A 57,671-nucleotide genomic window follows, 5' to 3' on the forward strand; every position below is an offset into this window, starting at 1 on the left:
CCGAAGGAAAGAAAAGAATTCTCCTTGTAATGGCAACTGGTACAGGAAAAACTTATACCGCTTTTCAAATAATTCATAGATTTAGAGAGGCTAATTTGGCAAAGAAAATATTATTTTTGGCAGATAGAAATATATTAATAGATCAAACTATGAGACAGGATTTTAAACCATTTAAAAAGGTAATGACTAAAATAGAAAACAAAAAAATGGATAGTTCTTATGAAGTTTATCTATCATTATATCAGCAGCTGATAACAAATGAAGATAAAGAAATTTTTAAAGAGTTTAGTAAAGATTTTTTTAATTTGATTATAGTTGATGAGTGTCATAGAGGTTCTGCCAAAGATGATTCTTTATGGAGAAGGATTTTAGAATATTTTTCTAGTGCCGTTCAAATAGGTCTTACTGCCACTCCAAAAGAAACTAAAGATGTTTCAAGTATTTCTTATTTTGGAGAGCCTATTTATACTTATAGTTTGAAACAAGGAATAGATGACGGATTTCTTGCACCATTTAAAGTTATAAGGGTAGGGCTTAATACAGATTTAGAAGGCTGGCGTCCTTATGAAGGGCAGAAAGATGCTGACGGAAATGAAATAGAAAACAGAGAGTATAATGTAAAAGATTTTGATAGAAATATTGTAATTAAGGAAAGAGATATTGAAATAGCTAAAATAATAATAGAATATATAGAAAAAAATGACAGATTTGCTAAAACTATAGTATTCTGTGAAGATATAGAACATGCAGAGCGTATGAGAAAAGCTTTAATAAATGAGCATAATGAATACTGTCAAAAATATAATAAAAATAATCTTATAGCAGAAGACAGCAGGTATATAATGCGTATTACAGGCGATGAAATCGAAGGAAAAAAACAGCTTGATTCTTTTATAGAAGTTGATAGTTTATATCCTACTATAGTTACTACTTCAAAACTTTTAACTACTGGGGTAGACTGTAAGACTTGCAAACTTATAGTGTTGATTAATAATATAGATTCTATGACAGAGTTTAAACAGATTATAGGAAGAGGAACTCGTATAAAAGAAGATTATGGCAAGAAATATTTTACTATTATGGATTTTAAGAATGCAAGCAGATTATTTTCAGATCCTGATTTTGACGGCGAGGCTTTGAGCGTTCATGATGAATACTTGAAAAAAGAAGAAAATGTTGATGAAAATATTAATAATGATGATGGAGTAATATTAATTGATGATGATAATGAAAAAGAAGAAAAACAAAAGAAAGTAAAAATAGTAGTAAATGGTGTAGAAGTTGAAGTATTGAGCGAGAGGGTGCAGTATTTTAATAGTGAGGGTAAACTTATAACAGAAAGTTTAACCGATTATACTAAAAAAAATATACTTGGAGAATATGCTACACTTGATAGCTTTATCAATGATTGGAACAGCGATAAAAGAAAGTCTGTCATTTTGGAAGAGTTATCAAAAAGAGGAGTATTTTTAGAAGCATTAAGAGAGTATGAACATATTGATGAAAATATTGATGATTTTGATTTGATATGTCATCTTGCCTATGATAAAAAGCCTCTTACAAAGAGTGAAAGGATTAACAATGTTAAAAAAAGAGGTTATTTAAATAGGTATGAGGGGGCTGCAAGAGAAGTGATAGATGCTTTACTTGAAAAATATATGGATAATAGTATAAATGATATTACTGATAAAAGTATATTATTAAATAGTCCTTTTAGTAAATTTGGTTCTGCTTCTAAGATATTTAATTTATTTGGAGGAAAAGAAAATTATAATAATGCTGTTAAAAGTTTGCAAAAAGAAATTTATAAAGCATAAATAAAATACGGAGAAAATGAAATGAGTTTAAATAATTTAGTAAAAAGACTTCAGGATATTATGCGTAATGATGCAGGTATAAACGGTGATGCTCAGCGTATAGAACAGATGGTTTGGATAATATTTTTAAAAATTTTTAATTATAAAGAAGAGCAGTGGGAAGCGGTTTATGATGATTATGAGTCTGTAATACCTGATAATTTAAAATGGAATAATTGGGCTTTTGACAATAAGGACGGAAAGGCATTGACAGGTGATGAACTTTTGAGTTTTGTCAATACTGAACTTTTTCCTAGTCTTAAAAAATTGGAAATAGATAATAATAGTTCTATGGTAAAATCAATAGTAAAATCAGCATTTGAAGATAATAATAATTATATGAAAGATGGTATATTATTAAGACAGGTTATTAATGTTATAAATGAGATTGATTTTGAAGATTATAAAGAGCGTCATGCTTTTGGGGAGATATATGAAACTATATTAAGAAGTCTTCAAAGTGCAGGAAATGCTGGAGAGTTTTATACGCCAAGGGCTGTAACAGATTTTATTATCAAAATGATTAATCCTAAACTAGGAGAGAGAATGGCAGATTTTGCATGCGGTACTGGAGGATTTTTAACTTCGGCTTTGAATTTGGTGTATGATGATGTGAAAAATGCTGATAAAAGAGAGCTTTATAATAATTTTGTTTATGGTATTGAAAAGAAAGCACTTCCTTTTTTATTATGTATTACTAATATGTTTATACATGATGTTGACAGACCTAATATTTTTCATGACAATGCTCTTGAATATGATGTAAGAGATTATAAAGAAAAGGATAAATTTGATATTATAGTAATGAATCCGCCTTACGGAGGCAATGAGAAAGACAATATAAAGAGTAATTTTCCGCCTGATTTAAGAAGCAGTGAAACGGCCGATTTATTTATTACTTTAATAATGTATAGATTAAAACTTAAAGGAAGAAGTGCTGTAATACTTCCAGACGGATTTTTATTTGGTACTGATAATATCAAAGTATCTATAAAGAAAAAATTGTTTAAGGAGTTTAACTTGCATACTATAGTTCGTATGCCTCATAGTGTTTTTGCTCCTTACACCTCAATTACAACTAATATATTATTTTTTGATAAAACGCATTCTACAAAAGAAACTTGGATTTATAGGCTTGATATGCCCAAAGGATATAAAAACTTTTCAAAGACTAAACCTATGAAACTAGAACATTTCAATGAGGTTATAGAATGGTGGAATAATAGAAAAGAGATAAGTGCTGATGGTTTTGATAAGAGCAGGAAATACAGTATTGATGAGATAGTAGAAAGGAATTATAATATAGACTTATGCGGCTATCCTCATGAGGAGGAGGAAATACTTCCGCCAGCCGAACTTATAAAACAGTATCAGGAACGCAGGGCTAGTTTGGACGCAGATATAGACAGAGTGCTTGATAGTATAATGAATATATTAAAATAATAAAAGGCATTAGAAAATGACAGCATCGGAATTAAAAAAATCAATACTTCAAATGGCAGTAGAGGGAAAACTTACAGAACAAAATAAAAATGATGAGCCAGCAGAGAAACTCTTGAAACGCATAAAAGAAGAAAAAGAGAAATTAATCAAAGAAGGCAAAATAAAGAAAGAAAAAACGGTAAGCGAAATATATAAAAGAGATGGCTCCTATTATGAAAGAGTTTCAGAGGGCAAAAATATTTTAAAAGATGTTTGCATAGATGAAGAACTTCCTTTCGATATCCCCGACAGCTGGGTTTGGTGTCGCATAGGAAGTATTGGTATTATAATAAGAGGAAATGGGATAAAACGCTCAGATGTAGTTGAATATGGTTTTCCATGTGTGAGATATGGCGAAATTTATACAACATATGATATCTCATTTGAAAAAGCGGTTTCTAATATACCAGAAGAAATTTTTAAAAAGAGTAAACATTTTTCTTATGGAGATGTATTAATGACATTGACAGGGGAAAATAAAGAGGATATAGCAAAAGCTGTTGTATATTTGGGTAATTCTGAAATTGCTGCTAGTGGTGATTTAGCTTTTTGGACAAATCATAAAATGGAACCGCTTTTTATTTCATATCTTATGAATTCACCTTATGCTATATATTGTAAATCAAAACTTGCTACAGGTGATATAATAGTTCATATATCATCGAGCAAACTAGAAAGTATTTTAATACCCATTCCGCCAATAGAGGAACAGAGACGGATTGCGGAGAAAATTAAGATTTTAATGCCGCTTATCAATGAGTATGATGAACTTGAAAAAAGCATTACAAAATTAAATAAAGAGTTTCCTCATAATATCAAAAAATCTGTTTTGCAATACGCTATAGAGGGGAAACTTACAGAACAAAATAAAAATGATGAGCCTGCCGAGAAACTTTTGAAACGCATAAAAGAAGAAAAAGAGAAACTAATCAAAGAAGGAAGAATAAAAAAAGAAAAAACTACAAGCGAAATATACAAAAAAGACGGCTCATATTATGAAAGGGTTTTAGACGGCAAAAATATTGTAAAAGATGTTTGCATAGATGATGAACTTCCTTTTGATATACCAGACAGCTGGGTTTGGGTAAGATTATTTAATATAATAACTATCACAACAGGAACTAAAGATGCTAACTTTGCCTCAGAAAATGGAGAGTATGATTTTTTTACTTGTTCTAGTAAACCAATAAAAAGTAAAACATATTCATATGATGGTGAGTATTTAATAATGCCAGGCAATGGTGCTAATATTGGTTTAGTAATATATTATAATGGTAAATTTGAAGCTTATCAAAGAACGTATCTATTAAAAAATATATATAATATTAATTTAATATATTTAAAATTCCATTTAGAATTTAATTGGAAAAAATATAATTTAGATAAAATGTATGGATCAGCAATACCATATATAAAACTAGGTAATTTAGAGCAATACTTAGTTGCTTTGCCGCCCATTGAAGAGCAGAATAGGATTGTTAGAAAAATTAAGAAATTCAACGAGATTATTAATACTATTAAATAATACCTATTATAAATAAAAAATTATTTACTTTTAGGCTTTTTTAAGTAAACTTAAAAGACGCTCATAATTTTTTATATAAATAAATATTCACAAATTTTCTACTTCTATTATATATAAATAAAAAATTATTCGCTTTTAGGCTCTTTTAAGTAAACTTAAAAGACGCTCATAATTTTTTATATAAATAAATATTCACCAAATTTTTTACTTCTACTATAAATAAAAAATTATTCACAAATTTTCTACTTCCTCTATACTCAAGCCTGTTAATTCACTGATAAGATTAATATCCATAGCTCTCGCTTTCATATTTTTTGCCATAGATATTGCTTTATTTCTTTCTCCTTTCTCTATACCTTTCTCTATACCTTTCTCTATGCCTTTCTCTATACCCTGTTCTATGCCTTTCTCTATACCTTGTTCTATACCTTTCTCTATACCTTCCTTTATACCTTCTTCTTTAGCTTTTTTCATATCTAATTCTATACTTTTATTAAAAAAATATGTGTCTACTTCGCGTTTTTTATATTTATCCATTACTGGGCTGTCATTAACAAAAGTCTGGCATTTTTTTTCTACTTCTTCAAATATGGTATTTTCTTTCATTAAGATAGACATATTTTCCCCCTTAAAAAATTTTACCCAAGAAATAAATTCTTTATGTATGTTGTCTAAAGTTTCTATTGCAGAAATATTTTTTAAATTGAATTTAGGTAATTCTACAAAATGTAATTGACAATGATCTGTGAGAATTTTATTATTATTTAATTCTTTTAATACATAACAGCTATGAACTTTATCTTCTTCTGTTAAAACGAAATTGGTAATATTAATACTTACAGTTGGTTTTAATTCATCATAAAAAGAACCTCTATTTAAACTAGAACTATAATTATAAGCCCAATAGTATAAAGCCTCTATAGCCTTATCATAGTCTTTAATAGCTTCTTCATACTGTCCTAAATTATCTTTAGCAATTCCTCTGTTATAATAAGCGTTTCTATAATCAGGGTCGAGCTCTATAACCTTATCATAGTCTTTAATAGCTTCTTCATACTGTCCTAAATTATCTTTAGCAATTCCTCTGTTATTATTAGCATCACTATCATTAGGGTCTATCTCTATAGCCTTATCATAGTCTTTAATAGCTTCTTCATACTGTCCTAATTTTTCTTAATATATTCATCTTGAAACGCTAACTATTTTTTATTGATTATTAATAAAAAATTGCTTCATTAAAATTAAAAAATCTCGCTTTAAGGCTCTAGCTATTTTATAGTTTATTCATCTTAAAAATATATTAATGTATTACACAATTTATATTATTTGGCACCAAGTTCTTTTAATTTTTCTATTGCCTCGTCTTTTTCAGCATAATCTAAAACTCCGTCTCCATCCTCATCTGTACTGTTTATATCTATACCCAAATCATGAACTAAATACTCAAACACATCTACATTATCATATAAAGCAGCCATATGAAGTCCGTTTGCATCATACATATTTTGAGAATTAACTAAATCAGAATCAAAGTTTACAAGCATTTTTATTACATCAACATTCCCACTACTACAAGCCCATAAAAAGGCATTCCATCCTTTTTCATCTTTTACATAAGGGTCTGCTCCATTGTCAAGAAGATATTTCATTATACCCAAATCTCTGTAAAATACAGCAAATATCAAAGGTGTAACACCATTAGCAGCATAACTATCATTCATAAAATCGCTGTATATACTATCATCGCCATAATAAGACTCATCAATATCTCCGCCTTTTTCTATTAATTCCATTACTCTCTTTAAACTATGATTTTCTATAGCCTCAAATATATCATACTCTTCGCTGTACTCTCCTTCTTCTCTGTTACCATAAGAAAAAACAGAGTTCATATTAACAAATTTACCCTGAATCTTTACAACATTAGTGTAAGTTTTATGATAAATATTATCTGGACTGCTTACATACACAGAATTATTGCTTATACTAGCCTCTTCTTTTTTACCGCAGGAAACAATAAAAGTAATCATTAAAACAAAAGAAATTAATAACAATCTTTTCATATACTGCCTCATAGTAATTAATCATTTTGAGTATTATACTATAAAAATAAATTATTTTATATGGTACAGAAATTAAAGAATTAAAAATAAAAAAATACCACTCATAAAATATATGAATGGTATTAATTTTCTATTATCAAAAATAAATCATATAGCCTCAGAACCGCCTATAATATCAAGAAGCTCATTAGTAATATGTTCCTGTCTTGCCCTGTTTGCTTTATTTTTAAGGTCTGTTAATAATCTTTCAGCATTGTCGGTAGCATTTCTCATAGCCACAGATCTTTCAGCATTTTCAGACAAAAAAGAACTAGTAAGCATAAAATAGAAATATGTTTTAATAGCCATAGGTACAACTTCTTTAAGTACATCTTCTACATTAGGCTCTATTACATATTCTAATTTTTTCTTAATTTTATGTCCCTCAATATCTTCCTCATCAGGTATCATGGGAATCAAACTTTTAATTTTAGGTATATGTACAACTCTAGTATAATACCTAGTATATATAACCTCTACCCTAGAAGCATTGTCAACTGCATATTCATGCATGAAACGCTGAACTACTGCAGAACAATCATCAAAAGTAGACTCTTCATCTATACGAGGATATTTTCTAGCTATTGGTATGCCCTGCTTTTCAAAATAGACTTCCCCTTTTTTTCCAAGTACATGAAGCTGAACCTCTCTGCCATGTCTATGATGATGCCTGATTCTCTCCATAGCTTCATCAAAAATTTTAGTATTATAAGAACCGCATAAACCTCTGCTTGAAGTTACAACAAAAAGTATAATATTTTTTATTTTCTTTTTAGGAGCAAGAAGCGGATGCACATGATCCATATCAGAATGCGAAAGATCCTCTACTATTCTATTAAGTTTTTGAGTAAAAGGACGCATACCCTGCTCTACTGCAAGTATTTTAGCTGTTCTGGATCTTGCTATCATATCCATAGTTTTTGTTATTTTATGTGTACTTGATATAGCTTTAATTCTTGATTTTAATACATTAAGTTTCTCTGCCATAATAAAAACTCCAAATTATTAGAATTTTTCAACTTTCTAAATCTTTATATAATCTATCAATTATATCATTATCAATATTTTCATCAAATTTACGGGCGAATAAATTGTTTTTAATATTATTTTTTAATTTTTCATAATCTTTCATCTGCAAATTTATAGGAGTGCCTACTCCCCATATAAGATACCTTAAACAATCATTTACACAATTATCTTTGAATTTACCGCTCATTAATATAGACTGGAAAAAAATTTCATCACTTCCCCAAGTATAATTAAATCTTTTTAAGTATTCAGGATTTTTTTCTACATAATCTAATATATATTTAATTGCATTGTTAGTTAAATTCCACCACTGAGAACCATAGTATATATTTTCAGGTGTTGTTCTTTTGATAAAAGGTATATTAGATATAGCCTCTCTAAATCTTCTGCTTAATAACTTTCTGTATATTTTACCAAAATTATAAGCATTAAGCCTAAATGACATTTCTTTATACATGTCCTCATAATCTCTGATATTCTCAAATGAAGTAAATTCTTTATCTTTATTTTCATCAAAAAAATCAATAATTTCCTTATTAGTTTTTAAAGGAATATCCTGACCGCTTATAAAAATATACCTGTCATAATTATTTTTATGAGCCTCTCTAATTAAAAATAATGTCGCTATAACTAAACTTACCCCGCCATGATAAGTTTTAATTTCTTTATAAACTTTAACATTATCAAAACTTTTTATATTTAAATTAGCTCTTTTATCTATATGCACATAAATATCAAAATCTTTTTTAAGATGATTAATTAATCTCATCGTCTGATTTTGATTTTTATGTGCTAATATCAAAAAACAAATTTTACTCATATATTTTAGAATTTAGACTTAAACTCTTCTATAACATTATAAAGCTCGTCAATATCTTCTATATCCTTTTTATCTCTGATATTATCAAGTATATTCTGCTTATCAGCTTTAATATACTGAATGAGTCTCCATTCAAATTCATGAACTCTGTCAACTTCAATATTATCTAAAAAGCCTTTAGTAGCTGCAAATATAACAATAACCTGTTCTTCAAAAGGCATAGGACTGCACTGTTTCTGTTTTAATAACTCAACCATTTTAGCACCTCTGTCCAACTGTGCCAAAGTAGCCTTATCAAGCCCAATACCAAGCTGAGAGAATGCCTCTAAAGATCTGTAAGAAGCAAGATCCAATCTTAAAGTACCGGCAACCTTTTTCATAGCCTTAGTCTGAGCATTACCGCCTACACGAGAAACCGATATACCTACATCTATAGCAGGACGAACCCCGCTCATAAACAAACTAGTAAGCAAATATATCTGTCCGTCAGTAATAGAAATAACATTCGTAGGAATATAAGCAGATACCTCATTATCCTGAGTTTCTATTATAGGAAGTGCTGTTAAAGAACCTCCTCCTAATTCATCACTAAGTTTAGCTGCTCTCTCAAGAAGTCTTGAATGCAAATAGAATACATCGCCCGGAAAAGCTTCCCTTCCAGGAGGTCTTCTTAAAAGTAATGATATCTGTCTATAAGCATTAGCCTGTTTAGTTAAGTCATCGTATATAATTAATGTGTCTTTTTTATGTTCATACATGAAATATTCAGCCATAGCACATCCGGCATAAGGAGCTATATAGAGAAGCGGAGCAGAATCAGCCGCAGTAGCAGCAACTACTATAGTGTAGTCTAATGCTCCATGCTGTCTTAATGTATCAACAACACCTGCAACAGTAGAAGCCTTTTGCCCTATAGCTACATAAACACATATAACACCTGTTCCTTTTTGATTGATTATAGCATCAAGAGCAATTGAAGTCTTACCTGTACCTCTGTCGCCAATAATAAGCTGTCTTTGACCTCTTCCTACAGGAGTCATAGAGTCAATAGCCTTAATTCCTGTTTGAAGCGGCTGTTTTACCGCCTGCCTATCAGCAATACCTGGAGCTGGAAACTCTATCACCCTTCTTTTATCAGTAGTAATTTCTCCATGTCCGTCTATAGGAACACCCAAAGGATTAACAACTCTTCCTAAAAGAGCTTCTCCTACAGGTACTTCTAATATTCTTTTAAGTCTGCTGACTTTACTTCCTTCTTTAATACCGTAATAATCACCCAAAACTATAGCCCCTATAGTTTCTTCTTCCAAGTTAAAAGCAAGTCCAACCGCACCGCTTTCAAAAAGTATCATCTCATTAGCCATGACATGCGGAAGCCCAATAATTCTAGCTATACCGTCTCCAACTTCTACAACCACTCCAACTTCATTAGGAGTAAAATCAGCTTTATAATTCTTAATCTCCTCTTTAAGAACTGCTGCAATTTCACTAGCTTTTATATTCATAAAAAATCCTCAAAATATAAAAATATATCAATTAATTTCAGAAATAGAAGATTTTAATTCGGTAAGCAGCCTTCTAATACTATAATCATACACAATATCTTCTATCTCTATTACAACACCGCCTATTATATTTTCATCTATATCAAAAGTAAAATGTATGTCTTTATTCAAAATTATGCCTTTAATATGCTCTTTAAGTTTATTCATATCTTCTGTATCAGTGATATTTGATGCAGTTGTAATTTTAACTATGATTATATTATAGTATTCATTGCATAAATTTTCATATTCCACTATTATAGCAAATAAAATATTAATCATATCTCTTTCTATTAAGATAGCAATAAGATTAAATGTTTCTTCTGAAATATTATCAGCATATATTTTTTTTAATATACTCATTCTTAAATGTACATCTATAAAATTAGATTTAAAGAAATCATATATATCATTATCTGCAAGTAAAGAAGAATAAACAATATTCAAATCACTTTTAATAGTTTCTATTTTACCTATATCTGAAGCAATATCAAACATAGCCTTAGCATAATTTTTAGCACTAGATTCATTTTTTACAATACGGCTAAATCTATTTGCCTTTTCCTTCGTAATCTCTTTAAGCACTTCTTTTTTGAGATCACTTAAAATACTTTCAGCAATAGAATCCATATTATATAACTCCTACAATGTTTAATTAATTACCATAAGTAAATTTATTATGTAATAAATCTATTTGATTTTTTATACTATAATCATAAACTACAGAGCCAATATATACTATTATTCCGCCTATAATATTTTCATCAATCACTGTTTCATAAGATATTTCATTATTAGAAAAACATTTAACCGTTTGAATAATATCTTTTATCGTATTATCATCAATAGTGCCTGCTGTAATAATACGAACTCTCACTATATTGTTATAATCATCTGCTATCTCTTTATATAAAGCAACAATATCAGGCAGTACATCTATACTATTATGTTCCGTTAATATAGATACAAAAGCATAAGTTTCTTTAGAAAGTATTGGTTTTAATCTCTTATCTATTAATTCTTTTTTATTCTTTTCAGAAATTGATCTGTCAAAAAAATATTTTTTAATGTCAATATCCTGAAATAATTTTGAACATTCAGAAAGTTCATTATATATCTCTTTTATCATTCCAAGCTCTCTGGCTATATCAAATATAGCATTAGCTGTAGGTTTTAATATTTGCAATTTATCACTTTCTTTCATAAGATTATTCACTTCCTAAAATCTTAAATATCATGATTTATTTTTCACCATTTTCTTTATTTACATTACTAATAAATTCATTAATCAAAGCCTGATTATCTTCTTTATTAATATTTCTTTTAAGAATAGTTTCTGCCATAACAACAGCAATATCAAGTGCCTGTTTTTTCACACTATTCATAGCTTCTTCTTTAGATCTGTCTATTTCAGACATAATTTTATTTTTATTAACTTCAGCCTCCTCTCTGGCATTATTAATAATTTTATCTCTAATCCTATTTGCTTCAACTCTGGCATTTTCTATAATAGAACTAGCCTCAGTTTTAGCATTATCAATTTGTTCTCTATATGCTGCCAAAGATTTTTTAGCATTTTCTCTGGTTTTTTCAGCTTCTTCCAAATCCTCTTGGATTTTATCAGCACGGGCATTTAATCCCTTCAATATTATTTTCCAAGTAGAAGCACCTAATATAGCAAGAACTAGTAAAAATGTGATCCAAGTCCAGATGATAATACCGGGATCTATTTTTAAAAGTGCCATACATATACCTCCAAATTTTTATTTAATTATTTTGTAAATAATGCAAGGATACAAATAACCAAAGCAAAAAGTCCAACACCTTCTATAAGTGCTGCTGCTATAAGCATAGCTGTCTGTATTTTTCCGGAAACTTCCGGCTGTCTAGCAATACCTTCTACTGCTCTAGAACCTATAAAACCTATTCCTAAACCAACTCCTATAGCAGCAAGTCCTGCTCCTATTGCTGCTCCTAATATAGAAAGTTCCATTTTTTAATTCTCCTTTTATTTAAAATTTTATTAATCTATAAATTAATGCTCATCACTAATAGCAATTCCTATATAAACTGCTGATAATAATGAGAATATATAAGCTTGTAAAACAGATACAAACATTTCAAGTACATATATAAAGCCTAAAAACAATACCGCAAAAGGCGAAACTAATAAAGTCCCAGACATAATAATCAAATATGGTATAACTATCATCATTATGTGGCCGCCTGTGATATTTGCAAATAAACGAATAGCAAGTGCAAAAGCTCTATTAAATAATGTAATAAATTCCAATACCCATATTATAGGTATAAGCGGTATAGGAAGTCCTTTAGGTACCAAACCAGTCCAATATTTTATTAAACCTTTCTTCCTTATACCAGCAAAAATATACACTATAAATACAATCAATGCTATAGCAGCTGTAAATCCTATATTAGCACCAAGTCCTCCGGCAATATAAGCATGCTCCCCATCTTGTGTAGGAACTTTTATAGATGCCGGAATAAGTCCTAATATATTAGAAAATAATACAAATAAAAATATTGTAAGACAAAAAGGCACATATTTCTTACCTTCTTCGCCTAAAGTGGCACCTATAACATCCTTATTCATATAATCAATAAGCCCTTCTAATATACTTTGTAAATATGTGGGTCTCCTAAAAGGTCTTTTTAACTTATGAGATAGATATTTCATACTGCATACGGATAAAATACCCGCTAAAGTTACCAATATTATATGTTTTGTTATCTTAAAATCAAAATCAACATATTTTCCAAATTTTATTGGTATTGTATAAAATGGATGTTCTGTGTTATCGGTTATCTCTTCCATTATATAATCATTGATGCTTTCAGCACTATAGAGGATATTAGAAGAAAATACACAGCTTAATATTAAAGTTAATATAAAAACTTTCCTAAGCAAAAATAATTTTTTAAACATAATAAAAATTACTACCTTGTACACAAATTTCATAAAAATGATAAAAATATTTTATATAAATTCTAATTTTTAATAATTTTATAACTATTAAATAAAAAATCAACTATTATTATTCATTTTTTATAATTTACTTAAATTTAATTTATATTCACAATTTAAATAAATTAAAAATTAGCCAAAGCTTCAGTTTCTGTAGCAAATACAGGAAAAAAACTATTAATTTTAGTAAGTTCAAACACCTTTTTAACAGGATCTGTAATCTTTATAAAACATATTTTACCATTTATCTTCTTAAATCTTCCAAGTGCAGAAATAAATACCCCTATTCCGCTGCTGTCTATATAATAAACATCTTCCATATCTATTATTATCTTTTTAGCCCCAAGCTCTATTTGTGAAAAAATAAAGTCTTTCAAATCAGATGAACTATAAACATCAATGTCTCCATCTAATTTTAATATTACAGTGTTATTTTCTAATTCTTTAACATTTACTTCCATGATAGTAAAACTCCATTTATAATTATATTGAAGTTGTTTTATAACTTCAATATTAAACTAAATATAAATATTTACAATAGTCAATTACAAATATTTTATGTATAGAATGTATAATATAAGCTGTATTTTTTATTTAATTTATAAAATTGTATATAAAAACTGTAAATTTTTATATACAAAATGTATTGACAATAAAAAATAATTATAATAAGATGTACTTCACAAATAAAAATGACACTAGTATCGTTTTTATTTTTCATATTAATTTTTCAAATATGAGGTGAACATCAAAAAAACATGCCAAAAGTTAATCAGGAATATTTTGAGAATAAGAGAAAGATAATACTAGAGGCAGCTATGCGAGTTTTTTTAAGAAAACCTGCTTATAGTGTTACGATGAAAGATATCGTTAAGGAATCACAGTTAAGTCAAGGAGGTGTTTACAAGTATTATTCAAATATAGATGATATTGTTATTTCATTGCTTAATAGTAAGAAAACAAATATAAATCCTAAAAACATCATAGAAAAATACAATTGCGAACCTGAAAAAGTTATATTTGGATTATTTGAATATTTTAAAAAATTTTTTTTTATTACAGCAAGCGAATTTGGGAAAATAATGTTTGAACTTCAGCCGATTTTTTTTAATGATAAAAAAAGATTTGAAAAACTTAAAAAAAATATAAATCAGGATGTTAATCTATATTTTTGGCTTACTGAATTATTTTTATTTATAGATAGAAAAATAGAAGAAAAATATTTCATGCCGGAAGTAGATCAGAATGATATATATATGCAAATAATAGTAACTATAGCAGGTATAGGAACTGAATTAATATTAACCAAATATTATGATTTTGATAGAAAATTATATTATTATAAGGATAATGTGGAACAAAATAGAAGTTTAGAGATTAATTTGAATAATTTAATTGATAATTTGTGTAAAACTGTATTATACTTACTTGGAAGTAAATATAGTTTTGAGAACCTTAAAAATTGGAAAATCGACATATAAATTATTGTAATAAGGAGTGGTAATGAAGATTAAAATAGAGTTTATAATATTTTTATTAATGTTTTTTACAGTTAATATTTTATATTGTCAGACTAATACTTTAACTTATGCGGCTTATATGGAAACTATAAGAGATCAAATTCCTGAATTAAAAATAAATGCTGTTACAGAAACTAATGCTGAGATGAATTTACTTAGTGCTCAAAGTTCCGGAGATGTTAATTTATCCGCTCAGCTTGGGGCAGTAGGTAAATATGGAAGTTTATCAAGCGGAAGCAGCTCTAATTCAACATCAGTAGGTCCCTCAGTGGAAGCAGCAGGTATACGGGCTGGTATAGGAATAGGCTCTTTAATACCATACAGCGGAACAACTTGGTCTGTTAATCTGACACATAATTCATTTATAGGCGGTAAATTGTATGCACCGAATAGCTCTCAGTCAGTTGATTTTAATAATTATATGCCTTCTCTTACAATACAAGTTACTCAGCCGCTTTTAAGAAATTTTTTTGGTACTTTAGATAGGTATCCAATAAAAGATGCCGAATATGCTCTTGCTATAGCTAAACTTCAAAGAAAATTAGATGATGCAAGTGTTATAGTTTCATATCAGAAAATTTATTATCAATGGATAATGTATGAAAAACTTCTTGCATACTACAGAAGCATGTACATCACTGCAAGAAGATTTGAAAATCAGATGAGAGACAGATATAATAACGGACTTATAGATAATGATGATTATCAAAATGCAAGAACTCAGACTATGCTATACAGCGATTATTATGCTCAGAATCAGGTTTATTTAGAAAGTCTTTTAGCAACAGTGAGTTTCTTTATGCCTGTAACTAATATAAAACCAGATCATACCACTTGGGACGCTTATTTAGATTTAGGAAGCAATATGCAGATGGAGGCAGTTCCTTTTGCTGACAGTGTAAACGGACAAATTGCATATCAATCAAAAATAAGAGCAGAATATACTCTTGAAGCTATGAAAAATGGAACTTTGCCTAATTTAGATATTGTAGGAAATGTTAGTTTGAATGGTATTAGTCCGAACAGTTCCGGTTATTTTCAGTCTTTTGGAAGTATGACAAATGTGGACTTTTTTGCAGGAGTTCAGTTCTCATATCCTATAGGAAACAGAGCAAATAAAGCTCAGTATCAAATGGCTGAAAATTCTCTATACGGAATCATAGCTCAGTATGATCAATTAGAAAAAGATTTTAATACTCAATTACAAACATATATTTCAAGATTTAATGCTTATAAGAACTTAATAGCAAGCAAGCAAATGCAGATAAGGGCTATTAATTCAAGAATAGCAACTCAGCTTCAAAAATTAGATCAAGGGCGTTTGGAAATTGATGATTTACTTACATCAAGATTGGATTTAGTTGCTACGCAGACAGAGCTTTTAAATCTTCAGTATGAGTTTATAACAACTATATTTGATTATAGAGCTCTACTTGCAATTGATTATGAATAAAATATTTTTTTATTAGATACTTTATAAGGATTTAGAGGAATATATATAAATCATTTTAGAGGTTAATTAAATTATTAGCCTCTAAAATGATTAAATCCTTAATTTTTTAGTTTACATAAAACAAAACAGAAATAGGAGATGCAGAGATATATGGAAAAAATTATAGTATTTTTTGCAAAAAAAACTATGCTTGTAAATATAATAGTAATGGCAATATTATTTGTAGGAGGATATTACTATTTTAATTTAAGAAAAGAATCTATTCCATCAACTGATTTGGATATGATGCTTATAGCGGTAACATACCCCGGAGCTACTCCTCTTGATGTAGAGCAGAATGCTGTTATACCTATAGAAGAAGAATTGCAGGGCATATCTGGTATAGATGAATATGAAACTACAATCATTGAAAATGTTGCAATAATATTAGTAACATTAGATGAAACCCTTCCAGACAGACAGCCTGTTAAAGACGAAATATTCAGACAAATGCAGAATGTACCTGATTTATCAACAGATGTTGAAGAGGTTACAACTTATGACTTAAACCCTAATAAAATGGCTATATATACATTGGCTGTTCACTTTAAAGAAGGTATGGAAGGCGATGAAAGAGAATTATTTGATGTAAGCCAAATGCTTGAAAATGAACTAGTAAGACTTGAAGGTGTAGGCGAAGTTAGAGTAGAAGGAAGAACTGATCCTGAAATTAAAGTTTATATAGACCCTATAAAAATGACAGAAAATTATATAGCATTAAGCGATGTTGTAAATGCTCTCAGCATAAGAAATGTAAGAGCTACAGGAGGAGATATGGAATCCGGCGGAAAAGAACAAACTGTTGTAACTTACGGTGAGTTTCAGGACCCTATGGAAGCAAGCAATGTTATAATACGATCCACTTTCAATGGTCAAAGAGTAAGAGTAAGCGATATAGGGCATGTGGAATCTGGTTTTGAAGATAAGACTACTCTTATGAGAGTTAATAGAGCTTCAGGATATTCTCTTTCTATTGTAAAAAATGAAAATGCTGACATTCTTAAAACTATTGAAACAGTAAACCAATATCTAAAAGATAATGCTGACTTAATACCGGATAATATTCAGGTATCTGTTATGGGGGATAACTCAAGAACTATAAAATCTCTTTTAAATATTGTAACTTCAAACCTTATTCAAGGTTTTATAATCATATTTATAACTTTGATTATATTCCTAGATTTCAAAAGTGCTATGTTTACAAGCTTAGGTATGGTTATTACTATGTTCTCATGCTTTATTTACATGCAGGTAACAGGAATAACATTTAATACTATGTCATTAGCTGCTATTATTACCGTACTTGGTATGATAGTAGACAACTCAATAGTAGTATCTGAAAATATATTCAACTTCAAACAGGCTGGATATAAGGGACTTGAAGCAACAAGACTTGCTGTAAGCGATGTTGTTATGCCTATGGTGGCTTCCACTCTTACAACAGTTGCTGCATTTTTCCCTATGCTTACAATAAGCGGTATGATGGGTAAAATATTAAACCTCTTCCCTAGAATAGTTATATTTACTCTTGTTGTTAGTATGCTTCAGGCTACTTTGCTTTTGCCTAACCAATTACAAGATAAAGAAGATAAATATAAATCTTATAAACCTAAAAAGAAAAGCAAATTCAAAAACCCTCTTGATTTTGACAAAGATGCTTTATTCGATAAAATGAAAATACCTTTTGGTATTATATTAGAAAAATTAATTCATGTCAGATATATTGTAATAGGTGCTTTTGTAGCATTATTAATAGCTTCAATATTCTTGGCACAAAGCAGCTTTAAAAACTTCGTACTTATATACGACACAAGTGCTGATACTATAGTTATTAATATAGAAATGCCTACAGGAACTACTAAAGAAGCTACTACAAAAGAGATTGCAAAAATAGAAGATGTTGTTGCAAGTGTGGTAAAACCGGAAGAACTTATTGCTTTATACTCACTTGTAGGAAAGCAGGTTGACCAAGAGGTTGTATCTGAAGAAAAAGGAAGTTTGGCTGGTATTATGGTTTATTTAGTACCTGCCGCTGAAAGAAGCAGAACTGCCGATGAGCTTGTTGCATTAATTAATCAGAAAATAGATAAAACTGATATAAGACAAACTGTTCCTATATTTAGTATGAATACAAAAGGAAGTATTGACCCAGGGGATCCTGTAGACATAAAAATAGTAGGAAACAATACTGAACTTGCCAAAAAAGCTAAAGATGAGATAAAAGAATTTTTAGCTACAGTACCGGGCGTTATCAACATCGATGATGATGATAAAGTTGGTAAAGAAGAATTAAGAGTGATGTTTGATTATGATAAAATAGCAGAACTTGGTGTTAATGTTGCTTCTGTTGCTAATGAAGTAAGAACAGCATATTATGGTACTGAAGCTACATATATACAGGAGCTTGAAAATAAATTAAATTTCAGAGTAGTATTTGATGATCCTTACACTTATGATGTTCAATATTTGACTAATCTTCTAATACCTAACACAAGCGGAAGACTTATTTATCTTCATAACCTAGCAGATGTAGAAATTGCCGACGGACTTGCAACATTAAAACACTATAACGGACAGAGAACAATAACTATAACAGCAGGTATAGAATATGGAAAAAATACTTCTCAGCAGGTTATGGCAGCAGTAAGCGAAAGATTTAAAGATTTCAGCAGACAGTATAGAGGATTAAAACTAGAGTTTGGCGGTGAAGCTAAAGAAACTATGAAAGCCATAAAACAATTAATATTCAGTTTTGCTATGGCATTCATATTCGTATACATTGTATTACTATTACAGTTAAACAGATTCATACAGCCTATTATGATAATGATAATTATTCCTTTTGGTTTAATTGGGGTATTATTAGGTTTTGCCATACACAGAATGCCTTTATCATTTATGGGTGTAGTAGGTATTATTGGTTTAGCGGGTGTTGTAGTAAACAATGGTATTATACTTGTTGACCTCATTAACAAAATCATAGATGAAGGTGTAGAAGGCGGTAAAAAAGGTGTTGCCAAAGCTATTGTTGACGGAGCTAAGCAGCGTCTTCGTCCTGTATTCTTAACTACAGTTACTACAGTTGTTGGGCTTTTACCTACTGTATATGGTATAGGAGGAAGAGCCGATATTATTATTCCTATAGTTATGGCATTAGCTTATGGTCTTTTATTTGCTTCACTTCTTACTCTCATATTCTTACCTTGTATGTTTATGATTATGTTTGACTTGAAATTAATAAAAATTCCTCCTACTAAAAATCCTTCAGAGGAGATTACTACTACTATAACAACAACTGCAAATTAATTTAATTTATATAAATAAAAAATAATTATTAATATAATCCCTGATATTTTAATAAATGTCAGGGATTATAATTTTTTAACATATATTTCTAATAGATTCTTTTAATTAAATAATTGAATTTTTAGATAAATAAATTATAATAAATGAAATATGATAAATATAGAAAATAAACTTTTAGAAAATAAAACATTTATAGATTTATTTGCTGGAATAGGCGGATTTAGAATAGCTTTAGAATCTCTTGGTGCAAAATGTGTTTATTCTAATGAATGGGATAAATTTGCTAAAGAATCATACTATAAAAATTTCGGAGATATTCCAGATGATGATATTACTAAAATAGATGAAAAATTAATACCTGCTCATGATATATTATGTGCGGGATTCCCATGTCAGGCTTTTTCTATAAGCGGAAAACAAAAAGGTTTTGAAGATAAAAGAGGAAATTTATTTTTTGATATAGCTAGAATCTTAAAATATCAAAAGACTAAAGTTGTATTTATGGAAAATGTTAAAAATTTAGTAAGACATGATAATGGAAGAACATTAAATACAATAATAAAAATTATGAATGAACTTGAATATGATTTCTATTATAAAGTCCTTAATGCTTCAGATTACGGAATACCTCAAAAAAGGGAAAGAATTTATATAGTATGTTTCAGAAAAGATTTAAACATAAAAAAATTTGATTTTCCTAAGCCTATAGAATTAATAAAACATTTAGAAGATTTTTTATTAGAAGAAAATCAAATACCTAATGAAACTTATATTAATAGGAATGATATTATTATGAATTATATAAAAGATGATAAATACAGCAATAAATCTATTCGTTTAGGTATAGTAAATAAAGGCGGACAAGGAGAAAGAATATACAGCTCAAAAGGAGTAGCAATTACATTATCTGCTGATGGAGGAGGAGTATTCTCAAAAACAGGGGGATATTTAATTAATGGAAAATGCAGAAAACTTATGCCTAGAGAATGTGCAAGAATAATGGGATATCCTGATTCATTTGAAATAATAGGTAATAAAAATCAAGCATATAAACAATTTGGAAACTCTGTCGTTATAGATGTTCTTCAGTATATAGCTATAAAAATAGCAGAACATATATCATAATTTTATATCTTCTAAAAAGCTAATTAAATCTTCTTCTTCCTGATAATTTTTTACAAGTTTTATAGAAAATATAACATTGGCATTACTTGTATTAGATAATCTTCTAACATTATATTTATATTCAGATATTTTATTAAACTGATATGTATAATCATTAATTTCTATTTTATTTTTAATATTATATTCAGTAATAATATAAAGTTTTTTACCATCAATCTCTAATTGAAATTCAATATTATAATTTTCTAAAAAACATATTATTTCCTCTATGTTTTTATTAGAAGGATCTGATGAACCGCTTTTCTTTACTCTATAGCATGCTTTTATATCAAAATATTCATCTATTTTTTCTAATGGAATAATAATATAAGCCATTTTTTTAGTAATAAAATATTTAGTATTTTTAGCTTTATAAAAATCTATTATCCAAGAATAAAAGATTTCTTTACTAATACCTTCGAGATAAATACCTTTAGTACCTACGTTATGAAATACTTCAAAATTCATATTCATATAATCTATTATATAATTTGAATATTGATTTACAGAAGTTTTATTTTTATCCGAATATTGAAAATTATTTTCATTTTCCAAAACTACAAATTGTCCGCATTGAGCACTTGGAGATTTTACTTCAATAAAAAAGTTTTTATCAATTACTTTTATATCAGAAATATTAGAATTTGATCCTCCTACAAGATTAAAATTAACATCTTTATATGTACTTTGTAAATAGTTAAAACACTTTTGTTCAAGTTCTTTCCATGAAGCAGGCATAAGTAATACTCCTAATATTAACAAAGATCTACAATTATAATTTATATCCATTGATTAACTAACGGAATAAATTAAAACATGATAAATAATTTTTTATTTTCATATATCATAGTTGACAATTTTTCTATTTATAAATATTATTATTAACAATAAAGAAAAAACTGAAGCTGATAAAAATTAAGGAGCTGTTATAAAATTATGGCTAAGACTATTAAATGCAAATCGTGTAAAACAGTTAATGATAAATACGCTAAACAATGCCGTTCATGCGGAACTTTACTTTATCCTGAAATTTCACATAAAAATGCTGAACTTATTACTATTATACTAGATGGAATATTTGCTTTTATATATTTATTTGGAATATATCTTTTTATAGTTAATTCCAATAATAATGAAACACCTAAATATATTACTATACTTCCTGCTCCAAATACATTGCCTTATTTTTTGATAATATTATTATTTTTAGCGTTTGCTGTTAGTAAAATACTTTATATAGTGAATGTATTTGTACTTAAAAAGGATATAATATTTACTATTAGACGATTCAGTATGTTTATTGAAGCTGTTATAATGTTTCCGCTTCAAACAATACTTGCTTTATATTTTTATGAACCGGCAACAAATCATGATAAAATGAATAAAAAAACGGATTAATATATGTCTTTAACTATATTAAAAAATATAAAAAGTGCATATAAATTTATTAATGATAATAAAAGCAGTTCTATAGCTTTAATACCTACTATGGGAGCTTTGCATGAAGGACATTCTGCATTAATAAAAAAAGCAAAAAAAGAATGTTCTATTGTAATTGTAAGTATATTTATTAATCCGCTTCAATTTATAAAGGTAGAAGATATAGAAAGATATCCTCAGGATTTGGATAAAGATAAAAAATTTTTAGAAGAATATCAGGTGAATGTTTTATTTTTGCCGTCTGTTGAAGAGATGATTCCTGATGATTATGCTACTCATATAAATATTGAAAACAGCAAATTCAATATAATCTCAAGACCTATATATTATAGAGGCATGGTTACAATAATGGCTAAGCTGTTTAATATAATATCTCCTACTCATGTATATTTCACAGAATATGATTATCAGCAAGTATTTATAATAAAAAAAATGATAAAAGATTTAAATTATAATATAGCATTAAAAACTATTCCCATAGTAAGAGATGAAAATATGCTTGCTTTAAGCAGCGTAAATACTTTATTAAGCGATAGAGAAAAAGAAGAAGCTTCTATAATATACAAATTACTAAAAGAAGCTAGGGAAGAGTTTAAAAAAGGCGGCATTAAATCATCATATTTATTAGATATAATAAAAAACAATATAAAAACTCATAAAATGCTTAAACTAGAATATGCTTATATAGCAGATAAGGAAACTTTAATGAGCATGGAAACAGCATCAAAAAACTCAATAATACTTATATCAGCTTATTGCGGTGCTACTAGATTATTAGATAATATGCCTTTGAAATAATTATTTATATAGTTTTATATTTTAAATCTATAATAAATTACTAAAAATAAAAAGCAGAAAATAAATACAAAATACCAACTGACAATTCAAAAAATTAATATATCATATTTGTATGATTCCGAATACTAAAAAAGATTATTACTATAAGATAATTATGGAGTGTATTATTTATGTTTAAAATTATTATTCAGCGGGAAAAAGAATACCAAAATATTTCCAAACCTAAATCAGATAAAAAAACTGAAGGTTCTACTATAGGAAGTTTGAATATATTAGATGAAAGAGAAAATAACATCTTTAACTGTTTTACTTTAGAAAATATAGGTCCTTCCACCGATGAGGAAAATAAAGATAAAAGAATCATAGCTAGAAATTATAAATTAGAATGGACTGTTACATCGCTTAAAAATGTTATACCAAAAGAATATAATAATAAAGCACTTCTTATTACATGCGATGATGTGCTTCCTTCTTTTAGAAACAGAAGAATATTAATACATGTAGGCAATTATCCTCAGGATACTTTAGGGTGCATACTTCTTGGAGCTGTAAATAAAGATAATGGAATAATAGAGCAGAGTCTTAAAGCAGTGAAAGAATTTTATGATATAATATCTAAATATGGAGCTGAAAATTTCATCATTACTATAAATGAAATAAAATAATATATTTCTAAACATATTAAGAATAGTTATATACTTACTTCAAAACTATTTTTATTTATTAATAGTGTGTACTATCTCTCAGAAGCATGCATACAGTTGGTGTTGGCATGTGAATGTCGGCATACCTATATACTAAAAAGTAAACCATAAAACATTATATTTATAGTTTTAAAACAAGTCTAATAATTAAACTAAATTACTAAAAAATCTATTCAAATAGTAAATAAAATTTGACTTTACAATATATTTATGTTATAATTACGCACCGTTACATTTTTAAGATTAAAACTACCAAATTTTTTAAAACGTTAAATCAAGGTGTGTATTTTATGGATAAAAAAACATTAAAAACAAAAAATAATACTTACGTTTTATCACAAAAAGATATAAAGCAAAATTGGCTAATAATAGATGCCAAAGGTAAGTCATTGGGAAGAGTAGCAAGCAGAGCAGCTTATATGCTTAAAGGAAAACATAAAGTAGACTATGCCTATAACTTAGATAATGGTGATTATATAATTATCATCAATGCTAAAGATATAGTTCTAACAGGCAATAAAAAGAAAGGAAAAATCCACTATAGACATACAGGTTATCCTGGCGGTATAAAATCTATAAGCTACGGCGAATTATTAGAAAAAAATCCTGAAAGAATGGTAAAAATAGCTGTAAAAGGTATGCTTTCTCATAATCCATTGGGAAGACTTCATCTTAAAAAATTAAAAGTATATGCAGGAAGCGAGCATCCGCATGAAGCTAATAAACCTACTGTAGTAAATATATAATTAGGAGAGAAAAATGGCAGCTAAACAATTAACTATTTTTACTGGAAAAAGAAAAACAGCCAATGCAAGAGTTCGTATAACTTTAGGCAGTGGCAAAATTTTAATAAATGGAAAAAATTATGCTGAATACTTCTGCAATAGAGCGGCACTTCTTAAAGTAGTAGAAGATGCTTTAAAAGTAACAGGTAATTTTGGAAAATATGATGTATTTGCTAATGTTCATGGCGGCGGTGTTTCTGCTCAGGCTGATGCTGTAAGACATGGTATAGCTAAAGCTTTGGTAGGTGAAAGTCAAGATTTCAGAACTACTTTAAAAAGAAATGGATTTCTTACTAGAGATTCTCGTGTAGTTGAGCGTAAGAAATACGGAAGATCAGGTGCTAGAAAACGTTTCCAATTCTCAAAACGTTAAACTATCTTTTTATTGGGTTACTATTACTAAAGGTTTGTATAATGACTGCTAAAAAGTTAAAAAAATTTAAAGATTTACTATTAGAAGAAAAGAGAAAAACTTTAGATGAATTATTGAGCGGTAATGAAACTTATGAAGCTCTTAAAGATGATTCTCATGGGGATATGGTAGATATAGCATTTCAGGCTTATGAGAAACAAAATCTAATGAATTTCTCTCAAAAAGAAAAAGATAAGTTAGATATGCTTAACAATGCACTTAAGAGAATAGAAGACGGCACTTATGGTAAATGTATAGATTGTAAAGAAGAAATTAATGAGGAAAGATTAACTGCTTTGCCTTATACTTTAAGATGTGTAAACTGCATGTCTAAATATGAAGACAAAAAGCGTCGTGAAAAAATGTAATAATGTATGTTAAAGTTGTTTTCAATCTGCCTATAGATAAAATACTTACATACAAAAAACCAGACGAGATTAATGATAGCTTGGTAGGATGTAGAGTTGTAGCTCCTATTAAAGGAAAAAATAATAAGGGTATTGTTGTAGAAGAAGTTGAAACTATAGACGGTAACTATAAAATATATCCTATCAAAGCTAGAATTGATCTTGAACCAATATGTTCAGATAAAGAATTCAAATTAGCTAAATGGATGAGTAATTATTATCATTCATCTTTCGGAGAAGCCCTATTTGCGGCACTTCCTGTAGGCACTCCTGCCAAAAAGGAAAAGAAAGCCAAACCAATACCGGCAAAACAAAAACCATATTTAAAACTCAATGATGAACAAGAAATTGTATTAAAAAAAATAAATGAAAGTATAGAATCAAAAACTTCAAAAACTTTTTTACTTCATGGTGTAACAGGAAGCGGGAAAACAGAAGTTTATCTGCAGGCTATAAAAAAAGTTGTTGATATGGGAAAGCAGGCTATAGTCATACTTCCTGAAATATCACTCACTCCACAAACTATAAAAAGATTTGCTGAAAGATTTGAAGGAAAAATAGCTGTACTTCACAGTAAATTATCGCCTAATTCTAAATACAGATATTGGCAGATGATAAAAAAAGATGAAATAAAAATTGTTATAGGAGCAAGAAGTGCAATATTCTCCCCTACCCCCAATTTAGGTATAATTGTTATAGATGAAGAACATGAAACGAGCTATAAAGCCGGAGATACACCAAGATATCATGCAAGACAAGTGGCTTTTTATAGAAAATCGCAGGAAAATGCTACATTACTTTTGGGAAGTGCTACTCCTTCTATAGAAAGTTTTTATTATGCTTCTATAGGTAAAATAGAACTTCTAAGCCTAAAAAAAAGAGCGGCTTCTGTTAATATGCCTGAAGTTAAAATATTAGATTTGAAAAAAGAAAAAAGAGCAGATGCTTTTCCTATGATTACACAAAAATTGGCAGAAGAAATAAACAGAAAATTAGAAAAAAAAGAACAGATTATACTATTTCTTAATCGCAAAGGATATGCTCCTGTTGTTGCTTGTTCATATTGTCAAAGAGTTTTAGAATGCCCTAATTGTTCTGTATCTCTTACTTATCATAAAAAGAAGAATGTTGTTATGTGTCATTACTGCGGATACACTCAATATTTAGACGAACTTTGCGATGAATGTAAAATAGGACATTTCGAGCGTATAGGAAGCGGTACTGAAAAAGTAGAAGAACATTTAAATATACTTTTTCCCAATGCTGTGGTAGAGAGAATGGATCAGGATACTGTAGGAGGAACAAAAAACTATGAAAAAATATTCAAAAGATTTTCTGATGGTGAAATAGATATACTTGTAGGAACTCAGATGATAGCTAAAGGGCTTGATTTTCCTAATGTTACTCTAGTAGGCGTACTTTTAGCAGATATGTCTCTTCATATACCAGATTTTAGAAGTGCTGAGAGAACTTTTAATTTGATTACTCAAGTTGCCGGAAGAAGCGGAAGAGGAGAAAAAAACGGAATAGTATACATTCAAACTTATTCTCCTAATCACTATAGTATAGAATGTGCCAAAAATCATGATTATATATCTTTTTATAATAAAGAAATAGAAAATAGAAAAGCACCTTTAAATTATCCGCCATTTTCAAGACTCATAAGATTAGTAATAAGAGGAATAGATGAAAAAAAAGTAGAAAATGATGCAAATAAAATAGCAGATATGCTTAGAATGGAAACTTATAATTATTCCGATAAAATAATAATACTAGGAGCGGCGGCATGTGCAATAAGCAAATTAAATAAATATTACAGATGGAATATTCTTATAAAAACACCGTCTCATTCTCTGCTAAAAAATTTCTTTAATAAACTAAATAATAGTTTTACAGCAAACAAAGGTAATTATATAGAAATAGATATAGACCCAATAAATATGCTTTAATAATTATTTACACATCGACATAAAATCTAATAGCATTTTTAATTCTTGCTTTTAACTCATTTTGACCTACAGGCTTTTTTACATAATCACATGCACCTTTTTCAAGACCATTTACAACATCATCTTCATTGTATCTCTTTGTAATAATAATAATTAATGATATTCTTAAAGAAATTTCTTTCTTGATTTCATCTATTATATAGAAATAGTCTTTGTCATCTGATAAATTAATATCCATTAAAATGACATCAGGTGAAATCTTTTTTAACTCCTTTAAAGGTGATGCCAAATTAGATATGCATGTAACATCATAATCATCTTTAAGCCATTCAAGATAATTTTTTCTTGTAATTTCCATAGGTTCAATTATGGCAATCTTATATTTTGACTGTTTTCTTTTTAATTTAATTCTTTTCTCTTTATTATTGAAAGCTAGAAAAGCCTTTAAATCGGCATAACGGATTTTATATCTTTTACCAGGGGTAACATCCGCTTTTAACCCATAATGTCTAACCCAATAGTTAACAGTAGTTCTTGACACCCCAACTATTTTCGCAGCATCTATGGGCGACAGCATATCATCGTCATCATATATTAACTCTTCAGTATTAATCATATAACCTCTCAAATTTAAAAATTAAAGAAAAATAAAAAATCTCCCATTACACAATAAAGATAATACATAATGAAATTTTTGTCAAATAAAAATATTAAAATTATATTTAATATTAATATATTAATATTTATTAATGATATATAAGAACTACATTTTTTACAAAAAATATATTTTTTTTATTTTAATGTATAAAATGTAAATGCTTTTTTTACAATATTATTGTTTTTTATTTAATTATATATATAATAAGGTACTATAAGATAACTTTTATTCAAAGGAATATAATACATGAAAAAGGCTGTACTTATAATGGCTGGAGGAATAGGAGAAAGATTATGGCCTCTAAGCAGAGAAAACAAACCAAAACAATTTTTAAATATTATAGAAAACAAATCTCTTATAGAACAAACTATAGACAGAGCATTAAAAATTACTAGTGAAGATAATATTTTTATAATCACAGGAAAAAGATATAAAGATGTATTCAGTAAATATATGCCTTCTTTCAAAAATATAATATATGAACCAATAGGAAGAGATACAGCGGCCGCTATTGCATTAGGAGCCATTTATATAAAAGAAAAAATAGGAAATGCTATAATTGCAGTGATTCCGGCAGATCCTATCATAAAAAATGAAGATTTATTTATAAAGTCTATTGAAAATGCCATTGAAGTAAGCCAAAATACTAATGAAGTTGTAGTAGTAGGAATAAATCCAAATAGAGCAGAAACGGGATACGGATATATAAAAATAAAAGATAATATTAAAGATGATGTATATGATGTTGATAGATTCGTAGAAAAACCTAATTATGAAAATGCATGTAAATTCTTAGAAGAAGGTAATTATTTATGGAACAGCGGAATGTTTATATGGTCTATAGATAATATACTTAATTCAATAAAAGAATTAATGCCCGATACATACAATAAAACTCTAAAAACTTTAGAAGCTGAAAATGATAGTCAAAAGGAAGAAATATTCAAAACAATAGATAAAATATCTTTTGACTTTGGCATAATGGAAAAATTAAAAAATATTAAATGCATAAAATCAAGATTCTTTTGGGACGATCTGGGAGCTTTTTCAGCACTTGGAAGAATACATAATAAAGATAATAATAATAATGTAATAATTGGAAATGTATATGCTAAAGAAGCAAAAGGAAATATCATAATTAATGATGATAATGACACTTTTATAGCAATAGACGGAGTTGATAATTTAACTATAGTAAAATCTGACGGAGTTCTTTTAATTTATCCGAATAATAATGATTCAAAAATTAAAGGTATATTAAAGGATATAAGGGAAAAAGAGGAATTAAAAGATAAAAGAGATTTACTTTAATATCTATTTTCTTTTAGAATATTTATTATTAAGCAAAGTTTCTTTATACATTTTATCCTTTGCTTCTTTGATTTTTTCTAATTGAGATTCTTTTTTCTCTTTTTCTTTTTTCTCTTTTTGATTGTCTTCTATAACTCTGCCGTTTATTAGAACATTTACAAATTCTATTTTTTCATTTTCTGTAATTTCATAAGGTATAGTTTTACCTTTTATTTCAACATTTTCAAATTTTAAAGATTTATAAAATACCATATTTCTAAAATCGGCATCTCCGTCTATAATAATATTTTCAAAACTAGATTCTCCCTGCAAACTTGCATTAAGCATACTGAAATTATCTTTAAAATGAATATGATTAAATGACAGTTTATCAATTATATCCGAATTAGCAATAGAAAAATTACAGTCAGCTGTTATATTATCAATATCAATAGAATGCAAATTAGATAATGACATATTAAAATCAATATTTATCTTAGAGTTTTTTATAATAATTTCCTTATAAACATTAGACATTGTAATAAAAAGTCCGCTTTCAAAATTACTGTCTGTAAAATCCAAAGAACCGAATAAATTAAAATTCCTCATTTGAAAAGGTCCGTAAAATAAAGAATTGCTAAAAAGCATGTTAGAATTTTTTTCAATTTTTAAACCCTCAAAATTAAATCCTTCATAACTAATCATATAAGAGAAATTATAAAACCCTCTATATATATCATCTCTTATTATTCTTCTGAAAAGTCCTTCAGGCTTATCATTGCTGTTATGATGTATAATGCATAAACCATCTTTATATTCTTCTCTAGGACAATTTTCCGTGTTAGATATTTTTTGTTTACAAATAGCCATAAAATAATTAAACCTAAATTAAAACATAAAACTCATGCCTATATCATGAGAAATATTATCCTTACTAAAATTATCAAAACTAATAGCATAATCAAGTCTGAATAAATCCAAATAAAGAGATAATCCCAAAGAGACACCTTTAGTACCTACCCCAAATCTAGCCAAAACGCCGCTTGGAAGTTTCTGAGAAAGTCTTTTTTGTACAAAATCCGGAGCATCTAATATGCTTTCAGGCAAATCATCATACCATGCAGTTTTTTGTTTAAATAATCCCAATTTATTAAAATCTATTATCATAGCTTCAAGTCCGATAGATAATTCATGACTTACAGAAGGCACTGATATTGTATATTGTCCTGATACCGCAAAACTTCCGTCGCTTTTAGCGTATGATAAAGAAGCTGTTATATCAGTATCTGTTTTGGCAAATACATTATCATAAAATCCGAAATTCCTAATTCCAACACCAAGTTTAAAATTAGGCGTAAATAAAGACTGCATATACGATACATCAAAAAACATTCCAAAATTATTATCTTTTTCGCTATTATTAACTACACTTTTAATATTTGCCCCTATAAAAGAGCTTTCATTAATAGCATAAGCAGCACCAACATTTATTAAATAAAGTCCGTTATATATATCATTCTTCTTAAAACCCAAACTATCATAAGAATAAACTTTATTTATTTCTCCGGCAAAACCAACCCCCACAGCATAAGAACCTCCTATATGAGCATAAGAAGCATTGAATATATAATCATTTTGAGGATTAGATGTAATAGTATAATTCAAATTTACACTGTCCCTAAGCACTCCCATCAAAGATGAAGAGTTTTTAAATACGGCAGATGAATCATTACCTATTAAAAAGTCTGCTCCCATCATACCCTTTGATCTTGTACTGCTAGTTTCTAAAACCGATAATGAATGCTTTGATGATAAATCAGCTGCAAAAAATACAGAAGAATATATCAATAATATAATAAATACTTTTTTTACCATCTTTTATAATGTTCTCTTTTAATTTTTATAACAATTAAAATTATAACATAAAAAACATTAAATACAATTAAATCAAACTCAATCTATATATGTCCATATCAAGTTCATTTTTTAACTTTTTAAAATCTTCTTCAATTACAGTATCATCATTCTTATATAAAGCAAAAAGTGAAGAACCAGAACCGCTCATAGTTACCTTTCTTTTAATTATATCCTCTGCTTTATTTTTTATCTCTTCTATTCTTTTTTCCAAATTAAAAACATTCTTCTCAAATACATTATATGTTTTGGAAACTATTCTTTCAAAATTAATATCTTTATTATCAAGCATATTCTTTATATAAAATAAATCCGATTTATTAAAATCTTCAGGAGTAAATTTTGAATAAGCCAATTTAGTAGAAACATGTATATTCGGATATATTAAAATAACATTATAAGGAAGCGTAAAATCATAATTTTGTATCTTCTCTCCAATGCCTGAAACCCAAGCACATCCGCCTCTAATAAAAAAAGGAATATCAGCACCAAATGAAGAAAAAGATTCTATTAGCTTATCATTGATATTAATATTTAATTCGGATAAAAAAAACTTAATGATATTAGCAGCATCAGATGATCCTCCTCCAAGTCCTGCCCCTGTAGATATATTTTTTTCTATATGTATATTATAATTATTATTAAGATTCATATTTTTTTTGAAATGATTAAATATTTTTGTTACAATATTTTCTTCTTTATCATCTTCTAATGCAAACTTGCCGCTTGTTGTAATATTATATTCATCAGATTTATCAATGGTTATAATATCATATAAATTCACTGTATGAAATAAAGATTCTATCAAATGATATCCGTCTTCTCTTTTTGAAGTTATATCAAGAGAAATATTTATCTTGCATGGAGCTTTTATTATAGGCATATATATTTTCCTTAAAATAAAACTTATTATTTTTATTTTAGTATATTTAATATTTTTTGCAAATAACTAAAAATAAATATTTTATTAAAGGAAGTTTGTCTATGGATTCTATTTTCCATTTATTTGAATTATTCACAAGTCTTATGTAATAGTATGTAGGTGAAAATTCAGTATTTCTTATAATATAATATCCGCTTGCTTGATTGCCATTATCTCCTATTGTATAATTTATAGTAACTGAATATTCCTTATTTGAAGAAGAAATTAGTTTTTTTATAGAATCGCTGTCATCTAATATGATGTTTTTAATGTTTTCTATATTTTCTATATTAGAATTCTTTTCTATCCAATTTATATTATCATTTAATATTTCATTTTTCATATTATCATAAAATGCAAATAAAGATTCTTTTCTAACACTGTCTAAATCTTCCAAGCATGATACTAATATAAATAATACAATAATTGATGTAATAAAAATTCTTTTCATTAAAAAATCCTATTTTCAAATATTAAGGAAATTGACAGTAATCAAATTCCATTTATCGTTAAAATATATTGCAACAAATTCAATAGAGTTTTCAGATATCTTATTAAAAGAAGGGTACTCAATCTGAGCCAGCATAACATCTTTATATTTTTTATAAGTTACACTAACATCATAATATCCGCCGTCTTTAGGCAAATAATTACAAAGAGAATCATCATTATCTGAAAATATTCTTTGATATAAAGCACCTCTATTTTTTATAGATTCTATAATATTAGCAGGTGTAAGCTCATATACTAAAGTCATCTCATTCAAAGTATTAATTATATTTTCATCTAAACTTTGAAGAAAATTAGAAGTAAACTCTAATGTATCTCTATTTGCTATAAGTTTAGATATATATTTTTCATATTCATATATAGAGTATTCAGTACCATATTCTTTTTTACAGGAAGATGCAAAAATTATCAATATAATAGCTAAAATAAAAATATTCTTCATTTAAGTTTACCTCTCAAATACTGTACTAAAAATTCGGCAATATCATAAAGTGATAATACTACATGTACAATTTTACTTTCTATAGCACTCCTAGGCATACCATATACTGTGCAGCTTAATTTATCCTGAGCTATAGTTAAATTATTATCATTATATAATTTAGTCATACCGCTAGTACCATCATTTCCCATACCTGTCATAATAATAGCAATAGCTTTATCTTTTACAACCTCATCAATAGTATTAAATAAATAATCTACGCATGGGGTATAAACAAATTTTTTATCGGGATCAGGATAGAATTTAATTCTCAATTTTCCTTTGCTATCCATGTATACACCCATATTTTTATCACCCGGGGATATATACACAATAGATGGTAATATCTCCTCATCTACCTGAGCCTCTTTAATTCTAATATTGGATATATCCTGCAAACTAGAAATAAGAGAAGATGAAAATTCTTTAGGTATATGCTGCGATATTAATATTGGCAGAGGAAAATCTTTAGGAAAACTTGGAAGCATTATTCTAAGTGCTCTAGGACCTCCCGTAGATATGCCTATTGCCACTAAAAGAGGAGCTTTAAAAGGTTTTCTAAAAGATATACTTAAAGCTGTTGCAACCTGCTTTTGATTATACGGAATTATTTTAACATTATCATCAAATTTATCCATATATGTTTTTTCATCATCTGCTATCTCAACGGCTTCTCTTATATTACTATTTAAAATAGCAGAATTATAATCAAAAACAGAATTAGAGCCTACAGAATTATTCCTTTTAGCTTCCAAGATTACACTAAGTATATTCTCCCTAATGAAATCTGCTGTTATATTTCTAGGCTTATATATTATATCCAAAGCCCCTAAATCCAAAGCCCTAGATGATAAATCCTTATTCTGTGCCAAAGAACTCATAACCAAAATATTAGTTTGTATATTCTCTTTTTTTAGCAGTTTCAATAATTCTATTCCGCCCATTAGTGGTAAATCTATATTCATAACAACAAAATCAGGTTTTATTGATACTATAGATTTATATGCATCTATGCCGTTATTCACAACACTTACAACTTCTATACTATAATGATTAGATAATACATTATTTAATAATGCCCTAACCGTTTTAGAATCATCAGCTATAAGTATTCTGACCGCCCCCAACATATATAAACCTTAATCCCCTTTTATTTAAAATTATTACTTTTTTGTATCCTTACTGCTAAACCTTTCATCATTTTCTTCTATGATATTAGTTAAAGCTGAAGATATTTCTGATGTATATTTATCATTTTCAAATATACTGTAGCTTTTTGAATTATTTATTATATCAGTCATCTCTTTAGAATAATTTACAGTATTATCAGAAAACAGATCTATTTTTTTATTGCTGCTATCTTTTTTATTTTCTTTATTTTGATGAATATCTTCTATAACATCAACATCATTTCTATTAATATTTTTATTGTTATCTAATTTATTAGAATATTTTTTTTCCGATGCTGCATCAGGTTTATGAACTTTATTTTTACTGCTTACAATCTCATCTAAATCATCTAAACTAGGCAAATCATAATTATTATCATTATTAATATATTCATCAACCTTCTTAGCTGAAGGAATCACAGCAAATACAGCCTCATCTTCAGCAGACTTTTTCAAAAAGAAACGTTTTTTGATAATTTCTTTTAATTCCATTAAAGTTTTTGTTGTAGCTGATAATACAAACAAAATAATAGATATAATAGAAAGATATACAAACCATTCTCCGAATCTAGTATATATAGTAATTTTGTCATTAAGAGCTACATTAGCAATCATATAATCCGGTTTCCAAAAAGGAAGCGTTGAAATTATTTTACCTGTACTTGATATATGTCCTGTAACACCTGAATTACCATTATGAACAATATCCCTTCTATTTTCTATAGCCCTAAATACAGACATATAAAAATGCTGAAGCAAAGACTCATCACTGTAAGACCAAGCATCTTCTGTGATAACGGCTAAAGTCTGTGCCCCATTATATACAAATTTTCTTACAAAATTACCGAAAGCACTTTCAAAACATATAACTCCGGAAAAAGTATAGCCATTAGGATGACTAAATACTGTGAGACTCTTTCCCCTATCCCATCTGTTGGCACCAGCCTTGTCAAATTGAGAATACATAAAATTAATTATGTTTTTAAAAGGGAAAGTATTAAGTAAAAACTCATTATCTTGAAAAGGATATGATTCTCCGCCTGGTACAAGTTTAATTTTAGAATACTCGCCTATTACATTACCTTTATCATTAATAAATTCCATACCATTATAATATTTATACGGATTATATGCATCTTCATTAGTATATTCTTTTATTATAGTAGTACCTAATAAATGATATGTTTGAGTATATCTAATCATATCATAAAGTATATATGTATTATATACGCCGGGATGCATAGAATTAGAAGCCAAGCCGTAACTAAACATATCTCTATATTCATTTATATAAAAACCATAAGAATCCAAAGTAACAGATTCAGGATACACTATTAAAGACGGCTTAGAAAGAGAGGCATCTCTGGCAAGATTTGCTATTCTTTTTACAGATATTGTACCATTTTGCGTAACACCGTCCGGTTTTTCTTCATTTTTAAATTTCTCAGGTTTTAATAAAAACTTTTCTGCAAAACCTTGTATGCCTTTAGAATTTTTATGATAAGGCTCGCCTGTATATATATTATTCCAATAAATGTTAGGATCAAAAGATTTCTGTATTAATGCTATTCTAGTTTTAGGCTGCAAAGCCCTATTAGATTCTTCAAGATTAATTTTTATAGTGCCGTAAGCAATAATAAATAAAAATGAAACTGCAAATATTAAACCAGGAATATATGGCTTTTTATATTTATGTTTTCCTTTTATATCTTTCTCAGCTATAAAAAGCAAATAATGTGCGATTACAGAATTTGAAAAATAAATAAAAAAACTAATACCGAGAACCCCAAATATATCTGCCGCCTGAATAAATAATAAGAAATTCCATTGCGAATATCCTATAATTCCCCAAGGAAATCCAAGATATCCCACATTTCTCATATATTCCATAAATGTAAATACAGCCGGTATAATAATAAATCGAAAATCCGGCAATTTCTTAGAAAGAAACCCGCTTAATAGCATAGCCGGAAAATAAAATAAAAATGTTATTAAAAATAATATAGTAAATAAAGTTAAAAAAGAAACTACAGCTTCCGTTTCTTTTAACATAAATGCTGTAATCCACATTAAAAGAAGACCGAAAAAAACCAATACAAATAAGAAAGACGATATTATATAATATCTAATTTTATCCGCTTTAAATATTATAATATTAAGCGGTACTAAAGCAATAAAAGACATAGGAAATAAATTAAGCGGGGGAAACGCCAAAAATAGGAGTATAGCACTAATAATACTTAATATAATTACACCAATTATGTATGAGTTACTTTTCGACACTTAATAAATCCTATATTTTTTATACAATACTATTCCAACAAAAAACAATAAACATCAGATGTTTATAAATTATATTAACACTGTTTTATCAATTACCTTCTTTCTTCTTTAAAACTTCTTTGATTTCGTTTACAAATTTTTTATCTTGGAAACCTATATGCTCCAAAAGCCAATCTTTTAAGAACTTAATAAACTTATTAGCTACAAAAGGCTGACCTTCTTCGTATTTTCTAATCTGATCAACTATTTCCAAATAAAAACTCTTATGCATAGCCTTATGATTTTCAGCATCTGAATAATTAATTAAATCCATTATTTTTTCTTCTGTTTTGAAGTGATACTGAGTATAGTCTATACATTTTTTTATAGCTTTAATAAAAGCTTCATTTGTATTGGCACTATTATCAACAGTGGCAAGATAAAGCTCATTAACAATATTAACAAGCTCTTTATGCTGACTGTCTATAAGTTTATGCCTTGTTTCATATAGAGGCACCCATTTAATAAATACGGTACTTTCTTGTTCATTGTTATTATCCATTTATAAACTCCAATTTTTAATTATATTTACTATATTATAAAAAATAATAAAAAAATCTACACTAAAATAAAAAAACTATAATATATATCTGCTTATATCTCTATTATCTTCGATATCTTTCATAGCATCTTTTATATTATCGGCATTAATTTTTATAAATTCACCCTTATGTTCATCAGCACTGAAAGAAATCTCCTCAAAAACTTTTTCCATTATAGTATAAAGCCTTCTGGCACCTATATTTTCAACATTGGTGTTTATATTATATGCTATATCGGCTATGGCTGATAAAGCTTCTTCATCAAATTCTATTGTTACACCTTCTGTTTTCAATAATTCCTGATACTGTTTTGTTATTGCATTCTTAGGATTAACGAGTATATCTTTGAAATCATCTTTTGATAAAGCCTTTAACTCAACTCTTATAGGAAATCTTCCCTGAAGCTCCGGTATCAAATCGGAAGGTTTATTTATATGGAAAGCTCCAGCTGCTATAAATAGTATATGATCAGTTTTTACAGGACCATATCTTGTATTAACTGTAGTGCCTTCAACTATAGGAAGCAAATCTCTTTGAACACCATGACGAGCCACATCTGCACTATCTGTTTTATTGCCGCTTGCAATTTTATCTATCTCATCTAAAAATATTATACCCATATTTTCTGTAAGACTTAAAGCATCGGAGGTAATCTTATCCATATCTATAAGGGATTCTGAAGCCTCATTAATTAAGTATTTTTTAGCCTCTTTGACTCTCAAACGTTTATGTTTTTTATTTGAAGGCATAATGCTTCCAACCATAGACTGAATCATATCGCTTTCTTCAAATCCCATACCCGGAATTATACCAAACATTCTATTATTTCCTGATGATATTTTTATTTCAACATAACTTTCATCAAAATCGCCATTAGCTATACGCTTTTTTATCTGTTCTCTGGCATTTTTCTTTTTTTCCGACTCTTCTTCGGATATATTTTCATCATTTTCTTTTTTTACAGACGGAAGAAGCAATTTAGCTAATTTATCTAATGCTATTTCGGTAGCCTCTTTCTCTACTTCTTTCATCATGGCTGTTTTTAAATCGAATATGGCAACATTAACTAAATCCCTTACCATACTCTCAACATCTCTTCCTACATAACCAACTTCAGTATATTTTGTAGCCTCAACCTTAATAAAAGGAGCATTTACTAATTTAGCAAGTCTTCTGGCTATTTCAGTTTTACCAACTCCTGTAGGTCCTATAAGAATGATATTTTTAGGAGCAACCTCATCTTTTAAATCATCAGGCAAATGTCTTCTTCTATATCTATTTCTCAAAGCTATAGCAACGGAGCGTTTAGCCTCTGTCTGCCCTATTATATATTGATCTAAAGCATCTACTATTTTTCTAGGTGTAAGTTCGCTTTCTAATTTCGCATCAAATGACATATTTATTCTATTACCTCCAAAGAAATATTACTGTTAGTGTATATACATATTTTAGAAGCTATTTCAAGTGATTTTCTAGCTATTTCTTTAGCTGAAAGGTCTGTATTTTCACTTAATGCCATAGCAGCCGCCTTAGCATACTGACCGCCACTTCCAATAGCTAATATATTATTTTCACTTTCTATAACATCACCGTTACCTGAAAGTAAAAGCATTTTATCTTTGCTTGCTACTATAATTAAAGCCTGCAAATTTCTAAGCATCTTATCAGTTCTCCATTCGCGTGCAAGTTCAACTGCTGCTCTGGTCAAATCACCTGAAAATTCCTGAAGTCTTTTTTCAAATTTTTCAAACAATGTAAATGCATCGGCAGTAGATCCTGCAAAACCAGATATCACTTTGCCACCGTATAATTTTCTTAATTTAACTGCATTAGGCTTCATCACGGTTTCACCCAATGTAACCTGTCCGTCTCCAGCTATTGCCGTAACTCCGTCTCTGCATACTGCACATATTGTAGTGCCTTTAAACATATTCTTTATTCCTCTCAATTAATATATTATCTTATATTGTATTATATATTTATTTCTATTGCAAATTTTATTATACTATTTTTTAATATTATTTGCAGATAAAATATACAGCAATATTATTAAAACTCTATGAAATATAATTCACTTAAAAAAACACTTTAATTTGATAAAAGAATAAATAAAGGCTTGAAATTTCTGAAAATTCCAAGCCTTAAAAATCACAATTATAATAAAATTAAATTACCACCATTTTTTATCCAAATTAGGCTTTTTATTGTATTCAGGCAGTATTAATTCCTGACCATTATTATCTGTATTATCTTGATTGTTATCAGCAGGTACATAAGCAGCACCTTTTAAATAATTAGCTATATTATTATAACCATTATCTGAAGCTAAATCTGCAGCTGTATATCCGTCGCTGTCTTTTAATGTTTTATCAGCATAGCATTTTTCTACTAATGACATAACGCTGTCCATATTACCATAAGCAGCAGCATAATGCAAGGCTGTATCATTATTAGAATCTTTTATATTAACATCTGCCTTTCCGTCCTGAACTAATGATACTAAAGCATCAACATTATTTTCTAAAGCAGCATAATGTATAGGGTACATATTTTCATTATTTGCCATATTAACACTTGATTTATCAGCATTAACTATATTTTTTATAACATCAGAAGATGCATACATAGCAGCATAATGTAAAGCTGTATTTCCATCAGAATTTTGTATTTTTGTATCAGCATTATATTTTAAAAGTACATTAACTGTAGAAGGCTTATTTTTCATAGCAGCCCAATGTAATGGTGTATCATTTCCATTTTTATCAGCTTCATTTACCAATGTTTTATCTTTTTCCAATAATAATATAACTGTATCATCATTTCCATTTGCTGAAGCCACATGTATAGGCATAGCACCATCTATATCATCTCTAGCCCTTATATCGCATCCTGCTTCTATTAAAGTATAAACTATATCAGCATTACCCACATAAGAAGCAACTATTAAAGGAGTGGCTCCGCCTAAATACCAATTATCCAAAGTAGCTTTATAAGGAAGTTTTGCTTCTTTATTTATATCTTTATAATTAAGTAAGGCTTCTACTGTATCCAAATTATTATTGATAACCGCTAAATGTAAAGGAGTATATCCGTTTTCATCTGCAAAATTAGGATTAACCCCCTCTTTTATTAAAGTATTTAAAGCTATTATATCATTATTTTTAACAGCAACTAAAAGCTCAAGCTGTTTAACATCTAATTCAGTATTAACAACTTCTTCATCAGATGCATTCTCTTCTGTATTATTATCAACAACCTCAACATCTGTAATAGTAACTTCAGTCTCTTCTGCGGTTGTTTCTTCTGTATCATTATTTTCATTTGCTGTATTATTGTCAGCTACTACAGTTTCATCTCCGCCCAAATTATCTTCAGGAGTACCTTCTCTTACTATATTATCATTTCCTGATAAATAATTCTTAACATCATCACCTTTAGCATAATATACAGGCTCATTTCCGTCCTTTGTTTTGCTCATTTTGTCAGCACCTAAATCAACAAGTGTCTGTACTGTTTGAAGAGAGGAGAAAGCAGCAGCATAATGTAAAGGTGTCCATCCGTCTGCATCTTTAGCTTCTATATCCGCCCCATTTTCCATTAATAATTTAATAGTTTCAGGCTTATCCTTCATAGCAGCCCAATGTAATGGAGTATTACCTCTATTATCTACATCATTTATAGTAGAAGAATCTTTAGCAAGGAGCATCATTATTACATCATTATTACCATTAGCAGAAGCCATATGTATAGCCATACTGCCGTCTACATTATCTTTAGCTTTAATATCCGCATTATTCTCAAGTAAAGCTGAAACTATATTAGTGTCTCCAATATATGAAGCCAATATTAATGGTGTAGCACCGCCTAGATACCAACCATCTATACTTACTTTCATATCTAATTTAGAATTAATATCTATATTTTCATTTTTCAAAAGAACATTGACAGTATTTAAATCTTTATTATAAACTGCTCTATGTAAAGGAGTATACCCTTCCATATCTAGTACATTTACATCTATATCTGCAGAGTTATTCAATATATTTGATACATTATCCGAATTTTTTTCATTAATTGCATTAAATAAATTAGTTTCATTTGATGTTAATGCGAATATAGAATAACTAAAAGTCAATAGTATAACTAAAAATCTAATATGTCTCACCTTTAATACTCCAATCTCAAAATAAATAATATTCATAGTATATTAGATAATAAATAAATATCAAGTATAATAAAAAATTTATATTTAAAAAATTTTATTAAAAAAATGAAAATATTTTTGCAGTATTTTTATTTTTATATTGTATTATGAATTAAAATCATTATAATATTATTTTAGCACAAAATATCATATATACTAACATAATAAGGAAGAAAATATGCAAAGTTTTATATATAATAATCCGACAAAAGTAATATTTGGAAAAGACACAGAAAATACTGTAGGAAATGAAATAAAAAATCTAGGATGCCGAAAAGTATTAGTAGTATACGGTACAAAAAGCGTAAAAGAAAGCGGACTTCTTGATAAAGTAGAAAACATATTAAAAAACTCTAATATAGAATATGAATTATTCGGCAATGTGAGAGCTAATCCAACGCTTTCTCATGCAAGAGAGGGAGTAAAAAAAGCAATAGATTTTAATGCCGATTTTATACTTGCAGTAGGAGGCGGAAGCGTTATAGATACAGCCAAAGCAATAGCACATGGGGCATCTAATCCTAATATTGATATATGGGTTTTTTGGACTAGAGTAAAAAATGTAGAAAAAAGCATACCTATAGGCTGCATACTGACAATTTCTGCTGCAGGAAGTGAAACTAGTAATTCTGCTGTACTTACTAATGAAGAAACTCTAGATAAAAGAGGACTTCCTACAGAATTTAATCGTCCTAAATTTGCTATAATGAATCCATGCCTCACTTTTACTTTACCATATTACCAAGTGGCATGCGGAATATCAGACATGCTTATGCATACATTCGACAGATATTTCGGAGATAGTGAAGGCTCTGTAAATGGAGACAATAATCAAACTACAGATGCAATTGCTGAAGCAGTTTTAAAAACAATATTCAAAAACGGTTTAATAGCCATGAAAGATAAAACTAATTATGATGCTATGAGCGAGCTTATGTGGTGCGGAAGTTTATCTCATAATACTTTAACAGGTTTAGGGCTTACTTTTGATTTTATAGTTCATAAATTCGGGCATGAATTAAGTGCAAAATTTGATGTAGCACATGGAGCAAGTCTTTCTGCTATGTGGGGACACTGGGCTAAATACTGCTTAAAAGATAAAAGACAAAGATTCATTCAATACTCAAAAAATGTTTGGAATATTGATGATGATACAGGTCTTAAAGGTATAGAAAAAACTATAGATTATTTTAAACAAATAAACATGCCTACTAACTTTACAGAATTAGGTATTGGAGTGCAAAGCGAAGAAGTTTTACAAGATTTAACAAGAAGATGCATTAAAGACGGTAAACTTGAGTTTAAACATTTTAGAGCTTTAAATAAAGAAGATGTTTATAATATTTTCAAAATGGCTAATATTTAATGTTTTATAACTTATTTTTTTATTAATGGTCAATTTAATTACTATACAATAAATACATTAGTAATTAAATTGACTTAACTGATATTTCAATCTAAATTAAAACCTTTGAAGATAAATATATATTTTTAAGTATATCAACTCCATTACAATACCTAGACATTCCAACCATATACAGTTTCTTTTTTATTCTCGATACAGCAACATTAAGTATATTTATAATTGTAAATGTCATCTAATTCATATAATTTAAATCTAGCCATTTGATTGTATGTTATTCCTATAATATTTGCATTATCACATACATATTTATCATACTTCTTATTTTTTATAATATGCTCTTCAAATTCATTAAATAATCTGCTTGTCAAACTCTAAGATATTCTTATTCACTCTAATTATTAGAGTAATACTATTATCGTAAATTAAATAGACTACTCACTATATAGCTAACAGTATTGAGATTACTTTTATTAGAAAAAAGTTAATAGACATATTTAGCTTATTTAAATTTAATTATTATTTTTTATACAAAAATAAAAAAAATAAATTAAATATTATATTTAATTTCAAAGAGCTATTTATAAGCATAAAGCCTAAAAACAAAGTCAAAAAATAATAAATAAACTCTTAAAATAAATACCAGAAACTTGATACTCTATCATTTTATAAACTTTCTTAAATAAGTTAAATTATTTTCTTAAAAAATATCATATACATCACTTTTTACTTAAATTATAAGACAATTTATATTTATCTCTAAGTTAGATTTTTCGAGAATCTTCATCAAATTTTCCAAATGCCTTTTTAATAATCAGTATCTAGAAGCTTAAGTATTTTTTCTAATATATTTACAGCTTAATCAAAATAGTTTTCATCTCTTGCTAATATCTAAGTTAAATATAATGAAAGTTTTATCATATACCAAAAAACTTTTAAATTTCATAAAAACATATAACTATTTCATAAAGATAGCTTTTCCTTTTTTATTTTATAATACACAAAACAATAATCTTTTATATATATCCTCTAATGATTTGATTATATTTTCTATAAGTATATTAATATCTCATGATATAATCATAATCAAAATTCTTTTGTAATATATGTTTATCAAACTAAATAATAAAATTATATTTTACATGCACTAAAATAACTTTATAACAAATTAATTATGTGTAAAATTTTGGCAATAAGCTAAATTTTAATTACTTAATCTATAATTTTATTAAGTAATTAAAATTATTTTTTATATATATTCTTAAAATAAAATATATTTTTTAAGCGTAAAAATATATTAATACAAAATATTTTTATACTTGTAACTTTATTGTTATATGGTATAATTTTTAAACTAACTTGAAGGATTTATTATAAATGGAAAAAATTAATATAAATAAAATAATGGAATTATTACCTCATAGATATCCTTTCTTACTAGTTGATAGAGTAGAAAGCGTTGAAGAAGGAAAAATACATGCTATAAAAAATATAACTTTTAATGAACCGCAGTTTACAGGACATTTCCCTGAAAGTCCTATTATGCCGGGGGTTTTAATGATTGAGGCATTGGCTCAGACTTCTGGTATTTACTGCTATACAAAAATTTTAAAGCCTGACGAATATGGTAAAAAATTCATGTTCTTTGCAAAGATAGATAATGTAAAATTTAAAAATCCTGTAATACCGGGAGATGTTATGGACATGTTTGTTACCGTTGAAGCATTCAGCAATAATCTGCTTAAGACACATGGCGAAGTTAAAGTTAATGATAAATTGGCATGCTCTGGAGATTTAGGGTTATTCTTAGTTGATAAAGAAGCCATGAAAATTGAAAAATAAATTAGGAAATAAAATGAATAATAATATACATCCTACAGCAATAATTTCTGATTCTGCTAAAATTGCAGATAATGTAAAAATAGGACCTTATGCCATTATAGAAGGCGAGGTAAATATAGGTGAAAATACATCTATAGGAGCACATTCTGTAATAAAAGAATATACAACAATAGGCAAAAACAATATAATACATGATCATACTGTTATAGGGGATCTTCCTCAGGACATACATTTTGATAGAAAAACAGTAACTTTCCTTGAAATAGGCGATGGAAATGAAATTAGAGAATTTGCTAATCTTCATAGGGCATCTAAAGAAAATGCTAAAACTGTTATAAAAAATAACTGCTATATAATGGCTACAGGGCATGTTGCTCATGACTGTGAGATAAATGATAATGTTATAATATGTAATGGGGCTTTAGTGGCAGGACATGTCAGAGTAGAAAAAGGTGCTTTTATATCAGGAAACTGTGTAATACATCAATTTTGTGCTATAGGACAGTATGCTATGATAAGCGGTATGTCAGCTGTTGGAAGAGATATACTCCCATTTGCATTAACTGCTCATGCAGGTGAAGCTATTATTTATAAGCTTAATTTAGTTGGTATGAGAAGGGCCGGATTCACATCAGAACAAATATCCCAAGCTGAAGAAGCTTATGATATGTGGTTTAATTGGAATAAAACAAAACAAGAGTTTTTAGATACATATTTAAATGACACTTCATTAAATCCTATAGCTAGAGATATTGTAGTGTTTATATCCAAAGCTAGAAGAGGAATAACTCCTAAAAAAACTGTATAAAACAAAATAAGTTATGAGAATATTTATAGCTACAGGTGAAGTATCGGGCGACATTCAAGGTGCCTTATTAGCAAGAAAAATAAAAGAGTTGGATCCTAATATTATATTAGATGGTTTCGGCGGCGTTGAAATGCAAAAAGCCAATGTTAATATATTATCGGATATGTCTACTTTATCAACTATAGGAATATTTGAAGGGGCAAATCCTAAAGTGGCTTTCAAAAATCTTGGTGCTTTTAACCGATTAAAAGAGTATTTAAAAAATAATAAAGTTGACATTATGCTTCTTGTTGATAATCAAGGGGTAAATCTACTATTAGCAAAATATTGTAAGGCTAATAATATAAATTATATATATTATTTTCCGCCGCATGTAGGTATATGGGGAGCTTGGAATGCTAAAAGGCTTCTTTCTGCTAAAAAAATCATTACTCCTTTCCTATTTGATTATGAAGTATATAAAAAATTCGGCTGTGATGTAATGTATAGCGGACACCCTTTTGCTGATTTGGATTATAATAGAAAGGTGCCTGAATTAGATATGCCTAAAAAAGAATATACTGTTGGGGTTCTATTCGGAAGCAGAAATCAGGAAATAAAAAAGTTAGCACCTGTATTTATAAAATCTATGAAGATGCTTAATGATATGCTTTCTTCAAATATAAGATTCGTAATACCTATAGCATATCCTGAATATAAAGAACCTATAGAAAAAATTCTAGATAATTATAAAAATTTATTAGAAAATGTTTCATATTCATTATTATGCGGTGATGATAAGGATTATGTTTATTCTTATTCCGATGCCTTAATAATGTCAAGCGGAACAGCTAGTCTTTTGGCTGCCTGCTATGGAAAGCCTATGGTTATATGCTATAAAATATCATTTATAACTTTCCTGCTTGGAAAATTATTTACAAACATAAAATATGTTGGAATGCCTAATGTGCTTCTTAATGAGGAAGCTGCTCCTGAACTTTTGCAAAATGACTGCAATCCAAATGCTATTACAAGTCATATTATAAAATATTTAACCGATAAAGAATACTATAAAAAAGTAAGCAATAATTTACTTAGAGTGAGAGAAACTTTAGGTGAAAAAAATGTACTTGATCGTATAGCAAAAGAGATTATAAAATCATGATAGATTCTAAAACTGATATAGAAGAAATAAAAAAATATATAAAAAATCATAAAAAAGAGCCTATCAAATTTAATATTACCTGGCTTGACAGTAATTCTAAACAAAAAATAAATTTCATTTTGGAAGAAATTTTAAAAAAATATAATATAACCAAATATACAAATGATGCACATTATATTATAATGGAGCTTATTTCAAATGCAATAAAAGCTAGATATCTTCATGTTATTACTATCAATACTTTAATAGAAAAATTTCCTGATTTTATAAAAAAAATAGAAAATAAAGAATACTTTAATGATTATGATATAATGAGTGAATATTCAAATATATTGAAAGATGAAGAAACTATGAAACAATTAAAAGAATTCATAAAATTAGAGAAGCAGCTCATCAAAGATATTGATAATAATATCGAAATTGATGATAATAAATATTCAAAATTATTAATATGCAATAATAAACTTACTATAACATTAGTAGTTAAATTCAATAAAAATAACATAGAATTTGAAATAATAAATGATGCCCCTCTCACAATGATTAGCAGAACAAGAATAGACTCTAAAAGATTAACATTTAAAGAATATTATAAAAATAATTTAGTAGAAAAATTTTTTATGGAACAATTGGATAATACAGAAAGTGCAGGATTTGGACTTGCATTATGCGATTTGAGACTTTTTAATCAGAATTTAGAACCTCATACTCATTTAAAAATATACGATGAAAATCATAAAACTCATTCAAAATTAATACTGCCTATCAAAAAAGAATTTACTCTTGTGGTATATAATAAATACTAATTATAATTAGAATCCGTCTATAGTAACTATAATAAAAAAGCCCCATATAATAAATTATATGAGGCAGATTTTAATTTAAAAAATTATTTCCAATTACCTGATGGAATTAATTCTAGTGTCAAACCATTAGCAAATATTTTTTGTACTTCTTGATCAGCGGAATATCCATCTGCTAACCCAACACTAAGACTTACAGTTAAAGGATTTTTAGTTCCAGAATTACCACCACTTACTTTAGGATTACTTGCGATTATGCCATTTTTCTCTAATATAGGACCAGCACCTGCTATTAAAGCATTCATTACATCAGACATTGCAGCATTTCCAGAAGTACTTGAAGTTAATCTAGGAATGCTGTTGAGATCTGTAATAGCAGAAAAATCCCAAGTTTCTCCTCCAACTTCAAGCTTAGGTACACTTTTTAAAACTTCTAAAACTTTAGCTACAGTGATAGTCTTTCCATTATCCTTTTCTGGCTCTGTGCTTTTATTAGCACAACTTACAGCAAAAAGAGAAAATGAAGCAACTAGTAAAAATAATTTAAACAATTTTTTGTTCATAATAGAACACTCCTTAAATAAAAAATTTATAATATATCCCATAGCACCTTTAATTTTTTTGGCTTTATGAGATAAATAGCTAGATCTATTATTTAACGCTACATATTCAACATTAGTGCTTATAGAAATATATTTTTTATGTATATGATTTATCAATGAGATAAATACAAATATTTGATCATTAATAAAAGATAATAATATAGATATGAAATTAAAAAATAAAGAATAAAAATTAAATAGATATATTAGATGCGATGCGATGCGATGCGATGCGATGCGATGCGATGCGATGCGATGCGATGTATATCAGCTAAATAATGCATTTTTTACCCTTTTTATATTTTTTGTTATTATAAAATAAATTATTATAAAGTCAATAAGATTTTCATATAAAATAATCATTTTATTTACAAAAACATATTAATTCTAGAAATTTTTTATATAAATAAAACTATTTTGTATTTTGATAATAAAATTTATATACATACCACGCCCTTTATACTTGATAATTTTACATAGATATAAAAATTAATTTATATTTTCAATTCTATTAGAAAATAAAGCACCCGCCCAAGTTATTTTTAGATTTAAAATCTATTTAACGCACGGTTAATAAAATTTTATATATAATAAGTTTCTAATTATTAATAAATATATATTTATAACTTTGCTCTGCGTGCGGTAAGATAATAAAAAAGATAAATAGAATTTGGGTGGGTATTATAATTTAAAAATAAGTTAAAAAGAAAAATTAATTAAATATTTTAAACTAATCAATAAATATATAGGGTGGGATTTAAAATAAATTAAAAAAGGAATATCTTATATATCAAGATAAATTATTTTAGCACCGCTTCCTCCAAGGTTTATAGGAGCATCAGAAAAATATTTGATATGATTCTTTCCTTCCGTTACTAAATAATATTCAACTAAATTTTTTAAAACAGGTATCCTATTTTGGCTTCCAAAACCTTTGCCATGTATTATGAGGATAGGGCTTATCTTATTTTTTTGCATTCATAAATAAAATGCTTAATTTCTATTAATGCCCTTTCACTTGTAAGTCCATGTAAATCAAGCTTTTCTTTTGGAACTGCATTTTTTATATTTGGCTTGAATTTTGTATTTACCTTTCTATCATAAATAGACTTTTTAGAATGATTAGTGCAATCTAGATTTTCAATTGCATTTAAAAACATTTCCTCATCTTCTTTAGTATATGCTAATTCTTTTTTTGAATTACTTTTATTTTCTTTATTAAGATTATTTTCTTTTTGAATTTTATCATTATTAATTTCTTTTTTTATATTTTCTTTTTTATTATTAAACTCATCAGGAAAATATCCATGCTCTAAATAGAATTCAAATAATCTTCTTTCTTCCTCAGAGTTTTTTGACATATTGATAAAATCCTAAAAAATATTTATGAATTTAATAATTTTAAGAACTCAGCATTATCTTTAGTAGAATTCATTTTATCAATAACAGTTTCTATTAACTGATCTTCATCTATACCCTGAGACTGCATATATTTTCTTAATGCCCACATTTTATTTTTTTCTTCCTCAGTGAGAAGTAAATCCTCTCTCCTAGTAGAAGAAGAATCAATATCAATAGCAGGGAAAAGCCTTCTATTAGCAAGTTTTCTGTCTAAATGAAGCTCCATATTTCCTGTACCTTTGAACTCTTCATAAATATAATCATCCATCTTACTTCCTGTATCAACTAAAGCAGAAGCAATTATAGTAAGAGAACCGCCTTCTTCTATATTACGAGCAGCACCAAAGAATCTTTTTGGCTTATGAAGTGCATTAGAATCAACCCCTCCTGTTAAAACTTTACCGCTTGCAGGAACTACTAAGTTATAAGCCCTTGAAAGTCTTGTAATGGAATCAAGTATTATAACAACATCATGTTTATTTTCAACTAATCTTTTAGCCTTTTCAAGCACCATTTCAGAAACCTGACAATGTTTATCAGGGGTTTCATCAAAAGTAGATGCTATAACTTCAGCTTCAGGTACTTGTCTTCTCATATCAGTAACTTCTTCAGGACGCTCATCTATAAGAAGAATGAAAAGTTTAATATCAGGATAATTTTGGCATATAGCATTAGCAATTTCCTGAAGCATCATAGTTTTACCGGCTTTAGGAGGTGCTACTATTAATCCTCTTTGACCTTTACCTATAGGAGAAACAAGATTAATAATACGAGTAGATATTTTATTAGGTGCAAACTCTAAATTTATACGCTCATTAGGAAAAATTGGAGTTAATTTGTCAAAATGCGGTCTTTTATATAAATTATTAGGTTCTTCTCCATTAACCGATTCTATTCTAAGTAAAGCAAAAAATTTCTCACCAGCATTATCTTTAGGAGGTCTAACCTCTCCTGTAATTAAATCACCTGTTCTAAGCCCAAAAAGTCTTATCTGAGCAGGAGAAATATATATATCATCAGGTCCTACTAAATAATTACTATTTTTTGAACGCAAGAAACCAAAACCATCTTGCAAAGTTTCTAAAGTACCTTCAGCAACTATTTTTCCTTCCAAAGCAATCTGGGCTTTCAATATAGCATGCATAAGTTCCTGTCTTCTGATATTGTTTCCGGTATCTTTTTTTATGCCATAAGTTTCAGCAAATTCTAATAACTCTTCAAAAGTTAAAACACTTAATTTGCTAATATAAAGTATATCATGAGGTCTTTTTAATTCTTTTACCTCATTATTATTATCCTCTATATCCTTAGCCAATTCACATTTTTCCTGTACAGTTTCGATATTATTTGTATTTTCCTCATTAGCTTCAGAAACAACTTGCTTTACAACTTTTTTTCTAACAACTTTTTTTGGCTGAGCTGCAGATGCTTCAATCTCTTCATTTTCATTAGATAGTTTTACACGTTTTTTAGTTGGAAAAGGCATAATAATTCCTCCGATAAAGTATAATCATAACAAGTTATAGCGAATATTCGCTATAACTATATGATAATATTTATCTTAATTGCTTATATTAGATTTATAAACTTGATTTAATTTATTTTTTATTTATTATTTATTTTCAGTTTTAGCAGAAGTGCCATCAGATTCGCAAAGCATAACAACACACATGTCAGCTGCATCTCCGAATCTCTTATATGATAAAATTTTTCTTACATAACCGCCGTTTTTACCAGCATATCTAGGAGCTATATCTTTAAAAAGTTTAGCAAGTACTGTTTCATCTTTAATATACTTTGCTGCAGTTCTTCTATTATGAACATTATCAACTTTAGCTCTATATATTATTTTATCAGCTAATTGCTTAATAGCTCTTCCTTTTTCTTTAGTAGTTTCTATTTTTTCATATTTAAAAAGAGAAGTAAGCATATTAGAAAGCATAGCTTTTTTATGTGCACTTGTTCTATTAAATTTTTTTACTGTAACTCTATGTCTCATTTTACTATCCTTGAAAGTTTATTAACTTTTATATTATTCTCTTATCCTCTCATACCAAGATGAGCATTATACTCTGCTAATTTTTCTTTGATTTCTTCAATAATCATTTCATTAGCACCTATAAGTCTCAACAAATCGGCATCAGTTTTTACAGCAACTTTATCTAAAGTTTTAAGATCAGAAGCCATTAAGAAATTAGCAGTTCTAACAGAGAATTCCACCTCTTCAATATGCTTACCCTTAAGAGAATCAAGCACAGAATCTTTAGGAGTTTCCTCTATTTTTTCATCGTCTCCATTAGCCTCTTCAGGATCCATAAAATGCTTTAAATTATCTCTTAAAATTTTAGCAGCTTGGGATAAAGCCTTATCAGGAGCTATATTTCCTTTAGTTTCTATCTCAAGAGTAAGTTTTCCATAATCTATACGCTGACCTACTCTTATAGGATCAACATTATATTTTACACTTACAATAGGAGAATAAATAGCATCTATAGCTATAGCATTAATATCTTCTAATAACTCAATATTCATTTCAGCAGGCACATAACTATATCCGCCTTCAATTTGAATATCCATCTCAAAAGTATATCCCTCAGCAATTGTTGCTATATAATAATCAGGATTATGCACTTGAGCTTCAGTATCATCAGCCACTAAATCTTTAGCAGTAATAACACAAGGACCTTCTTTTTTCATATGAATAGTTTTAGTATCCAAATGAGTAGGAAGAGAAACTACAACATTTTTAAGATGCATAATCATAACAATTGTGTCTTCTTTCATTCCAGGAACATTTTCAAATTCATTGCTAACACCATCTATTTTGATAGTAGTAATAGCATAACCAGGTATAGAAGATAATAGTACTCTTCTTAAAGCATTACCAACAGTTACCGCATATCCTCTCTCAAAAGGCTGAGCTATAAATTTACCATAAGTAGGAGTTAAATCTTTTTTTTCAAAAGTAACTCTATGAGGATGTCTAATAGATTCTAATATTTCTTTTAATGCCATTCTTAAAATACCCCTTATAAAAGAGTTCCATTACTTAGAATAATACTCAATAATGAGCTGTTCATTAATAGGATACTCTATATGCTCCCTTATAGGCAAAGTAACTATTTCCCCTGTTTTACTAGAAAGATCCAAAGTTAACCATGCAGGAACATATTCGCTTTTTAAACCTTCTATTATAGTTTTTACTTCAGCTATTGCATTACCTCTATCAGTGAAAGAAATTTTATCACCTACTTTAACGCAATAAGAAGGAATAGTCATTCCCTTAGCATTAACTGCTATAAAACCATGAGCTATAAATTGTCTAGCTTGACTTCTGCTTTTAGCAAAACCAAGTCTGTAAACAACATTATCCAAACGAAGTTCTAATAATCTAAGTAAGTTTTCACCGGATACACCAGCTACACGAATCGCTTCATGATAATAATTTCTAAACTGTTTTTCTAAAACGCCGTAAATACGTTTAACTTTCTGTTTTTCTCTCATCTGAATACCATATTCTGATAACTGTTTCATTTTACGGTTAGCAGGACCAGGTACATCTCTCTTTTTTGTTATAGCACATTTAGCAGTAAGACATCTATCACCTTTCAACATAAGTTTCATTTTTTCACGGCGACATAATCTACAACTAGCATCTCTATATCTTGCCATAATTATTTATCTCCTATTAATACTACTTAAATACAAATATTATATTCTTCTTCTTTTTCTAGGACGGCAGCCGTTATGAGGCATTGGAGTAACGTCCTTAATAAGTTTAACTTTAAGTCCTGATGCTTCAACAGCTCTAATAGAACTTTCTCTTCCCATTCCAGGACCTTTAACATAAACTTCTACTTCTCTAACACCCATTTCATAAGCTTTTTTAGATGCTTTTTCACTAGCAACCTGAGCTGCAAAAGGAGTAGATTTTTTACTGCTTTTGTAATCTCCATCTAAACCAGCACTAGCCCATGATAAAGTGTCTCCGTTTCTATCTGTTATAGTAACTATTGTATTATTAAAACTAGCCTTTATATGTACTATACCAAAAGCTTCAACTTTTCTATCTTTTTTAATTTTTTTATCTTTTAGAGTTTTTTTACCTTTTTGAGTAGCCACTATTCTCCCCCATTAATTATTTTTTACCTGGTGCTTTTTTCTTACCAGCAATAGCTTTTCTTGCACCGCCGCCTCTAGCATTACGAGAGTTAGTACGAGTGCGTTGACCATGTACAGGAAGCCTCTTAATATGACGCATTCCGCGGTATGAGTGAATATCTTTCAAACGTTTTATATTATTATAAAGTTCTGTTCGTAAATCACCTTCTACCTTAGTAGTGGCTTCTATAGCATCTCTTAAAGCAGTAATTTGTGCATCTGTTAAATCTTTAGCTTTAATAGAATAATCTATATTAGCTTTATCACAAATAACATGAGCAAGAGTGCGACCTATACCGTATATATCAGTAAGGGCTATTTCTATTCTTTTATTGTTTCTTATTTCAACACCCATTAAACGTGCCATATTAATTATCTCCTTAAATTAATTACTTCTGTTTTTGTTTATGTCTTGGGTTTTTCTTACATATAACTCTAACGACGCCTTTTCTCTTAACTATTTGGCAGTCATTACAACGTTTTTTTATAGAACTTTTTACTTTCATTGTAACTAATCTCCATTTAATTTATTACTTATAACGATAAATTATTCTGCCCTTTGTCAAATCATAGGGAGACATTTCTATAGTTACTTTATCTCCAGGAAGTATGCGGATAAAATTCATACGCATTTTACCTGATATATGAGCCAATATCTTATGACCATTTTCTAACTCTACTCTAAAAGTAGCATTTGGAAGCGGCTCTACTACAGTACCTTCTATTTCTATAGTTCCTCTATCAGCCATATTATTACCTTCTCGCCTTAGATTTCTTTAATATACCGTCATAGTTATGCATTTGCAAATAGGATTCTATTTGTTTTAATAACTCAACAGCAACACTAACACTAATCATTACAGATGTTCCTCCCATCAAATAAACAAGAGAATTATTTGTACCTCTGAAAGGAGCAAATATAGGGATCTTAGACATTAAATCTGGAAATACTGCTATAGCTGCCAAGAATATTGATCCGCCTATAGTTATTCTGCTTAATACTGTTTTAAGATATTCTGCAGTTTGAGTACCAGGTCTGTATCCAGGTATAAAACCTCCAGATTTTTTAAGATTCTCTGCTATATCATCAGGATTGAATTGTACTGATGTATAAACATAGGCAAACATTATAACTAATAAACAATAAAGAATTATGTATGCCCAGCTTCCATAAGAGAAGAATCTAAGCAAAGCATCAAGCCATCTCCATTGAACTCCTCTAGTTAAGCTAGCTATTTGTGCAGGAATCGCCATTAAAGCTGAAGCAAATATTATAGGAATTACGCCAGAAGGATTGATCTTGAAAGGTATATGAGTTGATTGAGCTCCGAATACTTTTCTGCCTACAACTCTTTTAGCATACTGAACAGGAATTCTTCTTTGTCCGCTTTCTTCATAAACTACACAAAATATAACTATTGCGAAAATTATAAAGAAAAGAACTATAACCAAAGAATTCAAATATTCACTTTCTCTCTTTTGTATAACATCATACACACCAGCAGGAATACGAGCAACAATACCGGCAAAAATTATAACAGATATACCGTTACCAAGGCCGCGTTCTGTAATCTGGTCACCTAGCCACATCAAGAACATGGTACCAGCAGTAGCTGTTACAACTACGAGAAGTATGAAACCTATTCCGGGATCCATAAATATCATAGCACCTTCATTTATACTCTGAATCCAACTAGCCATAGCTGCAGATTGTACTATACAAAGAACAAGAGTTAGATATCTAACATACTGATTTATCTTTTTACGACCGCTTTCACCTTCTTTTTGCATTCTTTCGAGTGCGGGTATTACTACGCCAAGAAGCTGCATTATAATAGAAGCAGAAATATAAGGCATAATACCAAGTGCTAATATAGAAAATCTAAATAAAGCACCGCCTGAAAATAAATCCATTATAGTCAAAAGTCCTCCTCCGCCTTGAGATGAGGACAAAAAACCTAAAAGAGCTGTAGGATCTATACCAGGTGTAGGAATATGGCTTCCTATTCTATAAACTAATATAGCAATAACAGTAAATAAGATTCTGCTTCTTAATTCTTGTACTCTAAATATATTAGCAAACGATTTAAACATTATAATCTACCTTAAGACTTTTTATCTTCTTTTTTTCTAATATATTTTTTGCGTTCATGTATTATAACTTTACCGCCTGATTTCTCAACTTTCTCTATAGCTTTTTTACTAGCCATATCAACTGTTATAGTAACAGCATTTTTTACTTCACCCATAGAAAGAAGTTTAATATAATCTCTTTTAGATGATAAGAAACCCATTTTAAGTAAAGTTTCTCTTGTGATTTCATTACCGCCTATAGAATCTAAATCACCTACATTGATAATATTAACACATTTTTTGAAAGCTGCATTAGTAAATCCGCTTTTAGGGATTCTTCTATGTAAAGGCATTTGTCCGCCTTCAAAACCAGCTCTTCTGCTGTAACCGGCACGAGACTGAGCACCTTTATCACCTCTGCCTGCAGTACAGCCCCAACCAGAACCTTGTCCGCGTCCTACTCTATGACGTTTTTTACTAGATCCCTTAGGAGCTCTTAATATTTTTGTATTTTCTTGTGCCATTTTTAAGAACCTCACTTATACTCTACTTTAAGAAGATGTGATATTTTATTTATCATTCCATTTATTTGAGGAGTTGCTTCATGTTCTACAACTCTTTTGCCTTTTTTAAAACCCAAAGCTACAACTGTGTCTCTTTGAGATTTCTCATAGCCTATAGGAGATTTTACTAATGTTATTACAACTTTAGCCATTATTCTGCCCTCCCATAAATCTGATCTATACTTACACCTCTTTTATTAGCCATATACTCTACTGTTTTCAAAGATTTTAAACCTTCAAAAGTAGCTTTAGCTAGGTTCATAGAGTTGTTATTTCCTAAAGACTTAGAAAGAATATTTTTTACTCCTGCTAATTCCAACACTGCACGTGCAGGACCGCCTGAAATAACTCCTGTACCTTTAGAAGCCGGTTTCATTATTATTCTGCTACTTCTAAATACACCAACTGTATTATGAGGTATAGTTTCACCTTTTAAGTTCACTTCTATCATGTTTTTCTTAGCTTGCTCTATAGCTTTTCTTATAGCATCTGGTACTTCGTTTGCTTTACCGTAACCTAAACCTACATGACCATTTTTATCGCCTAAAACCATCAAAGCAGCAAATCTAAAACGTCTTCCGCCTTTCATAACTTTAGCTACTCTGTTTAAAGTTATTAGACGCTCTTCATACATACTTTTTTCTTCGTTGTTATTTATATCGTGTGCCAAGGTAATACTCCTTAAAATTTCAATCCTGCTTCACGAGCACCGTCAGCTAGGGATTTTATTTTTCCATGATATATATATCCGTTTCTGTCAAATACAACTTCATTTATATTTTTTTCTTTTGCTCTTACGGCTAAAATTTTGCCTATTTCTTTAGCTATATCTACATTTTTACCGCTTTTTAAATCTTTTTCCTGAGAAGATGCTGATGCTAAAGTTATACCTTTGCTATCATCTATTATTTGAGCAGATACATATTTAAGACTTTTATGAACTGTAAGTCTTGGACGCTCTGAACTTCCTTCTATTTTTATACGAATACTTCTTTTTCTTCTTTCGCGTTGAGCTTTAATCTTTTCTCTTAAACTCATAAAAAACCCCTTACTTAGCAGCTTTTTTACTTTCTTTATATTTTACATGCTCGCCTTCAAATCTAACCCCTTTACCTTTATAAGGTTCAACAGGTCTTTTCTTTTTGATATTCATAGCAAGCTCACCTACTTGTTCTTTATCATTGCCTTCGATAATTATTTTAGTATCTTTTTCTACTGATACTTTAACACCTTCCGGTATTTTCATTTTCACATCACTAGAAAAGCCTAATTGCAATGTTATAGTATCTCCCTGAACATTAGAACGATAACCTGTACCTTCTAACTGAAGAACTTTTTTATATCCGTTAGTAACGCCTTCTATCATATTAGAAACTAGCTTCCACACTAGACCTAATTGTGCAGAATATTTAGCTCTATTTTCTTTAATAGCTTTCTCGTCAGTACTTTCAATTTTAGGAGGTTTAACCCAAAGAGAATTATTTTCGAGTTCAATCATTATATAATCAAAAAACTCTCTTGTCAACTCCCCTCTTTTACCTTTTACGATTACTTTATGTCCGTCTATCTTAACTTCAA

The 57,671-nt window shown here is 28.5% G+C and carries 61 protein-coding genes and 2 pseudogenes (2 of these 63 cut by a window edge); 20 read left to right on the forward strand and 43 right to left on the reverse strand.

Annotation, left to right across the window (positions count from 1 at the left end; all coding sequences use genetic code 11):
- The 3 genes in view from hsdR to BFL38_RS09260 are tightly spaced (at most 21 nt apart) and all read left to right on the forward strand, a layout consistent with a single transcriptional unit that may run on beyond the window.
- Nucleotides 1-1,817, forward strand: partial view of an EcoAI/FtnUII family type I restriction enzme subunit R gene (gene hsdR, locus BFL38_RS09250; protein ID WP_069726793.1) — the 3' portion only. It extends 517 nt beyond the left edge of the window; 1,817 of the gene's 2,334 nt are visible here — the last part of the coding sequence; its start codon lies beyond the left edge, outside the window; it ends in the stop codon at nucleotides 1,815-1,817.
- Between the two features lie 21 nt (nucleotides 1,818-1,838).
- The gene (locus tag BFL38_RS09255) at nucleotides 1,839-3,299 is read left to right on the forward strand and encodes a class I SAM-dependent DNA methyltransferase (protein ID WP_069726794.1); all 1,461 of its coding nucleotides are present in this window, start codon (nucleotides 1,839-1,841) and stop codon (nucleotides 3,297-3,299) included.
- Nucleotides 3,300-3,315: 16 nt separating this feature from the next.
- A complete protein-coding gene (locus BFL38_RS09260; RefSeq protein WP_069726795.1) occupies nucleotides 3,316-4,863 on the forward strand; it encodes a restriction endonuclease subunit S in 1,548 nt (515 codons plus the stop codon).
- Nucleotides 4,864-5,094: 231 nt separating this feature from the next.
- On the opposite strand, the pseudogene BFL38_RS09265 reads toward BFL38_RS09260, so the two are convergent.
- The 12 genes and pseudogenes from BFL38_RS09265 to BFL38_RS09315 form a co-directional block, all read right to left on the reverse strand.
- Nucleotides 5,095-5,778, reverse strand: a pseudogene (locus BFL38_RS09265) (Rpn family recombination-promoting nuclease/putative transposase); the annotation flags it as partial.
- 12 nt (nucleotides 5,779-5,790) lie between these two features.
- Nucleotides 5,791-6,027: pseudogene (locus BFL38_RS15765) on the reverse strand (tetratricopeptide repeat protein); the annotation flags it as partial.
- A gap of 158 nt (nucleotides 6,028-6,185) precedes the next feature.
- Nucleotides 6,186-6,926, reverse strand: a complete 741-nt coding sequence (locus BFL38_RS09270; RefSeq protein WP_069726796.1) for an ankyrin repeat domain-containing protein — start codon at nucleotides 6,924-6,926, stop codon at nucleotides 6,186-6,188.
- Between the two features lie 147 nt (nucleotides 6,927-7,073).
- Nucleotides 7,074-7,952, reverse strand: a complete 879-nt coding sequence (gene atpG, locus BFL38_RS09275; RefSeq protein WP_069726797.1) for an ATP synthase F1 subunit gamma — start codon at nucleotides 7,950-7,952, stop codon at nucleotides 7,074-7,076.
- A gap of 28 nt (nucleotides 7,953-7,980) precedes the next feature.
- Nucleotides 7,981-8,814: a beta-1,6-N-acetylglucosaminyltransferase gene (locus BFL38_RS09280; RefSeq protein ID WP_069726798.1), complete on the reverse strand. Its 834-nt coding sequence runs from the start codon at nucleotides 8,812-8,814 to the stop codon at nucleotides 7,981-7,983.
- 5 nt (nucleotides 8,815-8,819) lie between these two features.
- Complete coding sequence (gene atpA, locus BFL38_RS09285) at nucleotides 8,820-10,319, reverse strand: F0F1 ATP synthase subunit alpha (protein WP_069726799.1); 1,500 nt, start codon at nucleotides 10,317-10,319, stop codon at nucleotides 8,820-8,822.
- 27 nt (nucleotides 10,320-10,346) lie between these two features.
- Nucleotides 10,347-10,988 carry an ATP synthase F1 subunit delta gene (gene atpH, locus BFL38_RS09290; protein WP_069726800.1) on the reverse strand — a complete coding sequence of 214 codons (642 nt, stop codon included), beginning with the start codon at nucleotides 10,986-10,988 and terminating at the stop codon, nucleotides 10,347-10,349.
- 25 nt (nucleotides 10,989-11,013) lie between these two features.
- The gene (atpH, locus tag BFL38_RS09295; protein WP_069726801.1) at nucleotides 11,014-11,562 is read right to left on the reverse strand and encodes an ATP synthase F1 subunit delta; all 549 of its coding nucleotides are present in this window, start codon (nucleotides 11,560-11,562) and stop codon (nucleotides 11,014-11,016) included.
- 37 nt (nucleotides 11,563-11,599) lie between these two features.
- A complete protein-coding gene (gene atpF, locus BFL38_RS09300) occupies nucleotides 11,600-12,103 on the reverse strand; it encodes a F0F1 ATP synthase subunit B (RefSeq protein ID WP_008723513.1) in 504 nt (167 codons plus the stop codon).
- 26 nt (nucleotides 12,104-12,129) lie between these two features.
- Nucleotides 12,130-12,351, reverse strand: a complete 222-nt coding sequence (atpE, locus tag BFL38_RS09305; protein WP_008723511.1) for an ATP synthase F0 subunit C — start codon at nucleotides 12,349-12,351, stop codon at nucleotides 12,130-12,132.
- A gap of 42 nt (nucleotides 12,352-12,393) precedes the next feature.
- Nucleotides 12,394-13,305 carry a F0F1 ATP synthase subunit A gene (atpB, locus tag BFL38_RS09310; RefSeq protein WP_069726802.1) on the reverse strand — a complete coding sequence of 304 codons (912 nt, stop codon included), beginning with the start codon at nucleotides 13,303-13,305 and terminating at the stop codon, nucleotides 12,394-12,396.
- A gap of 164 nt (nucleotides 13,306-13,469) precedes the next feature.
- A complete protein-coding gene (locus tag BFL38_RS09315; protein WP_069726803.1) occupies nucleotides 13,470-13,805 on the reverse strand; it encodes an STAS domain-containing protein in 336 nt (111 codons plus the stop codon).
- 297 nt (nucleotides 13,806-14,102) lie between these two features.
- Between BFL38_RS09315 and BFL38_RS09320 the strand changes: the two genes are divergently transcribed.
- From BFL38_RS09320 to BFL38_RS09335, 4 genes are all read left to right on the forward strand, one after another.
- The gene (locus BFL38_RS09320; RefSeq protein ID WP_069726804.1) at nucleotides 14,103-14,825 is read left to right on the forward strand and encodes a TetR/AcrR family transcriptional regulator; all 723 of its coding nucleotides are present in this window, start codon (nucleotides 14,103-14,105) and stop codon (nucleotides 14,823-14,825) included.
- Between the two features lie 22 nt (nucleotides 14,826-14,847).
- Nucleotides 14,848-16,317 (forward strand): TolC family protein, encoded by a 1,470-nt coding sequence (locus tag BFL38_RS09325; RefSeq protein ID WP_069726805.1) that lies wholly within the window; start codon nucleotides 14,848-14,850, stop codon nucleotides 16,315-16,317.
- Nucleotides 16,318-16,467: 150 nt separating this feature from the next.
- On the forward strand, nucleotides 16,468-19,662 hold the full coding sequence (locus tag BFL38_RS09330) for an efflux RND transporter permease subunit (RefSeq protein ID WP_069726806.1): 3,195 nt from the start codon (nucleotides 16,468-16,470) through the stop codon (nucleotides 19,660-19,662).
- 150 nt (nucleotides 19,663-19,812) lie between these two features.
- Nucleotides 19,813-20,787 carry a DNA cytosine methyltransferase gene (locus BFL38_RS09335; protein WP_069726807.1) on the forward strand — a complete coding sequence of 325 codons (975 nt, stop codon included), beginning with the start codon at nucleotides 19,813-19,815 and terminating at the stop codon, nucleotides 20,785-20,787.
- Here the strand turns inward: BFL38_RS09335 and BFL38_RS09340 are convergent.
- On the reverse strand, nucleotides 20,782-21,564 hold the full coding sequence (locus BFL38_RS09340) for a PDDEXK family nuclease (RefSeq protein ID WP_069726808.1): 783 nt from the start codon (nucleotides 21,562-21,564) through the stop codon (nucleotides 20,782-20,784). The two genes, BFL38_RS09335 and BFL38_RS09340, sit on opposite strands and share 6 nt — an antisense overlap.
- 198 nt (nucleotides 21,565-21,762) lie before the next feature.
- Between BFL38_RS09340 and BFL38_RS09345 the strand changes: the two genes are divergently transcribed.
- The 7 genes from BFL38_RS09345 to priA all read left to right on the forward strand — a co-directional run bounded on the left by BFL38_RS09345 (nucleotide 21,763) and on the right by priA (nucleotide 27,321).
- Entirely contained in the window at nucleotides 21,763-22,224 is a 462-nt protein-coding gene (locus BFL38_RS09345) for a hypothetical protein (RefSeq protein ID WP_069726809.1), read from the forward strand.
- A 3-nt stretch (nucleotides 22,225-22,227) separates the two neighbouring features.
- Nucleotides 22,228-23,064, forward strand: a complete 837-nt coding sequence (panC, locus tag BFL38_RS09350; protein ID WP_069726810.1) for a pantoate--beta-alanine ligase — start codon at nucleotides 22,228-22,230, stop codon at nucleotides 23,062-23,064.
- Between the two features lie 170 nt (nucleotides 23,065-23,234).
- Nucleotides 23,235-23,729, forward strand: a complete 495-nt coding sequence (locus BFL38_RS09355; protein ID WP_069726811.1) for a DUF5675 family protein — start codon at nucleotides 23,235-23,237, stop codon at nucleotides 23,727-23,729.
- A 329-nt stretch (nucleotides 23,730-24,058) separates the two neighbouring features.
- On the forward strand, nucleotides 24,059-24,514 hold the full coding sequence (gene rplM / locus BFL38_RS09360) for a 50S ribosomal protein L13 (protein ID WP_069726812.1): 456 nt from the start codon (nucleotides 24,059-24,061) through the stop codon (nucleotides 24,512-24,514).
- A 13-nt stretch (nucleotides 24,515-24,527) separates the two neighbouring features.
- Nucleotides 24,528-24,926, forward strand: a complete 399-nt coding sequence (rpsI, locus tag BFL38_RS09365; RefSeq protein WP_008723492.1) for a 30S ribosomal protein S9 — start codon at nucleotides 24,528-24,530, stop codon at nucleotides 24,924-24,926.
- Between the two features lie 41 nt (nucleotides 24,927-24,967).
- Nucleotides 24,968-25,333: a TraR/DksA family transcriptional regulator gene (locus tag BFL38_RS09370; protein ID WP_008723490.1), complete on the forward strand. Its 366-nt coding sequence runs from the start codon at nucleotides 24,968-24,970 to the stop codon at nucleotides 25,331-25,333.
- A gap of 2 nt (nucleotides 25,334-25,335) precedes the next feature.
- Entirely contained in the window at nucleotides 25,336-27,321 is a 1,986-nt protein-coding gene (priA, locus tag BFL38_RS09375; protein ID WP_069726813.1) for a replication restart helicase PriA, read from the forward strand.
- 7 nt (nucleotides 27,322-27,328) lie between these two features.
- Here the strand turns inward: priA and BFL38_RS09380 are convergent, their stop codons facing one another.
- Nucleotides 27,329-27,937, reverse strand: coding sequence for a response regulator (locus BFL38_RS09380; RefSeq protein ID WP_008727051.1), 609 nt, complete (start codon nucleotides 27,935-27,937; stop codon nucleotides 27,329-27,331).
- Between the two features lie 288 nt (nucleotides 27,938-28,225).
- Between BFL38_RS09380 and BFL38_RS09385 the strand changes: the two genes are divergently transcribed.
- Nucleotides 28,226-29,290 (forward strand): mannose-1-phosphate guanylyltransferase, encoded by a 1,065-nt coding sequence (locus BFL38_RS09385; protein ID WP_069726814.1) that lies wholly within the window; start codon nucleotides 28,226-28,228, stop codon nucleotides 29,288-29,290.
- A 3-nt stretch (nucleotides 29,291-29,293) separates the two neighbouring features.
- On the opposite strand, the gene BFL38_RS09390 is transcribed toward BFL38_RS09385, so the two are convergent.
- From BFL38_RS09390 to BFL38_RS09440, 11 genes are all read right to left on the reverse strand, one after another.
- Nucleotides 29,294-30,139, reverse strand: a complete 846-nt coding sequence (locus BFL38_RS09390) for a hypothetical protein (RefSeq protein WP_069726815.1) — start codon at nucleotides 30,137-30,139, stop codon at nucleotides 29,294-29,296.
- An 18-nt stretch (nucleotides 30,140-30,157) separates the two neighbouring features.
- Nucleotides 30,158-31,144, reverse strand: coding sequence for a hypothetical protein (locus BFL38_RS09395; protein WP_069726816.1), 987 nt, complete (start codon nucleotides 31,142-31,144; stop codon nucleotides 30,158-30,160).
- A gap of 67 nt (nucleotides 31,145-31,211) precedes the next feature.
- Nucleotides 31,212-32,066 carry a 4-(cytidine 5'-diphospho)-2-C-methyl-D-erythritol kinase gene (gene ispE, locus BFL38_RS09400; protein WP_069726817.1) on the reverse strand — a complete coding sequence of 285 codons (855 nt, stop codon included), beginning with the start codon at nucleotides 32,064-32,066 and terminating at the stop codon, nucleotides 31,212-31,214.
- Nucleotides 32,067-32,112: 46 nt separating this feature from the next.
- Nucleotides 32,113-32,556, reverse strand: coding sequence for a hypothetical protein (locus BFL38_RS09405; RefSeq protein WP_069726818.1), 444 nt, complete (start codon nucleotides 32,554-32,556; stop codon nucleotides 32,113-32,115).
- A 15-nt stretch (nucleotides 32,557-32,571) separates the two neighbouring features.
- Nucleotides 32,572-33,057: a hypothetical protein gene (locus tag BFL38_RS09410; protein WP_069726819.1), complete on the reverse strand. Its 486-nt coding sequence runs from the start codon at nucleotides 33,055-33,057 to the stop codon at nucleotides 32,572-32,574.
- Nucleotides 33,054-34,226: a chemotaxis-specific protein-glutamate methyltransferase CheB gene (gene cheB, locus BFL38_RS09415; protein WP_069726820.1), complete on the reverse strand. Its 1,173-nt coding sequence runs from the start codon at nucleotides 34,224-34,226 to the stop codon at nucleotides 33,054-33,056. Before cheB ends, BFL38_RS09410 begins: the two co-directional genes overlap by 4 nt.
- Nucleotides 34,227-34,259: 33 nt before the next feature.
- A complete protein-coding gene (gene lnt / locus BFL38_RS09420; RefSeq protein ID WP_069726821.1) occupies nucleotides 34,260-36,548 on the reverse strand; it encodes an apolipoprotein N-acyltransferase in 2,289 nt (762 codons plus the stop codon).
- A gap of 88 nt (nucleotides 36,549-36,636) precedes the next feature.
- Nucleotides 36,637-37,089, reverse strand: a complete 453-nt coding sequence (locus BFL38_RS09425; RefSeq protein ID WP_008723468.1) for a bacteriohemerythrin — start codon at nucleotides 37,087-37,089, stop codon at nucleotides 36,637-36,639.
- Between the two features lie 75 nt (nucleotides 37,090-37,164).
- Nucleotides 37,165-38,526 carry an ATP-dependent protease ATPase subunit HslU gene (hslU, locus tag BFL38_RS09430; RefSeq protein WP_069726822.1) on the reverse strand — a complete coding sequence of 454 codons (1,362 nt, stop codon included), beginning with the start codon at nucleotides 38,524-38,526 and terminating at the stop codon, nucleotides 37,165-37,167.
- Between the two features lie 2 nt (nucleotides 38,527-38,528).
- Complete coding sequence (gene hslV / locus BFL38_RS09435; RefSeq protein WP_008723464.1) at nucleotides 38,529-39,059, reverse strand: ATP-dependent protease subunit HslV; 531 nt, start codon at nucleotides 39,057-39,059, stop codon at nucleotides 38,529-38,531.
- A 240-nt stretch (nucleotides 39,060-39,299) separates the two neighbouring features.
- Nucleotides 39,300-41,294, reverse strand: coding sequence for an ankyrin repeat domain-containing protein (locus BFL38_RS09440; RefSeq protein ID WP_069726823.1), 1,995 nt, complete (start codon nucleotides 41,292-41,294; stop codon nucleotides 39,300-39,302).
- A 217-nt stretch (nucleotides 41,295-41,511) separates the two neighbouring features.
- On the opposite strand from BFL38_RS09440, the gene BFL38_RS09445 reads away from it, so the two are divergent.
- Nucleotides 41,512-42,699 (forward strand): iron-containing alcohol dehydrogenase, encoded by a 1,188-nt coding sequence (locus BFL38_RS09445; protein ID WP_069726824.1) that lies wholly within the window; start codon nucleotides 41,512-41,514, stop codon nucleotides 42,697-42,699.
- 203 nt (nucleotides 42,700-42,902) lie between these two features.
- Here BFL38_RS09445 and BFL38_RS14945 read toward each other — a convergent pair whose 3' ends face one another.
- Nucleotides 42,903-43,067, reverse strand: coding sequence for a hypothetical protein (locus BFL38_RS14945; RefSeq protein WP_256097245.1), 165 nt, complete (start codon nucleotides 43,065-43,067; stop codon nucleotides 42,903-42,905).
- A gap of 1,006 nt (nucleotides 43,068-44,073) precedes the next feature.
- Between BFL38_RS14945 and fabZ the strand changes: the two genes are divergently transcribed.
- Genes fabZ through BFL38_RS09465 form a run of 4 tightly spaced genes read left to right on the forward strand, consistent with a single transcriptional unit; the run spans nucleotide 44,074 to nucleotide 47,296 of the window.
- Entirely contained in the window at nucleotides 44,074-44,538 is a 465-nt protein-coding gene (fabZ, locus tag BFL38_RS09450; RefSeq protein ID WP_008723440.1) for a 3-hydroxyacyl-ACP dehydratase FabZ, read from the forward strand.
- A 13-nt stretch (nucleotides 44,539-44,551) separates the two neighbouring features.
- Nucleotides 44,552-45,346, forward strand: coding sequence for an acyl-ACP--UDP-N-acetylglucosamine O-acyltransferase (gene lpxA, locus BFL38_RS09455; protein WP_069727459.1), 795 nt, complete (start codon nucleotides 44,552-44,554; stop codon nucleotides 45,344-45,346).
- 13 nt (nucleotides 45,347-45,359) lie between these two features.
- Nucleotides 45,360-46,490, forward strand: a complete 1,131-nt coding sequence (lpxB, locus tag BFL38_RS09460; protein ID WP_069726825.1) for a lipid-A-disaccharide synthase — start codon at nucleotides 45,360-45,362, stop codon at nucleotides 46,488-46,490.
- On the forward strand, nucleotides 46,487-47,296 hold the full coding sequence (locus tag BFL38_RS09465; RefSeq protein ID WP_069726826.1) for a hypothetical protein: 810 nt from the start codon (nucleotides 46,487-46,489) through the stop codon (nucleotides 47,294-47,296). Before lpxB ends, BFL38_RS09465 begins: the two co-directional genes overlap by 4 nt.
- An 83-nt stretch (nucleotides 47,297-47,379) precedes the next feature.
- On the opposite strand, the gene BFL38_RS09470 is transcribed toward BFL38_RS09465, so the two are convergent.
- The 17 genes from BFL38_RS09470 to rplF all read right to left on the reverse strand — a co-directional run.
- Nucleotides 47,380-47,856 (reverse strand): hypothetical protein, encoded by a 477-nt coding sequence (locus BFL38_RS09470; protein WP_069726827.1) that lies wholly within the window; start codon nucleotides 47,854-47,856, stop codon nucleotides 47,380-47,382.
- An 822-nt stretch (nucleotides 47,857-48,678) separates the two neighbouring features.
- A complete protein-coding gene (locus BFL38_RS15530) occupies nucleotides 48,679-48,873 on the reverse strand; it encodes a Smr/MutS family protein (protein WP_256097246.1) in 195 nt (64 codons plus the stop codon).
- The gene (locus BFL38_RS09475; protein ID WP_256097247.1) at nucleotides 48,855-49,256 is read right to left on the reverse strand and encodes a Smr/MutS family protein; all 402 of its coding nucleotides are present in this window, start codon (nucleotides 49,254-49,256) and stop codon (nucleotides 48,855-48,857) included. Before BFL38_RS09475 ends, BFL38_RS15530 begins: the two co-directional genes overlap by 19 nt.
- A gap of 23 nt (nucleotides 49,257-49,279) precedes the next feature.
- Nucleotides 49,280-50,782: a transcription termination factor Rho gene (gene rho / locus BFL38_RS09480; protein ID WP_069726828.1), complete on the reverse strand. Its 1,503-nt coding sequence runs from the start codon at nucleotides 50,780-50,782 to the stop codon at nucleotides 49,280-49,282.
- A 126-nt stretch (nucleotides 50,783-50,908) separates the two neighbouring features.
- Nucleotides 50,909-51,295 (reverse strand): 50S ribosomal protein L17, encoded by a 387-nt coding sequence (gene rplQ, locus BFL38_RS09485; RefSeq protein WP_069726829.1) that lies wholly within the window; start codon nucleotides 51,293-51,295, stop codon nucleotides 50,909-50,911.
- A 41-nt stretch (nucleotides 51,296-51,336) separates the two neighbouring features.
- Nucleotides 51,337-52,311 (reverse strand): DNA-directed RNA polymerase subunit alpha, encoded by a 975-nt coding sequence (locus BFL38_RS09490; RefSeq protein WP_008723424.1) that lies wholly within the window; start codon nucleotides 52,309-52,311, stop codon nucleotides 51,337-51,339.
- Nucleotides 52,312-52,341: 30 nt separating this feature from the next.
- On the reverse strand, nucleotides 52,342-52,968 hold the full coding sequence (rpsD, locus tag BFL38_RS09495; protein ID WP_069726830.1) for a 30S ribosomal protein S4: 627 nt from the start codon (nucleotides 52,966-52,968) through the stop codon (nucleotides 52,342-52,344).
- A 39-nt stretch (nucleotides 52,969-53,007) separates the two neighbouring features.
- Nucleotides 53,008-53,418, reverse strand: a complete 411-nt coding sequence (gene rpsK, locus BFL38_RS09500; protein ID WP_008723418.1) for a 30S ribosomal protein S11 — start codon at nucleotides 53,416-53,418, stop codon at nucleotides 53,008-53,010.
- Between the two features lie 16 nt (nucleotides 53,419-53,434).
- Nucleotides 53,435-53,824 (reverse strand): 30S ribosomal protein S13, encoded by a 390-nt coding sequence (rpsM, locus tag BFL38_RS09505; RefSeq protein WP_008723417.1) that lies wholly within the window; start codon nucleotides 53,822-53,824, stop codon nucleotides 53,435-53,437.
- Between the two features lie 22 nt (nucleotides 53,825-53,846).
- Complete coding sequence (gene rpmJ / locus BFL38_RS09510; protein WP_008723415.1) at nucleotides 53,847-53,963, reverse strand: 50S ribosomal protein L36; 117 nt, start codon at nucleotides 53,961-53,963, stop codon at nucleotides 53,847-53,849.
- 24 nt (nucleotides 53,964-53,987) lie between these two features.
- On the reverse strand, nucleotides 53,988-54,206 hold the full coding sequence (gene infA / locus BFL38_RS09515) for a translation initiation factor IF-1 (RefSeq protein WP_008723414.1): 219 nt from the start codon (nucleotides 54,204-54,206) through the stop codon (nucleotides 53,988-53,990).
- A gap of 4 nt (nucleotides 54,207-54,210) precedes the next feature.
- On the reverse strand, nucleotides 54,211-55,551 hold the full coding sequence (gene secY / locus BFL38_RS09520) for a preprotein translocase subunit SecY (RefSeq protein ID WP_069726831.1): 1,341 nt from the start codon (nucleotides 55,549-55,551) through the stop codon (nucleotides 54,211-54,213).
- 11 nt (nucleotides 55,552-55,562) lie between these two features.
- On the reverse strand, nucleotides 55,563-56,054 hold the full coding sequence (gene rplO, locus BFL38_RS09525; protein WP_069726832.1) for a 50S ribosomal protein L15: 492 nt from the start codon (nucleotides 56,052-56,054) through the stop codon (nucleotides 55,563-55,565).
- Nucleotides 56,055-56,065: 11 nt separating this feature from the next.
- Entirely contained in the window at nucleotides 56,066-56,245 is a 180-nt protein-coding gene (gene rpmD / locus BFL38_RS09530; RefSeq protein WP_008723411.1) for a 50S ribosomal protein L30, read from the reverse strand.
- A complete protein-coding gene (rpsE, locus tag BFL38_RS09535; protein ID WP_008723410.1) occupies nucleotides 56,245-56,763 on the reverse strand; it encodes a 30S ribosomal protein S5 in 519 nt (172 codons plus the stop codon). The genes rpmD and rpsE overlap by 1 nt, the downstream gene beginning before the upstream one ends.
- Nucleotides 56,764-56,774: 11 nt before the next feature.
- The gene (gene rplR, locus BFL38_RS09540) at nucleotides 56,775-57,131 is read right to left on the reverse strand and encodes a 50S ribosomal protein L18 (protein WP_069726833.1); all 357 of its coding nucleotides are present in this window, start codon (nucleotides 57,129-57,131) and stop codon (nucleotides 56,775-56,777) included.
- A gap of 10 nt (nucleotides 57,132-57,141) precedes the next feature.
- Nucleotides 57,142-57,671: the 3' portion of a 50S ribosomal protein L6 gene (gene rplF / locus BFL38_RS09545; protein ID WP_069726834.1), read on the reverse strand. It continues 43 nt past the right edge of the window; the window shows 530 of its 573 coding nt (coding positions 44-573); its start codon lies beyond the right edge, outside the window — the gene reads right to left on this strand; the stop codon is at nucleotides 57,142-57,144.

Origin of the sequence: Brachyspira hampsonii (assembly GCF_001746205.1) — a bacterium.
GTDB classification, from domain to species: Bacteria; Spirochaetota; Brachyspiria; order Brachyspirales; family Brachyspiraceae; genus Brachyspira; species Brachyspira hampsonii_B.

What these genes read in the sequence shown, in the direction of transcription:
- BFL38_RS09255 (WP_069726794.1), top strand. Translation starts at nt 1,839, where the DNA reads ATGAGTTTAAATAATTTAGTAAAAAGACTTCAGGATATTATGCGTAAT.
- BFL38_RS09355 (WP_069726811.1), top strand. Translation starts at nt 23,235, where the DNA reads ATGTTTAAAATTATTATTCAGCGGGAAAAAGAATACCAAAATATTTCC.
- atpE (WP_008723511.1), bottom strand. Translation starts at nt 12,351, where the DNA reads ATGGAACTTTCTATATTAGGAGCAGCAATAGGAGCAGGACTTGCTGCT.
- infA (WP_008723414.1), bottom strand. Translation starts at nt 54,206, where the DNA reads ATGGCTGATAGAGGAACTATAGAAATAGAAGGTACTGTAGTAGAGCCG.
- BFL38_RS09445 (WP_069726824.1), top strand. Translation starts at nt 41,512, where the DNA reads ATGCAAAGTTTTATATATAATAATCCGACAAAAGTAATATTTGGAAAA.
- BFL38_RS09410 (WP_069726819.1), bottom strand. Translation starts at nt 33,057, where the DNA reads ATGAAGAATATTTTTATTTTAGCTATTATATTGATAATTTTTGCATCT.
- BFL38_RS09335 (WP_069726807.1), top strand. Translation starts at nt 19,813, where the DNA reads ATGATAAATATAGAAAATAAACTTTTAGAAAATAAAACATTTATAGAT.
- atpH (WP_069726800.1), bottom strand. Translation starts at nt 10,988, where the DNA reads ATGGATTCTATTGCTGAAAGTATTTTAAGTGATCTCAAAAAAGAAGTG.
- rho (WP_069726828.1), bottom strand. Translation starts at nt 50,782, where the DNA reads ATGCCTTTTCCAACTAAAAAACGTGTAAAACTATCTAATGAAAATGAA.
- fabZ (WP_008723440.1), top strand. Translation starts at nt 44,074, where the DNA reads ATGGAAAAAATTAATATAAATAAAATAATGGAATTATTACCTCATAGA.
- hslV (WP_008723464.1), bottom strand. Translation starts at nt 39,059, where the DNA reads ATGTTTAAAGGCACTACAATATGTGCAGTATGCAGAGACGGAGTTACG.
- rpmJ (WP_008723415.1), bottom strand. Translation starts at nt 53,963, where the DNA reads ATGAAAGTAAAAAGTTCTATAAAAAAACGTTGTAATGACTGCCAAATA.
- rplQ (WP_069726829.1), bottom strand. Translation starts at nt 51,295, where the DNA reads ATGAGACATAGAGTTACAGTAAAAAAATTTAATAGAACAAGTGCACAT.
- BFL38_RS09465 (WP_069726826.1), top strand. Translation starts at nt 46,487, where the DNA reads ATGATAGATTCTAAAACTGATATAGAAGAAATAAAAAAATATATAAAA.
- priA (WP_069726813.1), top strand. Translation starts at nt 25,336, where the DNA reads ATGTATGTTAAAGTTGTTTTCAATCTGCCTATAGATAAAATACTTACA.
- atpB (WP_069726802.1), bottom strand. Translation starts at nt 13,305, where the DNA reads ATGTTTAAAAAATTATTTTTGCTTAGGAAAGTTTTTATATTAACTTTA.
- BFL38_RS09405 (WP_069726818.1), bottom strand. Translation starts at nt 32,556, where the DNA reads ATGAAAAGAATTTTTATTACATCAATTATTGTATTATTTATATTAGTA.
- secY (WP_069726831.1), bottom strand. Translation starts at nt 55,551, where the DNA reads ATGTTTAAATCGTTTGCTAATATATTTAGAGTACAAGAATTAAGAAGC.
- rplM (WP_069726812.1), top strand. Translation starts at nt 24,059, where the DNA reads ATGGATAAAAAAACATTAAAAACAAAAAATAATACTTACGTTTTATCA.
- rpmD (WP_008723411.1), bottom strand. Translation starts at nt 56,245, where the DNA reads ATGGCTAAAGTTGTAATAACATTAGTAAAATCTCCTATAGGCTATGAG.
- BFL38_RS09325 (WP_069726805.1), top strand. Translation starts at nt 14,848, where the DNA reads ATGAAGATTAAAATAGAGTTTATAATATTTTTATTAATGTTTTTTACA.
- atpG (WP_069726797.1), bottom strand. Translation starts at nt 7,952, where the DNA reads ATGGCAGAGAAACTTAATGTATTAAAATCAAGAATTAAAGCTATATCA.
- BFL38_RS09340 (WP_069726808.1), bottom strand. Translation starts at nt 21,564, where the DNA reads ATGCCTGCTTCATGGAAAGAACTTGAACAAAAGTGTTTTAACTATTTA.
- BFL38_RS09270 (WP_069726796.1), bottom strand. Translation starts at nt 6,926, where the DNA reads ATGAAAAGATTGTTATTAATTTCTTTTGTTTTAATGATTACTTTTATT.
- BFL38_RS09385 (WP_069726814.1), top strand. Translation starts at nt 28,226, where the DNA reads ATGAAAAAGGCTGTACTTATAATGGCTGGAGGAATAGGAGAAAGATTA.
- rpsI (WP_008723492.1), top strand. Translation starts at nt 24,528, where the DNA reads ATGGCAGCTAAACAATTAACTATTTTTACTGGAAAAAGAAAAACAGCC.
- BFL38_RS09370 (WP_008723490.1), top strand. Translation starts at nt 24,968, where the DNA reads ATGACTGCTAAAAAGTTAAAAAAATTTAAAGATTTACTATTAGAAGAA.
- BFL38_RS09345 (WP_069726809.1), top strand. Translation starts at nt 21,763, where the DNA reads ATGGCTAAGACTATTAAATGCAAATCGTGTAAAACAGTTAATGATAAA.
- BFL38_RS15530 (WP_256097246.1), bottom strand. Translation starts at nt 48,873, where the DNA reads ATGCAAAAAAATAAGATAAGCCCTATCCTCATAATACATGGCAAAGGT.
- atpH (WP_069726801.1), bottom strand. Translation starts at nt 11,562, where the DNA reads ATGAAAGAAAGTGATAAATTGCAAATATTAAAACCTACAGCTAATGCT.
- atpA (WP_069726799.1), bottom strand. Translation starts at nt 10,319, where the DNA reads ATGAATATAAAAGCTAGTGAAATTGCAGCAGTTCTTAAAGAGGAGATT.
- rplR (WP_069726833.1), bottom strand. Translation starts at nt 57,131, where the DNA reads ATGAGTTTAAGAGAAAAGATTAAAGCTCAACGCGAAAGAAGAAAAAGA.
- hslU (WP_069726822.1), bottom strand. Translation starts at nt 38,526, where the DNA reads ATGTCATTTGATGCGAAATTAGAAAGCGAACTTACACCTAGAAAAATA.
- cheB (WP_069726820.1), bottom strand. Translation starts at nt 34,226, where the DNA reads ATGTTGGGGGCGGTCAGAATACTTATAGCTGATGATTCTAAAACGGTT.
- rpsM (WP_008723417.1), bottom strand. Translation starts at nt 53,824, where the DNA reads ATGGCACGTTTAATGGGTGTTGAAATAAGAAACAATAAAAGAATAGAA.
- BFL38_RS09280 (WP_069726798.1), bottom strand. Translation starts at nt 8,814, where the DNA reads ATGAGTAAAATTTGTTTTTTGATATTAGCACATAAAAATCAAAATCAG.
- BFL38_RS09260 (WP_069726795.1), top strand. Translation starts at nt 3,316, where the DNA reads ATGACAGCATCGGAATTAAAAAAATCAATACTTCAAATGGCAGTAGAG.
- atpF (WP_008723513.1), bottom strand. Translation starts at nt 12,103, where the DNA reads ATGGCACTTTTAAAAATAGATCCCGGTATTATCATCTGGACTTGGATC.
- BFL38_RS09395 (WP_069726816.1), bottom strand. Translation starts at nt 31,144, where the DNA reads ATGGTAAAAAAAGTATTTATTATATTATTGATATATTCTTCTGTATTT.
- lpxB (WP_069726825.1), top strand. Translation starts at nt 45,360, where the DNA reads ATGAGAATATTTATAGCTACAGGTGAAGTATCGGGCGACATTCAAGGT.
- panC (WP_069726810.1), top strand. Translation starts at nt 22,228, where the DNA reads ATGTCTTTAACTATATTAAAAAATATAAAAAGTGCATATAAATTTATT.
- BFL38_RS09380 (WP_008727051.1), bottom strand. Translation starts at nt 27,937, where the DNA reads ATGATTAATACTGAAGAGTTAATATATGATGACGATGATATGCTGTCG.
- BFL38_RS09320 (WP_069726804.1), top strand. Translation starts at nt 14,103, where the DNA reads ATGCCAAAAGTTAATCAGGAATATTTTGAGAATAAGAGAAAGATAATA.
- BFL38_RS09390 (WP_069726815.1), bottom strand. Translation starts at nt 30,139, where the DNA reads ATGGCTATTTGTAAACAAAAAATATCTAACACGGAAAATTGTCCTAGA.
- BFL38_RS09425 (WP_008723468.1), bottom strand. Translation starts at nt 37,089, where the DNA reads ATGGATAATAACAATGAACAAGAAAGTACCGTATTTATTAAATGGGTG.
- BFL38_RS09330 (WP_069726806.1), top strand. Translation starts at nt 16,468, where the DNA reads ATGGAAAAAATTATAGTATTTTTTGCAAAAAAAACTATGCTTGTAAAT.
- lpxA (WP_069727459.1), top strand. Translation starts at nt 44,552, where the DNA reads ATGAATAATAATATACATCCTACAGCAATAATTTCTGATTCTGCTAAA.
- rpsD (WP_069726830.1), bottom strand. Translation starts at nt 52,968, where the DNA reads ATGGCAAGATATAGAGATGCTAGTTGTAGATTATGTCGCCGTGAAAAA.
- rplO (WP_069726832.1), bottom strand. Translation starts at nt 56,054, where the DNA reads ATGGCACAAGAAAATACAAAAATATTAAGAGCTCCTAAGGGATCTAGT.
- BFL38_RS09475 (WP_256097247.1), bottom strand. Translation starts at nt 49,256, where the DNA reads ATGTCAAAAAACTCTGAGGAAGAAAGAAGATTATTTGAATTCTATTTA.
- BFL38_RS09470 (WP_069726827.1), bottom strand. Translation starts at nt 47,856, where the DNA reads ATGAACAAAAAATTGTTTAAATTATTTTTACTAGTTGCTTCATTTTCT.
- BFL38_RS09490 (WP_008723424.1), bottom strand. Translation starts at nt 52,311, where the DNA reads ATGGCATTAAAAGAAATATTAGAATCTATTAGACATCCTCATAGAGTT.
- ispE (WP_069726817.1), bottom strand. Translation starts at nt 32,066, where the DNA reads ATGCCTATAATAAAAGCTCCATGCAAGATAAATATTTCTCTTGATATA.
- BFL38_RS09315 (WP_069726803.1), bottom strand. Translation starts at nt 13,805, where the DNA reads ATGGAAGTAAATGTTAAAGAATTAGAAAATAACACTGTAATATTAAAA.